We start from the raw sequence: 50,681 nt of genomic DNA, 5'->3' as shown, positions 1-50,681 counted from the left end.
TTGCATTGTCTGCTGTTGTGATGGTGTATCCATATACCATCCAACACGCGCCGGGTGTCAGCCATGCCCCGAGACACGTGTCAGCCATGCCCCGAGACACCTGTCAACTATCCGCTCGAACTGGACAGGCCCGATCTGCCCAGTTTGCGGTGCGAATTAGGCGAATTAGGCGAGAACTGGGTGCAATTGGCCGCCAACCGGGCAAGAACTGGGCAGATCGGGCCGGTTCCGGGATTCGGCGCGACCGGGTGCGTGACACGGCGTGTGACCGGGTGCGTGACACGGCGTGTGACCGGGTGCGTGACACGGCGTGTGACCGGGAGAGTGACACGGCGTGCGGCGTGACCGGGAGCGTGACACGGCGTGGGCACGCCCGGTCACAGGGTGCCAGAATCGTTGGAATAAAGCCATTTTGAAATCCCCGTGACCGGGAATGGGCACGCCATGTCACACGCCCGGTCACAACACACGCCCAGTCACGCCCCCGGTCACGCACGCCCGGTCACACGCCAGCCCGCCTTCCAAAGAGAGGTTTGATCCCGAGCGGAAGCCGAAGAGCGCAGCGGAAGATCCCTAATCCGGGCGGAAAGTTAAGCATCCTCCGACTGCGCTGCGGCGCCCCGCCGCGGCGCCCTCGAGGATCAGCGAGATCGAGACGGGCAAAAGGTTTCCTCCCGGGCTCGAGCGCCGTTGCTTCGACTACCTCCACGCCATCGGCGACACCCCCAACAAAACCACCTGGCAAACTATAGGAGCATCAGGGGAATTAACCGTTTGGTCATCCTGAGCGGAGCGCGCAGCGCGGAGTCGAAGGATCCTTGGCTACTACACCCTGATCATTTGGTGCACAAAGGTTAAGGATCCTTCGCTTCGCTCAGGATGACCGAGGGACGCTCAGGACGACGCCCACCGTCCCTTCCAAGGCTCCGCATGCGTGCGGGGCCTTTCTGTTTGCCTTTTGTTAACCTTCCATGCAATGAAAACGCGTGAAACAAAAATGTGGCGCAGTTCACACCCGTAGATTGGAAGTATCAACCAAAGCGGCTATTCGAAGGAGAGTAGAGATGACTTCCGCAGCGCAAACACCCATCGAAGCCCAGAGGCAGGGCGGCATCAAGCCGTTCGGCATGGGCGACAAGATCGGCTACATGTTCGGTGATTTCGGCAACGACTTCATGTTCCTGTTCGCCAGCTCGTTCCTCATGATCTTCTACACCAAGGTCATGGGCATCCCCGGCGCAGTCGTGGGCACCCTGTTCGTGGTGGCCCGCATCATCGACGCCTTCGCGGACGTGACCGTGGGCATCGTGGTGGACAAGCTGCCCGCAGGCAAGGGCGGCAAGTACCGTCCGGTGATGATCAAGATGGCTCCGGCCGTCGTCATCTTCTCGTTCCTCATGTACCAGACCTTCACCATCGCCTCCCCGATGTGGGTCAAGATCGTCTACATGTACTTCACGTACATCATCTGGGGCATCCTCTACTCCTGCGTGAACATCCCCTACGGCTCCATGGCATCGGTCATCTCCCCCGACCCGCAGGACCGCACCTCCCTGTCCACCTTCCGCTCCGTGGGCTCCACGCTCGCCAACCTGGTGATCGGCGTCGTCGGCCCGATCCTGATCTACGAGACCACGGCCGACGGCTCCCAGATCATCCGCGGCGGCGAGGGCACCCAGATCTTCGCCATCGTCTCCGGTGTGTTCGCCGTGTGCGCCTTCCTGTGCTTCTTCGCCTGCTACAGGCTCACCACCGAGCGCGTCAAGGCCGAGGACCACTCCGCCAAGGCCGGCGAATCCGTGGAGCAGGAGGCCCGCTCCACCTTCGTGATGATCAAGGACGCGATCATGTCCCGCTCCATGGCCGGCCTGATCGGCGGCGCCCTGTGCCTGCTGCTCGCCATGATCTTCCTGCAGCAGATGGCCACCTTCGTCTACGCCGACTACTTCCGCGGCGCCAAGTACACCTCGATCGCCAACATGCTCGGCACCGTGATGATGCTCGGCGTGTGCGCCCCGCTCGTCAAGCCGCTCACCCGCAAGATCGGACACAAGAACATCGCCGTGCTCGGCTCGCTGATCGGCGCCATCGGCATGCTTATCCTGTTCCTGATCCGCACCACCAACCCGATCGTCTTCATCGTCGGCTACACCCTGAGCTTCATCGGCCTGGGCCTGTTCAACATGATCATCTTCGCCATGGTCACCGATGTGATCGACGACATCGAGGTCATCAAGGGCATCCGCGAGGACGCCACCTGCTACTCCGTGTACTCCTTCGCCCGTAAGGTTGGCCAGGCGCTGGCGGGCGGCGCGGCCGGCATCGTGCTGCAGGTGATCGGCTACCAGGAGGGCGCCACCGCCGTGCAGACCCCGGAGACCCTGCAGGGCCTGTACACCTCCAGCACCCTGCTGCCGGCCATCTTCTTCGCCCTGACCTTCGTGTTCATGTTCTTCGTTTACCCGCTCGACTCCAAGCGAGTGCTGGGCAACGAAGCCGCACTGAAGGCCAAGCGCGAGGCCGCCAAGGCCTGATCGCAGGCCGGCGTGGGCCCCTCCGGCCGCCGCCATCCAACGGGGCGCGGCGGCCGGCCCGAGTCCCGCGTCCCCCATCTTCCGCACACTTCCCCGCATAACTGAAACCACCAAGAAAGGAAGCATATGAGCTTCGCATCCCTGTACCCCCGCCTCACCGCCACCCGCCGCATCCAGGACATGTGCGGCACCTGGGACTTCCAGTTCGACCCCGAGTCCATCGGCGAGCGCGACGGCTGGACCAAGGGCCTGCCCGTCCCCACCGACATGCCCGTCCCCGCGAGCTTCGCGGACGTCTTCACGGACAAGTACTCGCGCGAGTACACCGGCGACTTCTGGTACTTCACCAAGCTGTTCGTCCCCGGCGAGTGGAACGACGGCAATCTGGACATCCGCTTCGACTCCGCCACCCACCACGCCACCGTGTTCGTCAACGGCTTCAAGGTGGCCGAGCACAGCGGCGGCTTCCTGCCGTTCACCGCGAACATCAACGACGTGGTCAAGCCCAACGCCTGGAACGACGTGGCCGTGAAGGTCAACAACGAGCTGAGCTGGCAGACCCTGCCGGTGGGCGAGGTGCACACGCTGCCCGACGGCACGAAGATGAGCGCCCCCTACTTCGACTTCTACAACTATTCCGGCCTGCAGCGCAAGGTCCGTCTGGTCTACACGCCGTTCGAGCGCATCGAGGATCTCTCCGTGGTGAGCCATGTGGATCCGTCCGCCAAGGACGCCGTGGTGGACTACGCGGTGGCCACCAGCGGCAGCCATGACGTGGAGGTGGTGGTGACCGACGAGTCCGGCGCCGAGGTGGCCCGCGCCACCGGCAAATCCGGTTCCATCACCATCCCGGACGTCCGCCTGTGGCAGCTGCGCGACGCCTATCTGTACACATTCACCGTGCGCATCCTGGGCGAGGACGGCGTGATCGACGAGTACTACGACACCGTGGGCGTGCGCACCGTGGAGGTGAAGGACAACCGGATCCTCGTCAATGGCCGCCCGGTGTACCTCAAGGGCTTCGGCCGCCACGAGGATTCCAACATCCACGGCCGCGGATTCGACCCGGTGGTCAACAAGCGCGACTTCGAGAACATGAAGTGGATGGGCGCGAACTCCTTCCGCACCTCGCACTACCCGTACGCCGAGGAGCAGCTGTACGAAGCCGATCGCGAGGGCTTCTTCGTGATCGACGAGGTGGCCGCGGTGGGCATGATGAAGTCGCTGATGAACTTCATGGACGCCGCCACCGGCACCGGCAAGCAGAAGACGTACTTCGAGGAGGAGTCGGTGCAGACCGAGACCCTCGAGGTGCACAAGCGCACCCTGCGCGAACTGGTGGACCGCGACAAGCGCCACGCCTCCGTGTGCGCCTGGAGCCTGCTCAACGAGCCGGACACCACGGTCCCCGAGGCCGTCCCGTACTTCAAGGCGATCTTCGATCTGGTACGCGAGATCGATCCGCAAGCCCGTCCGCGCACCTACGCCTCGGTGATGATGTCCCCGGCCGGCGTGGACAAGACCATGGACTTCGCCGACTTCATCATGCTCAACCGCTACCAGGGCTGGTACATCAACGGCGGCTACCCGATCGTCAAGGGCAAGCCGATGATGAAGGCCGAGCTGGAGAAGTGGCACGAGCTGCAGCCGGGCAAGCCGATCATGTTCTCCGAGTACGGCGCGGACACGATGGCCGGCGTGCACAAGCTGCCCAGCGTGATGTGGAGCGAGGAGTACCAGGTCGAGGTCCTCAAGATGTGGGGCGAGATCTTCGACTCCTACGACTGGATCGTGGGCGAGCAGCCTTGGAACCTCAACGACTTCCAGACCACCGAGGGCATCATGCGCGTGGACGGCAACAAGAAGGGCCTGTTCACCCGCGACCGCCAGCCCAAGATGGCCGCCCACTGGCTGCGCGAGCGCTGGATCGCCATGCCGGACTACAAGTTCTGACGTTGACGGAAAAGGGGAGGACAGGACCCTGTCCTCCCCTTTTCCGTCATCCTGAGCAAAGCGCAGCGGAGTCGAAGGATCCTTAATTTGTGCGCACAGTTAAGGATCCTTCGACTCCGCCCTTTCGGGCTCCGCTCAGGATGACGGAGGGATGCCCTTGCACTCAGGATGACCGCGGGGCCGCTGCCACGGCTCAGCCCGCCAGCCCGTTGTCCCACTCGTCATGCCATTCGAGCAGCGCCTCGCCCTCCCCGATCGAGATGGGCAAGGTCACGAGCTCCGAGTTGCCCAGATCCTTCGGATGCCAGCGGTCGCCGATGTACAGGAACCGCGTCGCGTGCCACTGGTCAGCGCCGTCCAGCGGGACGATGATGTCGCACTGCGAGTCGAACGTCTTTGATCCGGCCGGCGTGAACGGACGCCATTCGCTCCACGGACCATGCAGGTCCGTCGCCGTCGCATACATGTTGTCGTTGCAGTCCCAACCCGTCAGCTGCGAGCCAAACCAGTAGTACACCCCGTCGCGCCTGACCAGGATCGGGCTCTCATAGCCGAAGCTGTAGTTCGTGCCCCTGAGGCACACCACATCCTCCACCACGCTCAGGTAGTCGTCCGACAGCCGGTAGATGTGCGTGCCGTGCGGGCGGTCCTCCGACAGGATGTAGCCCGTCCCGTCCTCGTCCTGGAACACGCCGATGTCACGCGACTCGTAGCCGCGGAACTGGAACGTGGAGAGGAACTCGAACGGACCGGTGGGCGAGTCGGCGACCGCGGTGCCGATGTGCGCGTATGAATAGTTGTCCTCGCCATCGACGTGCAGATACATCACGTACTTGCCGGTCGAGGGGCAACGGAGCACCTTCGGACGCTCGATGATGCGCGTCGGCCCATCGATCGCTCCCTGCTCACTCACCGGCAGAACCACGCCCTCGTTGCGCCACTGCGCGAAATCCGCGGTGGAGTAGCAGGCCACGCCCTGGAACAGGTTGCCGCCCACCTTGATCTCGCCGTACGCGTACCAGCGGTCGCCGAACCGCTGCACGCCGATCCCGTGCAGTTGGGCCACGTTGCCGTCCGTGTCGCGGAACAGCTGAACGCCCTTCATAAGTGCCATGTCATATCCTTTCCCGTCGCCTCATCGCCGACGCCTGTTGTGCATCGTTACAATATCATAACGATACGAATTCGCACCCGCCGCTCCGAATGGCCCTGCATTCAGGCCCCGCACGCGCACCCCACGCTGGACCGTCGTCTACGCCACCCTGCTAGCATCGTATGGTCCTCCCACAGGGCCGCACGTTCACAAAGGAGCAGAAATCATGTGCGCCGCAGCAACCGCAACGTCGCCGGTACGCTATCGTCCCCTCATCTGGAATGACATCGACAAGATCATCCAAGCCTTCGACGACACCTGGGGCAACTGGGGGGTCACCGGCGGCAGACCCGAGTCGTGGCTGCTGTCCAAGCACTTCGTGATGCACTACCTCCAGCCCGCCACGCGCGGGGATGTGGCCGAGACCGCGGACGGCCGCTTCATGGGCGTAACCCTGGCGCGCGTCGTGGGCGAGCCCGTGCTGTTCCCCAACGCCTCCGAGGAGCTGGACCGCGTGGACCGCGAGCTCAACGCCACCGAACACGGCGCGATGGGGCTCAAGGACACGCTGCACTGGCATGCGATCGAAACCGACATGGAGAACGCCGTCGGCGTGAACGAATTCACGCAGGCCGAGGTGGAGCTGTTCCTGGTGTCCGCCGATGCGCGCGGCCATGGCGTGGGCGGCACGCTCTGGCGCCGCATGATGACCCATTTCGCAGAACACGGCGTGCGGCGGTACTACCTGCACACCGATTCAAGCTGCGATGTGGGCTACTACGATCACAAGGGCCTTGACCGCGTGGCCGAGCGCTACGCCAAGGACCACCCCGAGGACAACCGCCTTGGACAGGAAACGATGGACGACATCTTCATCTACGCGGGCGATGTGCCGGCGATCGGCTTCGGCAACCAGGAGAACCATGAGGAGGCCGCCAAGTGACCGCACCCGCCGCACCCGCAACACGGCGTGAGTCCCCGTACGCCAGCCTGTTCCGTCTGCCCGGCGCGAAGGCGTTCTGCGTCTCCGCGGCCGTGGCCCGCCTGCCCATCTCCATGATGAGCCTCGGCATCGTGCTCGCGCTCAACCACCTGTACGACAACTGGACCGTGGCCGGCACGATGAGCGCCACCTACATCTTCTGCGCGGCGATCGTCACGCCGTTCTACGCGCGTCTGTTCGACCGGTTCGGCCAGCGCCGCGTGGGCGTGGTGGCCCTTGCGGTGCAGACCGTGGTGATGCTGGGATTCGCGTTCGGTGCGGCCTTCCGCATCCCCATCCCGGCCCTGTTCGCGCTGGCCGTCGTCACCGGTCTCGCGCAGTTCTCGTTCGGTGCCCTCGTGCGCACACGATGGGCCTATGCACTGCGCGGCAAAGAGGATGAGGACTCGCTGCTCAACACCGCGTACGCGCTGGAATCGGCGATCGACGAGATCGTGTTCATCGTCGGCCCGATCCTGGCGGCTTTCCTGGCTACATCGGTCAATCCGGTCTCCCAGCTGTTCGTGCCGGTGATCGCCGCCGCCACCGGCGGCACGGTGTTCTTCTCCCTGAAGGGCACGCAGCCGCCGGTCATGACGCCGGTCGACGTCACCGCCCCGGCCGCGGACACCGGCAACGGTGAGGACGCCGGCCGCGGTCCCCGCATCAACGCGCTGCTGAAGCGCAACCGCCGCCCGCACGCCCGCACCAGAAGCGCGCTGCTGTATCCGGGTGTGTGGATCGTCGTGGTGGTGTTCGTGGTGTTCAACATGAGCTTCACCGCGTTCGACGTCTCCGTAACCGCGAATATGAAGGCCATGGGCGTGGAGCAGTTCGTGGGCCTCCAGCTCGCCATGTTCGCTGTCGGATCATGCATCGGCGCGATCGTGTTCGGCTCGGTGAAATTCCCGGGCTCCCACTGGAAGCTCATGGTCCAGTTCCTTGCGATCCTGACGTGCGGATTCGTCTCGTTCCGCCTCTCCATGAACCATCTGATCCTGCTCGGCGCGCTCGAGGTGCTGGCCGGACTTGTCGTTTCGCCGATGTTCGCCACCGGCAACCTCATCATCAAGGAATCCGTGCCCGCGCAATCGCTCACCGAGGGACTCGCGTGGGTGACCACCGGCGGTTCGGTGGGCGCCTCGCTCGGCTCCTCCGTGGCCGGTGTGGTGCTGGACGCGGGAGGCCCCGCCTTGGGTCTCATGATGCCGTTCATCTTCACCGGATGCGCGGTGCCGCTGGCCTTCGTGGGCTGGCTGATGGCCCGCAGGCGTGCGATGCGAATGTCCCCGACCGCGGACGTATAATCGTTTCACAACGTTTTTTTGGGAAGGGATTTCCATGGCAAACGGCGACGGCGACGCAAACAACATCGACATCAATGAGCATGCGGACGATCTGAAGGCCTCCGAGCTCATCAACGACAGGCCGCTCAAGCGGTCCGTGTTCGCGGGGCTGGCGCTGTTCGCCGTCTCGATGGCCATCCCCGGCGCCACGGCGACCGGCGGATGGCCCATCTCCGAGTTCGTCTCGTCCGTGGGCGCGTGGCTCATCGTCATCCCGCTGCTCCTGGTGTCCTGGCACCAGTCGCGCACCAAGAACCGCTTCGGCGCCGTCGCGCATCTGATCCTGCCTATCACGGGCGCGCTTATGATCGCCGCCCGCATGGTGCTGGTGCCGATGGGCGCCTCCACGATCTTCCTCAACCTATGGTCGATCGGCGCCACATTCCTGATCTTCCCGCTCGTCCAGCAACTGGTCGAACTGGTCTGCGGCAGCGTGGACATGGAGACCGGCGGGCGCCAAGTGCGCTACCAGTAGGCGATCGGAAAGCTCCGGCGCGGTTGGCAACCCGCGCTGGAGTTCCGGCTACTTCCGGTTCACCCAGTCGACGGCGAGACCGTACAGGACGATCGCGCCGAAGCACACCGCCAGCCACGTCCTGTCGACGTGGGGAACGATGACGATCATGGCAATGATCACAAGGGCCGGATTATGCCCGGGTTGGCCGGATTGTTTCGGAGAAGCCATGTGAGCTTCCTTTCTTATCGCTCGACGACCGGGCCGGTTGACCCGGCCGATCGCCCACACGCTGCTGTTCTGCTTCGGACAACACAGCTTCGACATGTGCGACAAATCAATATGATATCAATTTTGATACCATTAGACAACTAAGCCGACGCCGAGGTATAGTGGACTTGCCACAGCCAAAGTGCTTCGGCCGCGAAGTATCTCCAGATGGCCACTGATGAGCGTTCAACTTCGCGGAACTTTGGTCCGGCAGGGCGTTTTCGGCGTCCTCTTATCGGCTGAAAGGCCGCCGACATGGCAAGGTCGGCGGCCTTTCTTATGCCTTTTCCAATCCCGCTCAGTCCGTGTCCGAGCCTTCCGGCACCTCAAGTTCGAGCTGCCCCAGAATCCCCCCGGCGGATTTGCGCGCGGCCGCGATCGTGCGGCGCGACGGATCCGGCTCGCTCACGTAGTACAGCGCGGCGTCGATCGACTCGATCGGCACGCCCTCCACGCGCGAGTACAGCAGACGGTATAGGTCCAGCTGCGCAAGCTTGCGCTCCACATCCTCACGCTTGACGGGCCGGCGTCCGGTCTTCCAGTCGATGATCGTGCGGCGCGATGCGTCCGCCCCGGCACCCGGCGCATCGGACAGTCCGCCGAAGAACACCGCATCCAACTTGCCATTGATGATCTTGCCATCCAGTTCGGGCACGCTGACCACGATCTGCTGCTCAGCCGCCACCGGCATGCGCTCGGCCCACGGCGATCCGAGCAACCGACGCTGCCAGACGCCCAGCTCCTCGGTCTCCCCTGCCAGGGAAGGCGCATCGGGACGGTCCGCGTCGATCCGCGCATCCAGGAACCGCTCCGCCCACGCGTGGAAGATCGTGCCGGCCTCCGCGTTGGGCGAGGCCACGCGCGGGATGGGCCGCACAATGCCGCGCCAGTAGTCGCGCGACTCCCGTTCGGACAGATGGCCGCTGAGCGCCTGCAGGGCCGTGACGCTCTGTCTTCCGCCGCCGGCGATGCGCATGCCCCGGGCCTTCACGGCCGCATCCAGATCGGCCGCGGGGACGCCCGTCAGGCCGCCGGTCATCAGATCCTCGTCATCGCACAGCATGCGGGCGCGGGCGAGCAGGGAATCGGCCGGAACCTCGGCGGATGCGCCGGACATGCCGCCGCCGTCAGCGTCCTGCACATGCCGCGCCATCCGTTCCTCCACCATCGCGGCGGACCGGGCGAGCGCGCCGCCCACCCTGTCGCTCATCTCCCCCGGCCAGGCCAGCGGGACCACGTCGTCGGCGTGCGCGTCCAGCGGATCACGCCAGGCCGCGCCGACCACCGCACGCGCATAGCCCGCCGCATCGTCGCCAAGGAAATAGCCGGCCGGCGCGTCGGGACGGCCTGACGCATCAGGACGGACCGCGCCCCCAGCGGCGGCATCCCCGGCACTTCCCGCATCGCCTTCCCCAATCGCTTCGCGCACAGCCCTGTCCGCCGTCACCCGCCCCGCGCGCCCGGCCAGCGCATCATGCACCTCCAGCCAGAAATCGGACGCCTTGCGCTCCACGTCCAACGGCTTGGTCAGTCCCGCGGCAACGGGATCGCGACTCACGGACCCCGACTCGCAGAACGTGAGCAGCGCATCGGTTTTCGCGCGGGTCAGCGCCACATAGGCGAGCCGGCGTTCGTCGGCGTGCAGACGGCGGCCATACTCCTCGCCCTGCGTCAGATACCAGGCATCGCGATCGGCGTCGGACGCCGTGTCGTCCGCGGCGCGCATGGATCCGAACACCTCGTCGTCGATCGTCTCCACATCGTCCAAGGCGCCGAGCGCGGCGATCGGATCGGAGACCTCGTCGGTCTCACCGGATGCGCCAACCGCGGCATCGTGCGGGAACCGCGGCAAAATCCCGGCATCCACGCGCATCGGCACGGGCACCGCAGCCGGATCGGACAGCCAGGTGCGCGCCGATTCACGGTATTCGGGCGGGGTCCACGACCCATCGTCGCCCAGCCGTCCCGGATGATCGGGATCGGCGTCCACACGCAGATAATCGCCCTGGCTGCTGGGGAAATCGCCCTTGGACAGCCCCACCACGGCCACTGCGTCCCATTCGAGCCCCTTGGACTGATGGACGGTCATCAGCACCACATCGGCGGGCTGGTCCGGCACGCTCTGCGTCTCATCTGGCACCGCTCGCAGCGAATCGACCCATGCCATGAAGCCGTTGAGGTTCGGCGTAGCCCCCTCCACGATCTCCTGCACATACGTGTCCACCAGATCGACCACCGCCTCCACGGGCGCATGGGCCATAGCGGGCAGCACCGGTCCTTCCGGCCGCGCGATCGCCTGCGCCACCACGGCGTCGATGTCCAGATCCAGCGCCGCCACGGCCGTGCGCACCACATCCGCCAAAGGATGCCCCACCACGGCACGAACACGCCGAAGGACATCGGAGGCGCGGATCGCCGCATCGCTTCCGGCTGCGGACAGCGTTCCCGCCTGCACGGCACGGTCCAGCAGCGCGGCCAGATCATCGCGCAGCAGGAGGTCCGGCAGAAACACCGCATTGGCCACCTCGTCGCGATGCGCCTTGACCGCGTCGACCCACTGCGCGCGCGGGACGTCGGCGTCCGCCAATCCAGCCGTCACCAGCGCACGGAACCGGTACTCCACGTTGAGCCGCTCGGCCAGATCGGCCAGCGCGGCCAGATCGGCGGCGGACACGGCGTAGCGCGGGGTGGCCAGCAGACGCATGAGGGAGGCGGCGTCGGTATGGTCGCCGGCCACATGCAGGATGGCGAGCACGTCGCGCACATCAGGCCGCTCCAGCAGCGCCGAATATCCCACCGTAAGCGTGGCGAGCCCGGCCGCCTCAAGCGCCTCGCGGAAGACGGGCATGCGGGTTTTGGAGCGGAACAGCACGGCCACATGCGGGCTGAGGTCCGGCTTGGAGACACCGTCCGCTCCAGTGCCACCGTCCACCCCAGCGCCGTCGCCACGCCACTTCGCCGCGGCCGCCTTGATGAACCGGACCACGCCGTCGATTTCCTGGCCGAGCGTCTGGTATCCGAGCAGACCGATCGTGCCATCCTCCTTGCCGGGCAGCGCGGACAGTGCGGGCACGTCCACTTCGCGCATCAGCGAGCTGCCGGGTCTGCGGGGCGAGCGGCGCAGCGGCAGGGTGAGCGCATTGGCCGCATCGAGCACCAGTCCCGCGTTGCGCCGGGTGACGCTCAAGGCGTACGGCTTGGTTGACGGGTCGATGCCGAAGTCGTGCTGGAACATGCGGAATGCGCCGGGACTGGCCCCTCGCCATGCGTAGATCGACTGGAACGGATCGCCCACGGCGCTCACGGCCGTGCGGGGGTTGTGCGACGGGCCGACGAGATTGGCCCACGGGCCCTGTTGCACGTGAAACAGCGTGGCCAGCAGCGTGGCCTGCGTGGTTGACGTGTCCTGGTATTCGTCCAGCAGCACGTGTCCGTAGCGCCGGCGGTACTCCTCGCCGATCGCCGGGAAACGGGTGACGAGCTGGTAGGCGGCGATGGTGAAGTCGCCGAATTCGGCCAAGTTGAGCCGGCGTTTGGCCGCGTGATAGGCCTCCACCAGGCTCAGCAGCACCTCGCGCTTGCGCACGGTCTGCCTCAGCTGGTCGCAGTTGTACACGCAGGTGGCGTGCAGGGCTTCATCGCGCGCCTGCCGCCATTGGGCGAGCTTGCGTTCGATATCCTTCTTGCCGCGCGGTTTGGAGGGGGTCTTGGGCGCCTCGTCGGGTACGGGCTGGTCGCCGATCGCCTGGTCAAGCCGTTCCAGAAACGCCCGGTCCCACGCGCGCACGCGGTCGATGGCCTCGTCCACGCTCGCGCACCCCTCGCCGATCATGGATCCGCCGATCGCATTATTCAGCGCGAGCACGCCGGCCGCAAGCGTGGGGAACGCCCCCATGTCCAACCCATCGGCGCGGGCCTGACGCACCAGATCGAAACGATCGTCGATCACCTCGCAGGCCAGCTGATAGGCGCCGGCCTCGCTCAACGGCTGGGTGTTCTGGTCGAAGCCCACCAACAGGCCGTATTGGCGCACGATCGACTGGAAGAAGGCGTCGTACGTGCTCACCTGCGGCTTGAGCACCGCGGAGCGACGGCCGCCGGTCTGCCGTCCCGAAGATTGCGCCGATGCCGATTCCGTGGCCGCGGACACGCGCGACAGCAGCTCGGAGGCTGCCTTGCGCGTGAAGGTGAGGCCCAGGATCGTCTCCGGCGCCACCCCGCGCCCGATCAACCGGATGATGCGCTGGGTCATGGTGAACGTCTTGCCGGATCCCGCTCCGGCCACCACCAGCACATCGGCGTCCACGGGCGCGTCCAGCACCGCGGCCTGTTCGGGCGACGGCGTGAACGCGGGTTTGTTCGGATTGTTCTCGCTCATCGTTTGCCTCACTTCGCTTGCTGCACTTCGTAGACGGTGTCCATTTCGCCGGAGCATGCCGGGCACACGCCCAGGCACCGGCAATGGCGCTGATGGTCGGGTTGCGGTCGGGCCACGATCCTCGCGGATACGCTGGCGGCCGCGGCGTAGAACACGCGCGAGATCATGGTGAGCGCCCACACGGCGTGCGTGCCGCGTAGCCCCGTGAACCGCTCCCAATCGGCCGCGTCCACGCCCTGAGGGGGCGTTTCGGGCAACACATCCGCGGAGTCGAACAACCGCTTCATGTCCTTGAAGAAATACCGCGGCGCGAATCCGGTGGCGTTGAGTGACCCGCCCGTGAACAATGGCGGCTGGTATGCGCTTTCGGCCCCGTAGCTGGTGGCCGGATAGGGGTTTTCGGCCACGTGGAACAGCGCCGACTGCGCGATGGCCGGTGCCTTGCGCAAGGCTTGGGCGCCGCGGGGCCCGCCTTCGGGAAAGGTGAGGCCGAGCTGGTAGCACACCAGCTGCAGATCGCCGAACAGCTGCGGGATGCCGGGCTTGTGGCCGGTTTTGTAGTCGATCAGCCGCACGTGCGTAGAGCCGTCCGCCGTCACGCGGGTCTCCGCGCGGTCGATACGCCCGGCCAGCCGGATGGTCAGATCGTCGCCGATCGCCTCGGGCCAGCCGCCCACCAGCGCGCCCATGATGGCCATGAGCGTGGGCCGGTCGATCGGCGTCATGCCGTCGATCGCGTTGTACGCGGCCAGGATGTCGTCGAAGCCGAAGCGGGCGGAGAATCCCATCTCGCAGTCGGCGCGCTCCAATCGGCCCACGGTGATGCTGTCCTCGTTCTTGGGCGGGTAACCGGCCGCATTGGAATCGGCGAAGTATGCGGCGATGTTGGCGATCATGCCGGCCGCATCGGCGTCGTGGCGTGCGGCGATGTAGCGTTCGCGCACGTCGTCGATCGCGTTGACGTCCGGCTTGAGTTCGTCGTAAATGGCTCGCATGCGTTCGGCGATCGCCTCGGAGGAGAGCCCCGCGCCGGGCATGTCCAGTCCCTCGGCACTGGCCTGTTGGGCGACGGCGTGCATGATCGTGCCGAATCCGGCCGCCGCCGCTTCCCTGCGCGGGCCGGCGAACCGGTTCTCCAGCAACCAGCACACCGGGCATGCCCATAGCCCGTCCACGGCCGACGGCGACAATGTGACCAATCTGCCGGATGAGTGTTCATCCGTCAATGCATGCCCGTCCACAAACGCATGCTCGATCACAGACGCGCGCTCCGGTCGCGGCACGAACGCCCACTCCCCGGGATCGGCGCTCGTCACCCCATGCGAGGCCAGCAACGCCAGCGTTTCAGCGGCATCCTCCACCGCCGGGGCATCACGCCCGGCGGTGTCCGCATCGCCGTCCGGACAGGCGTCCGAACCCATCGCGGCACGGACCAGCGCCACGCGCGCCGCGGTCACCAGACCGCGTGGATCGGCGTCGAGTCCGGCGTATGCGCCCCCGTCGCCCACCTGCGTGTACACGGGCTTGTCTCCGCGCGCGTACCGTTCGGGCAGGAAGTCGTACAGGAAATCGGAGGGAGCGAGCTCATCGCTCATCACCGCGCTCAGATGCACGGCGCTGCGGGCACGGGTCAGCGCCACCAGCAGGCTTTTCGTCTCCGCGTACAGCACCGACGCCAAACGCGGACTGCGCACCACGGCGCCCGGCGCCGGCGCGTCCATGTCCGTCAGCCGGCCGCGCAGCATCACATCCGCCAGATCCTCGCCGCCGAACATGGTGTTGCGCGAGGCGAGGTTGGGCCACACATCCTGCTGCACGGTGGGGATCCACACCAGATCCCAATGCCGTCCGGCCGCGCCCGCAGGCGTGGTGAGCGTTACGGCCTGCTCCACCGGCGCCACATGCGCCAGTGAATCGGCCTCCACCTGCATGGCGCGCACCTGATCGATGAAGCCCATAATGTCCCGGTCCGCAGTAGAGTCCGCGGCGAATTGAAACAGGCGCATGGCCACGTCGAGACGATCGTTCGCCGCCCTGCCAGCCTCCGTGTTGGCGAGCGCGAGCCGCTGCCAGCGCCGGTCCACGCCGCACGCCGCCCAAGCCGCCGCCAGCACGTATTGCGCCTCGCGGTTGGAAAGCGCCGCCACACTGCGCGCAGTGTCGCCGACGATCCGCCACACCCGCTCGAAGGCCTCGGCATGGCCATCCGCCTGCCCCGGCCGCGACCCGCAAACCGCATGGATGGCCGCAAGCGCGTCCGCGGCGGCATCCGGATCGAAGGCGAGCATCAGATACAGGGCATCCCTGCCGAAATCCGGCGATCCGCCGCGATCGTCCGCATCCGGTTCGGCCGCCTGTCCGGCAAGACCGTCATACACCGCGTCGTCCACATCGATCCGCGATGTCGCCGCAGTCGCCCGAGCCATCCGGGCGGCGTCGAACCGCTCGCGCAGATGCCGCCAGTCGACCATCAGTCTGGGCAGACCGCCCTTTGCGGCCTCGTCGCCTTGCGTGGCGGCGGCATTCGCCAAGGCGTCCCGCCCGATCACCGCGGCCAGCGATTGCAGCGCATCCATCGCTGATTCCGCCACGGACAACCGCGCCGGATATCCTTCGTTCCGATCGGTCGCCCCCACGGCCACCAGCGGGCTGTCCATGATCGCCGCGACGCGCGAGCGCACGTATCCGGCGGCCTGCCCCGGTTCCATGCCCAGTCCGCCGATCCCCCGATCGCGCAGCCGCGCGAGCTCCACAACCGCGAACAGCCCGGCCACGAACGGCTCGTCCTTCAGCGGTCTGGTGACAGACGAATACGCCACCGGCACGCCGTCGCGCCGCAGACGCTCTCCGATCAGCCGCACGGTGGCGTTGTCGTGCGCGATCACGGCCATGTCGTTCCAGTCCCGCCCGTCCAGATGCGCGCGTTTGATCCGCCACACCACATCGTCCACTTCCTCGCGCGGACTGCGGTACAAGGCGCAGGTCAGGCTGCGGTCCTCCGCATACCCGGTCTGCGGGGCAATGGGCCATGCGCCCGGCAACACGGGGAGTTTGCCGGCGCGCTTCGGCACCGGAATCGAATCGGGTTCCGGGGACAGAATGGACAGGCTTACGCGCGCGGACACCAGATCTAAATAACGTGGGGTGATGGGGGAAACGGGGGATGGTGTGTCTGGCGTGTCGGCGTTCTCCGCCACAGTCTCCCCGTGCTCGATGCGCACGCTGCGCACGCCGTCCCAGGAGCGGATGGCGGCCAGCATGTACTCGGGGTACGATCCGCGGAAACTCTGCACCGACTCATCCGGACAGCCCACCAGCGCAAGACGGCATCCGGCGTCGCGCAATGCGGACACGAACGCCAGCCCGGCCAGGGTGAGGTCCTGCACATCGTCGACCACAGCAAGCCGCGGCAGATCGTCGGAGCCCAACCGTTCCACGGCCGTCGTGCCCTCCACGAGCAGACGGGACGAATCCAGGCGGTATTCGCCCGGGTATTTCGCCCCGATCGCCGCCACGTATTCGCGTCGCAAGGCGAACGCAAGCCGCCACTGGATGGTGAGCCGGCTCACGCGCAGTGTCGACGCCACCGGCGCATCCGGCGCGGTCCGGGCGGTGAGCGCGGCGATGATCTCCTCCTCGCGCGACTGCGAGGCACCCAGTTCGTTCATACGGGCAAGCATGTCGCGCAACTGATCCACAAAGGCGTCGGACATGCCCCGCTCGAACAGCGCGTCGGTTGCGCCATCCGCCGTATCCGCGTCCGGCCGCATCACCAGATCCGCCCACCGGTCGGAAGCGAAATAATGCGCAAGCAGCCCGCAGGTGGGGCATTCCGCGCTCTCCCCCGCCATCGCGTGCCGCACGTGCGCGGCCGTCACGCGACGCAGCAGCGCGTCCTGTTCGGCGCCGTTGAGCAGTCTGGGGGCCGACTGCCCCGCGCGCCTTCGCACGGCCGCGATGAGCCGGAACGCGATGGCGGACAGCGTGGTGACCGGTCTGGCCTCGGGCGAGGTGCCGATGGCGCGGATCACCCGGTCGGACAGGCTGTCCGCGGCCTTGCGCCCGGACACCGCCATCAGCGCCCGGTCCGCGCCGTATGCGCCAATCCCGTCCAACAGCATGTTCAGCGCAAATTCGGTCTTCCCGCTGTTGGGCGCGCCCACCGCCAGCAGCGTCATCCACCCATCGTCAAGATTCGCCATGCTCCCAGCCTAGGCCAACCCGTGGCGATGCAGGGACGGCAATTCACCGCATCCCCCATATCCCCTTTTCCCCCTGATTGTCCCGCTTGTTGTCTCTGATGAGGGCACGCGAGCCGCATCAGGGAGGGGACGACCATGACTTCATACGCACAGAGCCGGCAACCATCGCAACAGCCGCCGCACGGCTACGAGCTCATTCGCAGGATCGGAGGAGGGGCGACGGCCGATGTGCTGCTATGCCGTCCCATGCCGCCCGTCCCATCCGCCGGCCCCGCTTCCGGGTCCAACCCGGTGGCGGTCAAGCTGAGCCGGCGACAATCGGACCGGACCACTGCGGAGCGGTTTCGCGCGGAGGCCGCGTTTCTGGCCAGACTGTCCCTTCACCCGCACATTCTGACGATTCTCGGTTCCGGCGTCACCGACGACGGGCGGCCGTTCCTGGCCCTCGAATATGCGCCGCACGGCAGCCTGCGCGATCTCATGGCCGTGCGGACGTTCAGTCCCGCGCAGACAGCGGATCTGGGGATCCGGATATCCGGCGCGCTGCTCACCGCGCACCGGACCGGCATCACCCACAGGGACATCAAACCGTCCAACATTCTTGTCGGCGCGGACGGCTTGCCCAGACTCGCGGACTTCGGCATCGCGGCGGGCGTGTACGACGGCGCGACGGCGACCGGCTTCTCCACGCCTTGGGCGGCTCCGGAGGTGATCGCGGGGCTCACCGGCGGCAGCGAGGCGTCGGACCTGTACGCGCTGGCGGCCGTGCTCTATGCCGCGTTGGCCGGCGCATCGCCGTACGAATATGGATATGCGCCGCACGATGAGGCCGAATTGGAGCGATGCGTGCTCGAACATCCTCTGCCCGAGCTCAAACGCCCCGATGTTCCACCTTCGCTGGCCCGCGCATTGGAGCTCACCTTGAGCAAGGATCCGGAGCGCCGACCGTTTTCGGCACTGGAATTCGCACGGCAATTGCAGCGGATGCAGGGTGCAATGGGCGTCCCCGTCACCCCGCTGGTCGCGGACGGCGTTCCGGCGATGCCCGCGCGGATGGCTTCGCGCGCCGCAGCCGTGGGTTCCGCTTCGCGAAATCGCCGGAATCGGGCCGCGCACGCGGCCGCGCGCAAACGTGGGTCACGCGGGCTTATCGTCGGCGTCATCGCGGCGACCGTGTCGCTGCTCATGATCATCGCCACGCTGGCATGGCTGGCCATGCCCCGAGCGGATTCGGTGCCGGCTCCGGACATCGTCAAAGCACCGGGGCCGCAAGTGGACGAGCCGACGCCCTCCGCCACGCTGCCATCGGACTCATCGTCCCCGGACCCTGCGCCGGCGGAACCGGCATGGCCCGATCCGGCGGGCATCATGCCGGACGCCATCCCCATGCTGCCGGATCAGGAACCGTCGCAGCCCATCCCGTCGCCGTCGCCGGATGACTGGCCCATCGGCGGCGACGCCCTGTCGATCGGCCTGTTCCATCCGTCCGTGCCGCATGGCCCCTGCACCGCCCCCTCCGCCGAAGGAGTCCGATCATGAAGCCGCTGCTGCACCGTCTGCGGGCCATCGCCCGCCGCTGGGCCGCTCCATGCCTCGCGCTCGCTGCGCTGCTGTGCATCGTCATCGGCACGATCATCGTCACATCGGTCAGCCGCCAGCGTCTGCATCTGGACGACGGAACCGTATGGGTCACGTCGCTGGCCAACCGCAAGGCCGCCCGTCTCAATGTGCGGGCCGGCGAAACGGATGCCACGATCGACGCCTCGGCGGCGCGGTTCGACGTCCTGCAGCAGGGCGACGGAACCGTGCTGGATGATGGCGGCGACCTCCATGCGATCAGCGCCGCCACCGCACGATCCGAAAGCGTCGCCATTCCGGGGGACGCCGATGCGGTGGTGTTGGGCGGGAATGCCATCGCAACGTTGGACGGCGATTCAGGCGCCGTGCGCATCGGCACCCTGCCCACCATGGCCGGCGTGGACGCCGATGGGCCCGTTCGCACAGAGCTGGGCCGCGGCGGACGCATCGCAGCCGATTTTACTGGCGTAATCTACGGCTACCGGCCGGTGGACGGCATGGTGCTTGCCATGCGCGCGGACGCCGGAGATCCGCCACAGGAGCTGGGATCCCTGTCCGGGGGCGAATCGCTGTACGCCGACGGCTTCGGCGTGGTGGACGGCGTGCCGATCGTCCTGTCCGGCGTGGAGGTTCGATGGCCGGGCGGCTCGGTGGAATTGGACGTCGATGCGTCCGTCCCGCCCGTGCTGCAATCGCCGCCGATGGACGACTCCCAGCGCGGTTGGGTCGCGGTCGGTCACGCGGGTTCCCTGAGCGTGGTTGATCTGCACACCGGAAGCGTGCGTTCCCTCGCAAGCGGCGGTGCCGGAAAACCCGCCACGCCCGTGTCCGTGGAAGGCTGCGTGCATGCCGCATGGGCGCAGCCATCAAGCAATCATCTGGCATTGTGCGCCCCGGACGGGGAGGCGTCGTTCGGCACGCTGGACGACGTGAATGAATCGTCGCAACTGGTGTTTCGGGCCAACCACCGACTGGTGACGCTCAACGACGTCGCGGCGGGCAGCGTATGGGATCCCGCCTCATCGGCCAGCAGGATCGCGATCCAATGGGACACCAAGCAGGATGAGGAGCAGCCCAGCAGTGACGCACCGGCTCAATCGGCGCGCTACCGCAGGGAGTTCAGGACCTCCTGCTCCGCTCAATCTGGCCGGATCCGCGCGGCGGACGACGATTTCGGCGTGCGGGCGGGCGCAAGAGCCTCGCTTGACGTACTGCGCAACGACGAGCAGACCGACTGTTCGGTGCTGCGCATCGTCTCCGTGGGTTCCCTGAGTGATCCGGCGGCGTCCGTCGCGCCGGTGTACGACGGCCGCCAGCTGCAGTTCGACGCTTCGCGCGCCACGCCAGGTGCCATCACCTTCTCCTACGTGATCGACGACGGGCGGGGGCAGACGTCGTCGGCCCGTGTGACCGTGCGCGTGCAGGCCGGTGGCGAGGGGGCGCCCAACACCGCACCCCGGCAGGTTGATGTGCCGCCTGAATACGATGTGGAACAGAACGCCCTGCTGGAAATCAATGCGCTGGCTGGCTTCATGGACGAGGATGGGGACCGGATCGCGCTGGCCGGCGCACGGACGGAACGGGCCGGCGAGGCCTCCGTGGCCGCGCGCCCGGACGGCAAGCTCACGTTCAACGCCGGTTCCCTCGTCTCGGGGCACGTCGCCGTACAGCTGTCGGTATCCGACGGTCGAGATCAGGGTGCCGGCGTGCTGTACATCACCGTGCATCCCCGCGGCGCATTGGAGCCGACGCTTGATCCGCTGATCGTGAACGCCGCCGTGCAGACGGAGACGACGATCGATCTGGCCCCTTACGTGCACGGTTCCTCGTCCAGTCCGGTGACGCTGGTGAGCGTGGAGGCGCCGGATGGGGCATCGGCGACGATGGATGGCGGCAAGCTGATCTTCTCGTTCCGAGCGGGCACGCCCGGAACCTATTATGTGCCATACGACGTATCCCAGGGGAGGCCCGCCGCATCCGGACTGGTCCGGGTGGAGGTTTCAGCGCCATCCGAGGAGACGTCCGATCCGATTGTGGCCAATGACGTGGCGCTGCTGGACACCGATCGGACGGCCATCGTGGATCCGTTGGCCAACGACGACGATCCGATGGGCGGCGTGCTCGCGGTCACCGATGTGGATGCAAATCCCGCCGGCGGATTGTCCGTGGCGGTGGTGGACGGACGCCTGATCAACATATTCGCCCGCCGGATCCCCGCGACACCCGTCGAGGTGGCCTATACCGTGGCGAATGCGCATGGCGAGGGCCGTGGGACGATCGTCGTGATGCCTCCGATCTCCGGGGATGAGAACGGTCTGGTGCGGGCGAATGACTTCGAGGTGTCGGTGAGAACGGGCGGCATCGTGTCTGCGCCGGCGATCCGCCATGCCTCCCACGCCGAAGGCGACCGCCTGCGCCTCAGCCACGATCTGCAGCCCGATGACGCCGACGGCGGATTCCGCGGTCTGGCGTTCGTTTCCGATGACGCCGTGCGGTACCAGGCGCCGGAGGAACCGGGCGAATACCGCGTGCGCTACACCGTGGCCGACGATGCTGGCCATACGGCATCCGGCACCGTGACGTTCGCCGTGCATGCGGCCGATGCGGATCACAAGCCCGCGCCCCGTCCCCAACCAGTGGAGGCGCAGGTGGCTGCGGGCGGGACGGTCGTCATCCCCATAGGGCTCGAGGGCGTGGACCCGGACGGGGACGATGTCACGTTGCTTGGCCTAGGCAATCGGGCCCCGCGGTTCGGGCGCATCGTGGAGGTGAACGCCGATTCGCTGACTTACGAGGCGTATCCGGATTCGACCGGCACGGATGAGTTCGATTACGCCGTGGAGGATTGGACCGGTCAGCGCGCGCAGGCGAAGGTGCGCGTCGGCGTTGTGGGCCGCAGAGAGCGGACCGGCGTGCACGCCCGCGACGATGAGGTGATACTGCGCCCGGGCACCGACGCCAGCGTGAATGTGACGGTCAACGACATCGCCGATGGCGAGCTGACCGTCGATCCGGCCGTGCAGGCCCAGGGCGTCGCCGACGCGTCCGTGCAAGGCAGGGACATACGGTTCACCGCGCCCGATCGGACCGGCGTCGCATACATCACGTACACGGTTCGCGACGAGGTCGGGCTGACGGATACGGCCACACTCGCCATCCGCACGGACCCGGACGTGCCGATCGAACCGCCCACCGCCTCCGACTACCGCGTGCCGGCCGCATCGACCATCGGCAAACGCGACATCGAAGTGGACGTCTCCGCCTGGATCGCCAACCCATCGGGTTCCGCGGCCGATCTGACCGTGGGGGTGCATGATTCGGCCGCCGGCAGGGCTCGGGCCACCGGCGCGACCACGATCCGCATCACGCTGACCGATCGCGCCGGCGCGGTGCCGTACACCGTCACCAATGCCGCCGGTCTCACCTCCATGGCGTTCATCCACGTGCCGGCGTATGGCGTCTTTTCCCCGACCCCTCGGCCCAAGGCGCCGCAGCTCGTCATCAACGCCCATGAGACGCTGACGATTCCGATCGCCGATCATGTTCGGGTGGGTGCCGGCAAAACCGTCCGCATCGAATCGCCCGAATCGGTGAGCGCCACCAAATCCGACAGCTCCGGCCTCTATGTGGACGACCGCACGCTGCGATTCGCGCCGCAGGAAGGGTATTCGGGACCAGCGTCGATCACATTCACCGCCACGGATGGACGTGCGGACGGGAGTGCGAATGGCAACGGGACACCGCCCAACCGTGCGGTGATCACGCTGCCGATCACCGTGGTCGGCAGTGTTGAGGCGCCACCCGCGTTCTCGCCGACGACCGTGGACGTGTCGGCAGGAGAGCCCGCCACCATCATCGACCTGACCTCATTGACCAAGGCGCCGCTGGGTGCCGACGCCGGTCTCTACCGGTACGCCATAGCCCCCACGGCGCAGTATGCGCGATCGCTGGATATTGCGGTCAGCCCGGATGGCGAGCTGACGGTGTTCGCGAAACGCGACGCGGCGGCGGGGACATTGGTCTCCGTGCCCATCGACATCACCTATCCGGCGGGCACGGTGCACGCAGGCCTGACCATTCGCATCGTCGCGTCCCGCCGCCCGTTGGCGCGCATCGGCGAGCGCGCGGTCAGGGCGTCGGCCGGCACACCCATGACCATCGATGCGCTCGCGGATGCGTACAACCCGTTCCCCGACGAGCCGCTGACCATCGTCGAGGCACGCGCCGAAGGTCTGGAGGGACTGGACGTGCGGATCGAATCGGGCGGCCGACTGGTCGTCACGCCGGGCGGGCATGCGGGCGAAGGGGTGATTCTGGCGAGTGTGGAGGACGGCACGCATGCGCTGGAACGGCGGGTGACCGCAACGATCCGTATCGCGGTGATGGCGGCGCCCGAACCCCCATTGCTGGCTCCGGTGGCCGCCGCCGCGCATGACGGGATGGTGGAGCTGCATTGGACGCCGGGCAATGCCAACGGCAGTCCCATCACCGAATACCGGGTGGAGTACGAGGGCGGTTCGACCGGCAGCAGAGATTGCGGGACGAACACCTCATGCCGGATCGAAGGGCTCGTGAACGGACGGCTCCACCGTTTTGTCGTCAAGGCGCGCAACGAGGTGGGCTGGTCCGCCCCGTCGAACACGGTCGAGGCGACGCCCGATCGAGTGCCGTCGGCGCCACGGGACGTGCGCACAACCGCCGGATACCATCAAATTCTGGTCGAATGGTCGCCGCCGCGCTATGAGGGAACGGCTCCGGAGGCCTATGCCGTGGCATTGCATGGACCGAACGGATTCGAAATGAGGATCGATGCGCCCGCCGGCTCGTCGCAGGCGCGGTTCGAGATACCGGACGCCGCGATCTCGGACGGGGTCTCGTTCACCGCCACGGTGGCGGCGCGCAATTATGTGGGCGAGGGCGAGGCCAGCGGTCCCAGCGCACCGGTCATGCCGTGGGGCGATCCCGAGCCGCCCGAAGTGACGTTGGTGCGGGTCCCACCGGTGTCAACATCTCCGGGAGCCGACACAGGGCCCGGCGCATCGCCCGGCACCGGTTCGGGCTCCCCGTCCGGGCAAGCCAAGCCCGACGGGCCAGCCGACACCAATGGGCAATCCGGTTCCGTGACCTTCGGCGTGACCGTCACGCTGCGCAACCTGCGCAACGCCGGATGCGCCTCGCTATCCGCAACCGGCTCCGGAGGCGACCGCCGGCTGGACTGCAGGATCCCGGTCAACCGATTCACCTTCACCGCAGCCAACGCCCCCGCAGTCAACGGAACACTCACCGGGAACCCCGCCACGCCGGATGCCTCCATCACGGTCATGCTGGAAACCGTCCAACCCGGTCCACGACCGGTCACGGTAAGCGCAGCAGTGGGGCCGCGCGGATCGGCTTTACCGTTCTCTCGTGCCGTGCGGTCGCCGTTCGACGCGGAGGGATTGCCGTCCGGCATCCGACGATTCAGCGGCGGCGATTCCGCCCAGTCCGAGACCATGGCGCTCCTGTCGGCACACTCACCGGCGCTTTCGCCGATTCAGCAAAGGAGTCTGCAATGAATGCGTTGTCCTCCAACAGGTCTGGCACCGGCGCGTTCGTCATGGAGCCGCTGGTGGTTCCCGGACATGGTGCACCCAGCGGACATGGTGTGCCCAGCGAATATGGTGTGCCCGGCGGATATGCAGCCGACGACGCGCGGCCCGGCGAGTTCCCCTCCGGCGGTCATCCAACCGGCATTCCGGACGCGGACGCCACACGTATGCCCGACGAAACGCGGATCACCGCGCCACGGGCCATTCCCCGGCATTCGCGACCGTCGGCCCGCCGCGGCGCCAAATCGTTCGATCTCAATCCCTCGGGCCCAATCGGAGTTCCATCTCCACGCCCCGTTCCGATGGACGACGCAACGCGCGTCGGTGCGCAAGCCGGCATGCGGGTCGGCGCGCAAACCGCTGCACAGACCGGCGTACAGCAAGACGGCATGCCGGCTTGCCGCGGAAGACATGCCAGCGAATCGCAGACCGGCGCAAGCCCTGCGCAACCCGCACAACCCGCACAACCCATGTCCTCGCTACCAATTACGCAATCCCCGCCCCGAGCGCTGACCGACGCCGATCTGTATCTCTTCCAGCATCACGTCGATCTGCTCGTCAGTGGAATCGGACGCACGATCGTCGGCAAGGAGGAGCCGATCCGGCGCAGCCTGATCGCACTGATCGCCGGAGGACATCTGCTGCTGGAGGACGTGCCGGGCACCGGCAAAACCCAATTGGCCAGAGCCATCGCCCGATCGTTGTCCGTGCCGTTCAAGCGCATCCAGTTCACACCGGATCTGCTGCCGGGAGACGTGACCGGCGTCACCGTATACGATCGGCACACCGGAGGGTTCTCGTTCCGCGAGGGCCCGGTGTTCGCATCCGTGGTGCTGGCCGACGAGATCAACCGCGCGTCCGCGAAAACGCAATCTGCCCTGCTGGAGGTCATGGAGGAAGGCGGCGTCACCGTGGATGGCGTCACGCACGCCGTGCCATCGCCGTTCCTGGTGATCGCCACGCAGAATCCCGCCGATCAGCTCGGCACCTACCGGCTGCCCGAGGCACAGCTGGACCGTTTCCTACTGGTCACCTCACTCGGGCACCCGGGACATGAGGCCAGCATCGACATCCTGCGTCGCCAAGCGGCCGAGCGGGCCGGATCTGGTGCATTGCCTGAAAATCGGGACCTCTCCCAGAGTGGAGACTACGATCACAGCTCAGCTTCGACGCTGACCGGCGACGATGTGCTGCGCATGCGAGCGGTGGCCGCGCACGTTCATTGCAACGATCGCGTGCTCGACTACATCGTGCGCATCACGGAGGCCACACGGCATCACGAGGCCCTGTCCGCCGGCTCATCCATTCGCGGCGCGCTGGCTCTGGACCGATGCGCGCGGGTGCTGGCGGCCATGGAAGGGCGTCCGTACGTCACCCCGTCCGATGTGGCGCAACTGGCGGTGCCGGTGCTCGCCCACCGCATCGCCGTGACCTCCGACGCGTCATTCGACGGGGTGTCCGCGGCCACGGTCATCACCCGGATTCTCGACGAGGTGCCGGCACCGACCTTGGAGGGGCAATGATGCAAGGAATCATGGATATGGCGGCCCGCCTGACGCCACTTGCCCGTCTGACGCCATTGGGACGTCTGGCGGCGATCATGGCCGCCGCGGATCTGCTGGTCTTCGCCGCACTGCAATGGATCGAGGCGCTGGCCGGGGCAACGATGCTCATCGCGATGCTGGCCGTCGCGCTCATGATGACCATGGGCGGCACCGGGTATGAAGCGTCGATCGCCCCGGGGTCCACGCGCATGATCGTCGGCGAGCGCACCGGCATCGAGATACGGCTGCGCAATCCCGGTGCCGGACCGATCGGCGGCGCCGTTGGTCTGCTGTCCGTATCGGAGGGAGGAACGACGACGTCGCGCCAATGCCAGCTGCCGTCACTCGGCGCCGGACGAACCGCAACGGTCAGGGTGCCGTTCGACGCAACGGCCCGCGCGCAGGTGGGCATCGGACCGTTGACCATCCGCAGGGGCGATCCGTTCGGTCTGGCACGGCATGACCATCGGCTGGCCGGCGCCAGCATGCTGTTCGTGCACCCGGCCGTGGTGCCTCTGCCGGGCGGACCGCACGCCGGAACCGCGGATGACGAAGGCGAACCCAATGGCCGCACCGCCACGGATTCGCCTGATTTCCAAGGATTGCGCACCTATGCGGACGGCGACGACATCCGACGGGTGCACTGGTCCGCGAGCGCGAAGGCCGGAACGCTGATGGTCCGCCAATATGCGGCCGCGCAGCGGGACGGGATGGACCTCGCCTTGGATACAAGGCCCGGATCCTATGCCAGCCCGGAGGAATTCGAGCTTGCCGTGACCATATTCGCCTCGATCGGCGCGCAGTACCTGCGATGGGGGCAGGATGTGGCCGTCCACGCCGACCCGTTGCATCCGCACCCGTCGAGCGCCACGGCATTGCTGGATATGTGCAGCGGGATTCCCCCATTGGCGGGCACGGAGGCAGCCGACCTCACGGCCGGCAATCCGGCCGGCGAATCGGCACCGCACCGGGACATCCGGCGGCTGTGGGGATTGCGACCGGCGACCGCACCCGCAACGATTCGCTGTCTGGTGACCGGCTCCCGCACCACGCTGCCCGATGCGGTCCGCATGATGGCATCAGAACCGACTGCGCACGGCCGGCTGCTGGTTCGGATTCATGCCGGCGCGGCCCGCACGGTGGTTCGGCGCCAGAGCTGCAGCGTGGCGACGATCGGCGATCCGCGCGATCTGACGGACATGTGGGCGACGTGGATGGGGGATTGGTCATGACGAGCCCGCTCCCCCGTTCGGGCCACACAGCCCGTTCCTTTGACTGCGCAGCCCGTTGCACAGGTCGCACGCACCACGCCGCAGGTCACCTGCGCGTTCCTCGCCTCCCGATCATGCACATGGTGATCGTCTGCGCCACGCTCATCGCCATGAGCCCGCTGATTCCGGTGTATGGATCGGTCTGGCTATGGGTGCTTGGCGGATTGCCCGCCGCCGCGCTCGGTTGTCTGGCCGCCGCATTGGGGTCCCCCGGACGCCGCTGCTGGATGCAGCCGTTATCGCTCGCCATCGCGCAGGGGGCGATCGGTCCTTGGGTCGCATTCATGCTGTCTGCAAATGCCGCCGGCGGACCATTGGATCTCCAGACAGCGGTCGATGTGGTGCGCAATGGGTGGATGACGACCTTGGGATCGTTCAAACTGCTGATCGCGCTCGCCCCGCCGGTGGACAATATGGACGGCGCGTTGATGGCCCTATGGACGATGGCGCTGTTCACGTCGTATCTGGCCGCGGTCCTTGCCGCAAGCACGCGCAATCCGGCCGGCGGTTGGGCTCTGCTTCCGCTGTGCGCGGGATTCGCCGGGGCCGCGCTGCTGGGAGCCGGAACCGGCTGGCATCCGGTTGGCACCGGGCTGGCGTTCACGTCGCTCATGCTGGTGTGGCTGGGTTGGCACGGCGGATGGCTGGAGCCCGCACGCTGGCGTTCCGCCGGCGCAATGGCATCCGGGACCATGGCCGTCTCCATAGTCGTCGCCCTTGCCGCAGGGCCGACGATCGGACCGGGGCGGGTGACGCTGCGCGATCATTACAACCCGCCGCTGTACATGGCGGATCGGGTCAGCCCGTTAAGCGGCATGCGAGCGATCGTGAAGCGCCACCGCGACGATCCGGTGCTCACGGTCACCGGGCTTCCCGCCGGTGCGCCGGTCCGTCTGGCCGTCATGGATGCGTTCGACGGCGATGTGTGGAATCTGTCCGGCGACGACTCCGGCCGATCATCCGGGGAATTCCGCCGTTCCGGCATGCGCGTGGACGCCGGCGGCGGGACGGGCGGCGCAATGGGCGATGCAACGGGCGGCGGGCAAGCGGGTACGCCATTCCGAGCGACCTTCACCATCCGCGGCGACTGGGACGATCATTGGCTGCCGCTGGCCGGCAACGTCCGCACGGTGGAGTTCGACGATCCACGCAACGCCGGCATGTTCCACACCAATGCCGTAACAGGGACCGGCCTGCTGACCGGCGATCTGACGGATGGGTTGCGGTACGTCGAATCGGGCGTGCTGCCTAGAGCCGCCGCCGGCGATGCGCGAATCGGTGCGAATGCGGACGCCCGGGACGATGGGACAGGCTCCAGCGACGGGACCGGCTCCGAAGACGTTCTGGTCATCGCAGGCGATCGGATCGACATGCGCGCCCTTGCCGAAGCCGACGCCGGGACAGTCGATCTTCCCGAACCCGTTGATGTGCCGGATTCGGTACGCACGTTCGCCTCCGCGACGGCCGGCGGCGAAGCCCATGCGGGTGCGAAGGCGATCGCGCTGGCCCGGTCACTGCAGCGCATGGGATGGTTCTCCCGCGGTCTGGGCGACGACTACCCCTCACCACCCGGCCATGGCAACCATCGCGTGGACATGCTGCTAGGAGGAGGCATCATGGTGGGCGACAGCGAGCAGTACGCCTCGGCCATGGCGCTGATGGCAAGGGAGCTCGGCATCCCATCGCGCGTGGTGTATGGCCTCCTGCCCAAGGACGATGACGGCAGACCATCCGCCGCGCGCACCGAGCGGACGCCCGACGGCTCCGCATCGGTCACCTTCACCGGACTGGACATAGCCGCATGGACGGAGGTGAATCTGAAGGGCTTCGGATGGGTGGCGTTCCATCCCACGCCATCGGAGACCAAGCATCCCGACCAAAGCCAACGGACGGCGGCTTCCGAGCCGCAGACGCTGGTGAGACAGCCGCCGGTGCCTTTGACCGAACCGCTGCGGGACCGAACCACGGTCGCCGGCCGAACGGCGATCACCGGGGACGATGCGGAGCCGCCCGACGATGGCGACGCCCGATGGCAGGCCGTGCGCCGGACCATCATGCTCGTGCTGATTTACGGCAGCCCACTATGGCTGTTGATCATGGTGATCGGCATGATTGTCGCCGCCAAGGCGCTGGCAGTGGCAATAGCGCGGCGACGCGGCTCCCCCGCACGGCGCATCGCGCAAGGCTGGTATGCGATCCGGCTGCTCGCCTACCGATGCGGTGTCCGTGAGGCCGGGTCGGGGGCGGGAGGGGCACCGGAGATAGCACGGGCGATCGCGAGGGGGCTGACCGCCGGCGGCCCGGCGCAGAAAGCGCGAGGGCAGGGCCTGGAACGGGAGGCGCAGGGGCAGGGCTTGGAACCTGCATTGCTGGATCTTGCGCGGGATGCGGATCGGGCGGCCTTTTCCGGCGAGGCGGTCACCGAAGGCCAAGCCCGCCGATTCTGGAGGTCGGCGGATCGGGCACGACGGATGATGCTGCGCTCCCTGCCGTGGCCGCGTCGGTGGCTTGCACGTCTGTCGCCATCACGGCCCGTATCCCGTGGCGCGACGTCTCATTCTGCCGCGTCATCCCCTCCAGCATCACGCCTTCCGCATCTTCCGCATCTTTCGGCGTTGGTTCCTCCAACGCCGCTAAAAACGCGGAAGACCCGCCGTGCGGCCGTCCGCCGGAAAGGCGGTCGGACCACATGACGGGTCTTCATGGCGAACATGCCGCATCCCCAGACGGGACGGCATCCGGTTCGCCGACGGTGTTACTGCTGGTCGCCGTCGGTGTCCTGATCGGCGTCCTGATCGGCGTCCTGATCAGCGTCGGAACCGGCATCGTCGGAGCCAGCGGCATCCGAACCGGCGGCCGGCGCATCAGCGGTGTCATCGGATTCGCCGCCGAAATCAACGTCGTCCGCGCCGAAACCGTGGTCGAGATCGCCCTCGTCCAGGCTGGTCTGGCCACCTTGGTCGTTGAGGAAGTCGTCCGGGTTGAAGTCGTCGCCGAGCTTGAGGTCGCCGAAGTCGATGTTGGAGAAGTCCACATCGCCCAGATCGGCGTCGGACAGGTCCACATCGCCGGCCGCGTCGTCCCCGCCCAGACCGAAGTTCGGGTAGATCGTGTCGCGGATGGCCTTGTCGGGCTCGACCACGGCGTTGCGGTAGCGGGCGAGGCCTGTACCGGCCGGGATGAGCTTACCGATGATGACGTTCTCCTTGAGGCCCTTGAGGTCGTCGACCTTCTGGCTCAGGGCGGCTTCGGTGAGCACGCGGGTGGTCTCCTGGAAGGAGGCGGCGGACAGCCACGAATCCGTGGCCAGCGACGCCTTGGTGATGCCCATGAGCTCCGGACGGCCGGCCGCGGGCTTGCCGCCGTTGGCGACGGCCTCCTTGTTGGCCTCCTTGAAGCGCGCCTGATCCACCAGCTCGCCCGGCAGCAGGTTCGTGTCGCCGGAATCGATCACGGTGATGCGACGCAGCATCTGGTGCGCGATGACCTCGATGTGCTTGTCGTGGATATCCACACCCTGGGAGCGGTACACGGTGTGCACCTCCTCCACGATGTTGACCTGAGCGGCGCGCGGTCCGAGGATGCGCAGGATCTTCTTGGGATCCACGGAACCCTCGATCAGCTGGCGACCGGCCTCCACGTGCTCGCCATCCTGAACCATCAGCGGAGCGCGACGGGTCACCGGGTAGGTAATCGGCTCGACCGACTGGTCGTCCGGGGTCAGCACCACCTGGCGGCCGCGATCGGTGTCCTCCACCTTGACGGTGCCCGGGTACTCGGCGATCGGGGCCTCGCCCTTAGGCGTGCGGGCCTCGAACAGCTCGGTGACACGGGGAAGACCCTGGGTGATATCGGAAGCCGAGGCGACGCCGCCGGAGTGGAAGGAACGCAGCGTCAGCTGGGTACCGGGCTCGCCGATGGACTGGGCGGCCACGATGCCCACGGCCTCGCCGACGTCCACCAGCGTGTTGGTGGCCAGCGACCAGCCGTAGCACTTGGCGCACACGCCGCGCTTCGACTCGCAGGTCAGCACGGAACGGCACTTGACGCTCTCCACGCCGTGCTTGACCAGATCGCGCAGCACGTCCATGGACAGGGCGTCGTCGCGCTTGTACAGCACAGTGGTGCCGTCGGCCGGGTCGATCACATCGGCCGCGAGCAGACGGGAGTACGGACCGCCGTCCGCCGCCTTGACGAGCACCAGATCGCCGTTCTCGTCGCGCTCGGCCACCTGGATGGTCAGACCGCGCTTGGTGCCGCAGTCCTCCTCGCGCACGATGACGTCCTGGGACACGTCCACCAGACGACGGGTGAGGTAACCAGACTCGGCGGTACGCAGTGCGGTATCCGCCAGACCCTTGCGGGCGCCGTGCTGGGAGATGAAGTACTCCAGCACGGACAGGCCGTCGCGGTAGTTGGACTTGACCGGACGGGGGATGATCTCGCCCTTCGGGTTGGCCACAAGGCCACGCATGCCGGCGATCTGGTTGATCTGCATCATGTTTCCTCGTGCACCGGACTGCACGATGATGGCGAGGTTGTTCGACGGATCGAAGTCGTGCTCCACGGCCTTGGACACCTCGGCCGTGCACTTGGTCCACAGGTCGATGAGCTCCTGGCGGCGCTCGTCCTCGGTCATAAGACCCATCTCGTAGTTCTCGTTGACCGTGGCGGCCTCGGACTCGTACCGGGCGACCAGCTCGTTGCGGTCGGCCGGCTCGATGACGTCGGAGAACGCGAAGGACACGCCGGACCACGGCGCGCGGGTGAAGCCCAGATCCTTCAGCGCGTCCAAGGACGCGGCGACCTGCGCGGTGGTGTAACGGGCCGCGATGTCGTCGACGATCTTGGCCAGACGCTTCTTGCCCACCTGCTCGTTGACAAACGGGTAGTCCACCGGCAGCGTGTCGTTGAACAGCACGCGGCCGTACGAGGTGGCGAACAGCACGGTGCCGTCGTGGAAGCGCTCCTCATGGACGGTGTCCGGGCTGCCCGGCTCCGGGTCCACGACCTTCAGCTCGCCCGGCTCCCAGTCGGTGGGCAGGCAGAAGTCCTTGGGCAGACGGATCAGCACCTTGGCCTGCATGTCGATGTCGTGGCGGTCCAGCGCCATCTCGGCCTCCTCCAGGGAGGAGAACACGCGGCCCTGGCCCTTGGCGCCCTCCACCACGGTGGACAGGTAATACAGGCCCAGGATCATATCCTGCGACGGCATGGTCACGGTGTGGCCATCGGCCGGCTTGAGGATGTTGTCGGACGCCATCATGAGCGAACGGGCCTCGGCCTGGGCTTCGGCGGACAGCGGCAGGTGGATGGCCATCTGGTCGCCGTCGAAGTCGGCGTTGAAGGCCGCGCAGGCCAGCGGCGGCAGGTGGATGGCCTTGCCCTCCACCAGGATCGGCTCGAAGGCCTGGATGCCCAGACGGTGCAGCGTAGGCGCACGGTTCAGCAGCACGGGATGCTCGGAGATGACCTCCTCGAGCACGCCCCACACCTCGGAGTCGCCGCGGTCCACCAGACGCTTGGCGCTCTTCATGTTCTGAGCGTAATTGAGGTCCACCAGACGCTTGATCACGAACGGCTTGAACAGCTCGAGGGCCATGGGCTTCGGCACGCCGCACTGGTGCATGCGCAGCGACGGGCCGACCACGATCACGGAACGGCCGGAGTAGTCGACGCGCTTGCCCAGCAGGTTCTGACGGAAGCGGCCCTGCTTGCCCTTGAGCATGTCCGACAGGGACTTCAGCGGGCGGTTGGAGGCGCCGGTGACCGGACGGCCGCGGCGGCCGTTGTCGAACAGGGAGTCGACGGCCTCCTGCAGCATGCGCTTCTCGTTGTTGAGCATGATCTCGGGGGCGCCGAGCTCGATCAGTCGCTTCAGACGGTTGTTGCGGTTGATCACGCGGCGGTACAGGTCGTTGAGGTCTGAGGTCGCGAAGCGGCCGCCGTCCAGCTGCACCATCGGGCGCAGATCCGGCGGGATGACCGGGATCACGTCCAGCACCATGGCCTCCGGCTTGTTGCCGGTGGACAGGAAGGCGTTGACGACCTTCAGGCGCTTGAGGGCGCGGGCCTTGCGCTGGCCGGAGCCGGTTTCGATCTCCTCGCGCAGCTGCTTGGACGCGGCCTCGAGGTCGAAGTCCTGCAGGCGCTTCTTGATCGCCTCGGCGCCCATGCAGCCCTCGAAGTAATCGCCGTAGCGATCCTCCATCTCGCGCCACAGATCGACGTCGCCCTCCATGTCGCCGGGCTTGAGGCCCTTGAAGCGGTCCCACACGGCGTTCAGGCGCTGGATCTGGTCGTCGTAGCGCTGGCGGATGGCCGCCATGTCGCGCTCGGCGCCGTTGCGCAGCTTGGAACGGGCCGGGCCCTTCGCCTCGCCGGCGGCCTCGAGGGTCGCGAGATCCTCCTCGACCTTCTTGGCGCGCTCGCCGATCTCGTTGTCACGACGCTTGGCCAGGCTCTCGACCTCGTGGTCGAACTCCTCCTGCAGATCGGGCAGATCCTGATGACGCTGCTCCTCGTCCACCTTGGTGACCATGTAGGCGGCGAAGTAGATGACCTTCTCCAGGTCCTTCGGCGCGATGTCCAGCAGGTAGCCCAGACGGGACGGCACACCCTTGAAGAACCAGATGTGCGTCACCGGGGCGGCCAGCTCGATGTGGCCCATGCGCTCGCGGCGCACGCGGCTGCGGGTCACCTCGACGCCGCAGCGCTCGCACACGATGCCCTTGAAGCGCACGCGCTTGTACTTGCCGCAGGCGCACTCCCAGTCGCGGGTCGGGCCGAAGATCTGCTCGCCGAACAGACCGTCCTTCTCCGGCTTGAGGGTGCGGTAGTTGATGGTTTCGGGCTTCTTGACCTCGCCGTGGCTCCAGCCTCGGATGTCGTCCGCGGTGGCCAGGCCGATCCTCAGTTTGTCAAATGCGTTGACGTCCAGCACTGTCTATTGTCCTGTCTTTCGAAATCTTTATCAGCGGTATTCGGGTTCGGGAGCGGCCTGGTCGGCCTTGGCGGCGGCGTCCGGACGGGCGCCGATGTTGAAGCCCAGATCGTTGGCGGAGCTGACCGGATCGTCCTCCTCGTCCTTCATGTCGATGGCCACGCCATCCGCGTTGAGCACCTCGACGTTCAGGGACAGGGACTGCATTTCCTTGAGGAGCACCTTGAAGGACTCGGGGATGCCCGCCGGCGGCAGGTTGTCGCCCTTCACGATCGCGCCGTAGACGCGCACGCGGCCGTCCACGTCGTCGGACTTGGTGGTCATCATCTCGTGCAGCGTGTACGCGGCGCCGTAGGCCTCGAGGGCCCACACCTCCATCTCGCCGAAGCGCTGGCCGCCGAACTGGGCCTTGCCGCCCAGCGGCTGCTGGGTGATCATGGAGTACGGGCCGGTGGAGCGCGCGTGGATCTTGTCGTCCACAAGGTGGTGCAGCTTCAGCATGTACATGTAGCCCACGGAGATCGGCTTCGGGAACGGTTCGCCGGTGCGGCCGTCGAACAGCGTGGCCTTGCCGTCGTCGCCCACGAGCTTGTTGCCGTCGCGGTCGGGCAGGGTGGTCTTCAGCAGGCCCTGGATCACGTCCGGGCGCACGCCGTCGAACACCGGGGTGGCCACCGGGGTGTTCGGATCGGCCTTTTCGGCGCCGGCAGGCACGTGCTTCTTCCACTCGGCCTCAAGATCCGGATCCAGGCTGATGTCCCAGCCGGAGTGCGCGATCCAGCCGAGGTGCAGCTCGAGCACCTGACCCAGGTTCATTCGCGAAGGCACACCCAGCGGGTTGAGCATGATGTCCACGGGGGTGCCGTCCGCCAGGAACGGCATGTCCTCCTCGGGCAGGATGCGGGAGATGCAGCCCTTGTTGCCGTGGCGGCCGGAGAGCTTGTCGCCCACGGTGATCTTGCGGTGCTGGGCGATGTACACGCGGATCATCTGGTTGACGCCGTTGGGCAGCTCGTCGCCGTCCTCCTCGGCATCCTCGCGGGTGATCTCCTTGACCGCGATGACGGTGCCGGTCTCGCCGTGCGGCACGCGCAGGGAGGTGTCGCGCACCTCGCGGGACTTCTCGCCGAAGATGGCGCGCAGCAGGCGCTCCTCCGGGGTGAGCTCGGTCTCGCCCTTCGGGGTGACCTTGCCGACCAGGATGTCGCCGGCCTCGACCTCGGCGCCGATGCGGATGATGCCGCGCTCGTCGAGGTTGGCCACCGCGTCCTCGCCCACGTTGGGCAGGTCGCGGGTGATCTCCTCGGCGCCCAGCTTGGTCTCGCGGGCGTCGATCTCGTACTCCTCGATGTGGATGGAGGACAGGGTGTCGTCCTGCACGAGGCGCTGGGAGATGATCACGGCGTCCTCGTAGTTGTAGCCGTTCCACGGCATGAAGGCGATGAGCAGGTTCTTGCCCAGGGCGATCTCGCCCTTCTCCACGGCCGGGCCGTCAGCCAGGACGGTGCCCTTCTCCACGCGCTCGCCGTCCTTTACCAGCGGACGCTGGTTGTAGCAGGTGGTCTGGTTGGAGCGCTGGAACTTGTACAGCTTGTAGCTGGAGGTGGTGCCGTCGTCATTCATGACGCGGATCATGTCGCCGGACACGTAGGTGACCACGCCGTCCTTCTCGGCGATGATGACGTCGCCGGAATCGTACGCGACGCGCCACTCGGAGCCGGTGCCCACGAGCGGGCGCTCGGACTCGATCAGCGGCACGGCCTGACGCTGCATGTTGGTGCCCATCAGCGCTCGGTGGCCCTCGTCGTGCTCGAGGAACGGGATCAGGGAGGCGCCGATGGAGACCATCTGGCGCGGGGAGACGTCCATGTAGTCGACCATGTCGACCGGCACATCCTCGGCCTCGCCGGCGGCGTCACGCACAAGGGCGTCCTTGTTGACGAAGTTGCCGTCCTTGTCCAGCTCCTGGTTCACCTGGGCGATGACGTGGTCCAGATCGCGGTCGGCGGTCATGTACTCCACATCGTCCGTCACGTGGCCGTTGACGACCTTGCGGTACGGGGTCTCGATGAAGCCGAACGGGTTGGTGCGGCCGAAGGTGGCCAGCGAGCCGATCAGACCGATGTTCGGGCCTTCGGGGGACTCGATCGGGCACATGCGGCCGAAGTGGGACGGGTGCACGTCTCGCACCTCCATGGAGGCGCGGTCGCGGGACAGGCCGCCGGGGCCCAGGGCCGACAGACGGCGCTTGTTGGTCACGCCGGCCAGCGGGTTGTTCTGGTCCATGAACTGGGACAGCTGGGAGGTGCCGAAGAACTCCTTGATGGTGGCGTTCACCGGGCGGATGTTGATCAGGGACTGCGGGGTGATGGCCTCGGAGTCCTGGGTGGTCATGCGCTCGCGCACCACGCGCTCCATGCGGGACAGGCCGGTGCGCAGCTGGTTCTGGATCAGCTCGCCGACCTGGCGGATGCGGCGGTTGCCGAAGTGGTCGATGTCGTCCACGTCCACGCGCAGCTCGACGTCCTGACCGTCGCGCTTGCCCGGGAAGGTCTTGTCGCCGGCGTGCAGGGTGACCAGGTACTTGATGGTGGAGATGATGTCCTCGCGCTGCAGGGAACGCTCGTTGTAGTCCACCTCGAGACCGAGCTTGCGGTTGATCTTGTAGCGGCCCACGCGGGCGAGATCGTAGCGCTTGGTGTTGAAGTAGAAGGAATCGAGCAGGTTGCGGCCGGCCTCCGGGGTGGCGGTGTCGGACGGGCGGATCTTGCGGTACAGGTCCGTGAGGGCCTCGTCCTGGGTCTCGATGGTCTCCTTGGCAAGGGCGTCGAGCACCAGCGGGTAGCCCTGGAACGCCTGGGCGATCTCCTGCTTGGTCATGCCGATGGCCATGAGGAAGACGATGGCGGACTGCTTGCGCTTGCGGTCCACGCGCACGCCGAGGACGTCGCGCTTGTCGATCTCGAACTCCAGCCAGGCGCCGCGGGACGGGATGATCTTCGCGCCGAAGACCTCCTTGTCCGAGGTGCGGTCCGGCGTGCGGTCGAAGTAGACGCCCGGGGAGCGCACGAGCTGGGAGACGATGACTCGCTCGGTGCCGCCGATGATGAAGGTGCCGTGCGGGGTCTGCAGCGGGAAGTCGCCCATGAACACGGTCTGGGATTTGATCTCGCCGGTGTCGCCGTTTTCGAATTCGGCGTTCACGTACAGCGGCGCGGAGTAGGTGTAGTCCTTCTCCTTGCACTCCTGCACGGTGTGGCGGGGCTCCTCGAAGTAAGGGTCGGAGAAGGTCAGGGACATGGTCTGGGCGAAGTTCTCGATCGGGGAGATCTCCTCGAAGACCTCGTCGAGGCCGGAGGTGTGGGGCACGGTGTTGGTGCCGTTCTTGAGATCCTCCTCGACGCGGGCCTTCCAACGCTCGTTGCCGATCAGCCAGTCGAAGCTGTCGGTCTGGACGCCCAGCAGGTAGGGAACGTCGATGGGTTCCTTGATGGAACCGAAGTTCACGCGGTTCGAAGCCTTGTGCAGCTCGATGTCGTGCTCGTCCGCGCGTGCGTATGTGGTAGTAGCCAAGAGACTTGTCCTTATCGCTCGCTAGTTCGATTCTGGTGTTTTTCCCCGGAACGCACCCGCGAGCCACCATATGCTCATGCGGGCGTTTCCCCTATGATGCATGCCCGCCATATGACATACTTCACGCGAAGTCAACATTATAGGCGCTTCGGCGTGTCGCGTCAATCGTGCGGGCCGCCGGCGTTTCGCAATGCGGACGCCGATTTGACGACGGCGCGCGAATGGACTTGGCGGGGCCGCGTCATCCTGCGCAGACAGACTCTCTCATCCTGAGCGCAACGTTCGTTCCTTTCGTCATCCTGAGCACTGAGCCGTTAAACGGACAGCCCGGTGGGCTGTCCGTAGGCAGGCCGAGCCGTGAAGCGAACGCCGGCGGCGTTCGCAGGCGAGGGCGAACGACAGTGAGCAAATGAAACCGCGGCCGCAGGCCGACCGCAAATGCTGTCGAGCCGCCGCCAAGGCGGCGACGGTCCGGCGCAGCCGGACAACGAAGGGCGGAGTCGAAGGATCCTTAATTTGTGCACGAAGTTAAGGATCCTTCGACTCCGCTACGCTTCGCTCAGGATGACGGGAACTCACACGCTTCGCTCAGGATGACGGGAACTCACACGCTTCGCTCAGGATGGGGAGGCACCCCCGCTTCGCTCAGGATCGGGGAGGAACAATCCGCGCTACTGCACCGTGATGACCACCGGATCGGACTTGAGGTCGGGATCGGACTTGAGGCTCAGCCGGGCCACGTAGGTGCCGGCCTTGACCTTGGGCAGCTCGGAGCTTTTGCGGCAGGTGGTGTCCGTGGCGTTCGCGTTGGCGCCCCATGTGATCTTCGCCTCATCGCGGTTCATGCCCTGCGATTTGCTCATCAGCAGCATGCGGCTGGTGGCCGGGCAGATGTCCGACTTCCAGATGGTCTGGTCGCCGCTGGTGATGGCCAGGATGCGCGAATCGTTCGCGCCGTTGATCAGGCAGGATCCGGCGCCGGTGTAGGAGATGGCGGCGGTGAAGTCGAGGGAGCCGCCCACGGCCACGCTGGACGACGCGGCGGTCAGTTCCAGACGCACGTCGGAGGAGGAGCAGTTCGGCACGCCGGAGGTCTTTTTGGCGGTGGGGACGGTCTGGCGGCTGATCGCGTTGATGTCCGCGCGGTTGAACCAGTAGTACAGCGCGCCGATGCCCTTGCCCACGCCCCAGACCGCCCCCACGGCGGCGGCGAGCAATGCGACGAGCACCACAAGCGCGACGAGGCGGCGACGCCGGTACATCCGTCGCTGCGCGGGGGTCCACTGCTTCCTTTTCTTGGCCATAACCACTTCAGTCTACGTTTCCCGCGGACCGCGCGCGGCGATGAAGCGCGGACCCTTGCCGCTTGTCCACAACCGGGCACGCGAAAAGCCGCGCGGCACACGTCGCAACCCCGTGAACGATCGTGGCACTGTGAGCGATCGCAACTCCGTGAACGATCATGCGCGGGGCAGCCGCAGGGATCCGTCCGGGAGGATTTCGATCAGGCCGTCATCGTCCAGACTGGCGATGCAGGCGTCCAGCTGGGCACGATCGGCCCACAGCTGCCGTGCCTGCGCGCGCGGCAGCGATGGGACACCGGGCATCGTCCCCGCCGCACCAACATCGCCGCCGCCATCGCCGCCGCCCGCGGGCAACCTGCGCAGGGCGTCGAGCACGATGCCGCGCACCTGACGATCGGTGCCCTGGAACCGCTGCCGGGGCCGGGTGCGCCGCTCGCCCAAACCGGGGCGCCCGGCGGCCAGGAACATGCACAGGCCGGATACCGGACAGACGTCGCACCGGGGCGATTTGGCCGTGCACACCAGGGCGCCCAGTTCCATCACCGCTTGGTTCCATGTGACGGACTCCCCGGCATCCGCCGGCAGCACGCGATTCGCCAGATCGCGCTCGGCGGGCTTCGCGGAGCCGCCGAGCGACTCGACGCCCGTGAACACGCGGGACAGCACGCGACGGATGTTCGTGTCGATCACCGCGATCCTCATGCCGAACGCGAAGCTCATCACCGCACTGGCCGTGTAGTCGCCAATGCCGGGCAGAGCGGTCAAACCATCGTACGATCGTGGCAGCTCGTCGGCGCACTCCCCCGCCACCACGCGGGCGCACTCCTGCAAGCGCAGCGCACGTCGCGGATAGCCCAGACGCCCCCACGCGGTGATCACCTCCGCTGGGGACGCGGCGGCGAGGGCGGCGGCATCCGGCCACACGTCCATCCACGCCCGCCAGTAGGGCACCACGCGGCTCATCTGGGTCTGCTGGCTCATCACCTCGGAGACGAGCACGCCCCACGGGGTGGTGCGGCCGAACCGCCAGGGCAGATCGCGCGCGTTGGCATGCCACCACGCGAACAGCGGTGCAGCCACGGCGGAGGGGTCCGCGACGGAGGCGGCGGCAAGAGGTTCAACGGTGTCGTTCATCGTCCCTATTCTTAGCATTCGTGACGAACGAAGCGAACAGTGCAGCAGCAGCCCCCGAAGAGGCGAATCCCGAGGCCAAGGTCGAGAAGATGTTCGAGTACGGCTACCGCAAATCGAACTACGGGCCGGACGAACTGGTGACCGATGCGCACGGCAACCCCATCTCCGTGGTCGACGCGATGCTTTCCGCGGAGAAGGCCGCGGCGGCAGAAACCGTGACGCCTCACCTGTGCTATTACTCGCCGCGCATTCCGGGCAACACCGGATCGGCCATCCGCCTGTGCGCGGTGACCGGCACGATCCTGCATCTGGTGGAGCCGCTGGGCTTCAACCTCCGGGACACCAAACTGCGCCGCGCCGGACTGGACTACCACGACATGGCGCACGTGGTGCTGCACCCGAACTTCGAGAATCTGGTGGAGTCGATGCCCAATTCGCGCATCATCGCGTTCACCGCGCACGCCACGAAGCTGTACACGGAGGTGGAGTACCGCCCCACCGACATCCTGCTGTTCGGCCCCGAGCCGGGCGACATCCCCGATCCGATGGACATCATGGCCGGCCCGCACGTGGCCGAGCAGGTCCGCCTGCCCATGCGCCCGTCCCTCAGGTCCCTCAACCTGACCAACTGCGCCTCCATCGCCATCTACGAAGCCTGGAGGCAGCTGGGGTTCCAGGGCGGAGCCTGACAGACGGTAAACCGCACGAAGTGTATACGCGTATACGCAACAGACGGCGCGATCATCCCGAGCGGAGCAAACTCACCCGCCGTCATCCTGAGCGGAGCGAAGGATCCTTCGTCATTTCGCACTGACGTCATAGTGCAGGAGATTAAGGATCCTTCGACTCCGCTGCGCTTCGCTCAGGATGACGTTTGGGGGCTCCCCGAAGGGAGCCCCCAAACGTCAGTTCTTGAACGAGTGGATCGGCGCCGGGATGCGGCCGCCGCGGGTCACGAACGCCGCGCAGCTGGCCTTGTTGACCGGCATGATCGGCGCGTAGCCCATGAGGCCGCCGAAGTTGGCCTCCTCGCCCACGCCCTTGCCGACCACCGGGATCACGCGCACGGCCGTGGTCTTCTGGTTGACCATGCCGATGGCCGCCTCGTCCGCGATGAGGCCGGAGATCGTGGCGGCGGAGGTGTCGCCGGGGATGGCGATCATGTCCAGACCCACCGAGCACACGCAGGTCATGGCCTCGAGCTTTTCGATCGTCAGGCACCCGGAGGCGGCCGCGTCGATCATGTTCTTGTCCTCGGAGACCGGGATGAAGGCGCCGGACAGGCCTCCCACGTAGGAGGACGCCATGATGCCGCCCTTCTTGACCTGGTCGTTGAGCATGGCCAGCGCGGCGGTGGTGCCGGGCGCGCCCACCTGCTCGAGGCCGATCTTCTCCAGCACCTCGCCCACCGAATCGCCCACCGCGGGCGTGGGGGCCAGGGACAGGTCGATGATGCCGAACGGGATGCCGAGCCGGCGCGACGCCTCCTGGGCCACGAGCTGGCCCACGCGGGTGATCTTGAACGCGGTGCGCTTGATCGTCTCGCACAGGAACTCGAAGTCCTTGCCCTTGGCGGCATCCAGCGCGCGGGAGACCACGCCCGGTCCGGAGACGCCCACGTTGATCACCGCGTCGCCCTCGGTGACGCCGTGGAAGCCGCCCGCCATGAACGGGTTGTCGTCGGGCACGTTGCAGAAGGCCACGAACTTGACGCAGCCGTAGGAATCGTTGTCCGCGGTGGCGGCGGCGATGTCCTTGATGACGTGGCCCAGCAGCTCGACGGCGTTCATGTCGATGCCGGTCTTGGTGGAGCCCACGTTCACGGAGGAGCACACGATGTCCGTCTCGCTCAGCGCCTGCGGCAGGGAGCGGATGAGCAGCTCCTCGGCCGGGGTCATGGCCTTGGAGACCAACGCAGAGTAACCGCCGATCAGATCCACGCCGCACTCCTTGGCCGCGCGATCCAGCGCGTGGGCGATCTTGACGAAGTCCTTGGTGGACCTGCACGAGCTCGCGCCCACCAGGGAGATGGGGGTGACGGTGATGCGCTTGTTGACGATCGGGATGCCGTAGTCACGCTCGATCGCCTCGCCGGTGGACACGAGGTCCTTGGCGTAGCGGGTGATCTTGTCGTAGACCTTGCGGCACACCTCGTCCACGGATCCGTCCGCGCAATCCAGCAGGGAGATGCCCATGGTGATCGTGCGCACGTCGAGCTTCTCCTGCTCGATCATCTGGTTGGTCTCGTGGACCTCCATGATATTTAACATTGATGCGTTCCTTCGAAAGTAGTCGATTCCCTGTTGACAGCGCGGCCTGACGGCCGGCTTCGAAACCTAAAAACAGTCCACAGGACTGTTTTCTTAACGGCTTCGTCAGACGCGGTGCATCTTGGTGAAGATCTCCTCGCGCTGGCAGCGGATGCGCACGCCGATGTCCTCGCCGAGCTCGTCGAGCGCCTCGACCATCGCGCCGAACTCGACGTCGGACTTGGAGTAGTCGACGATCATCATCATGTTGAAGAAGCCGTCGATGATGGTCTGGGAGATGTCCAGCACGTTGACCTTGTGGTCGGAAAGGTAGGTGCAGACGCGGGCGATGATGCCGACGGTGTCCTGGCCGACGACGGTGATGATTGCCTTGTTCATGGCGCTCCGATCGAATTATTTTGGGAGAAAACGACAGACCATACCAGTATAGAAGGAAACCCCGCAAACCCCTTCGCCCGTACCGTTCCTCGGATGCCCGGTCCACGCCGCCACCCTCGCGCGGCACCTCGGACCACGTCCGAATAGTGACCCGGCTATTGCCATCGGGGCGATGGGCTCCGTATGTTGTGTTCAGTTTCCGGCCACAACCGGAACAGCAGATTGAACCGCACCGGCGCAGCTCCTCGACTGGCACAACCGGCAGGGGGCGATCCCGGGGGACGGTTCGCAGGTCCGGTCCGCGCATACGAGCGCACATGGCCGGACGCACCAAAGAGAATCTAGAGGGGTTCATTTCCATGTCCGCAGCAACTGCAGCCGCCAAGTCGGCCACAGTCAAAAAGGATTCCGTGCCGGAGATCATCGCCGCGTCGATGGTCGGCACGGCCATCGAGTTCTACGACAACTACTGCTACTCCATCGCGTCCGCCAGCTACTTCGGCGTGATCTTCTTCCCGGCCGCCACTAAGGCCAACCCGGCCATCGGCACCATGCTCGCCTTCCTGACGTTCGCCGTCTCCTTCCTCGCCCGCCCGTTCGGCTCCATGCTGTTCGGCCACTTCGGCGACAAGGTGGGCCGCAAGACCACGCTGGTCGTGGCCCTGATGACCATGGGCATCTCCACGTTCCTCGTGGGCTGCCTGCCCGGCTATGAGCAGCTGGGCATCGTGTCCATCATCATCCTGTGCATCTGCCGCGCCTGCCAGGGCGTGGGTCTGGCCGGCGAATGGTCCGGCGCCGCGCTGGTGGCCACCGAGAACGCCCCGGCCCACAAGCGCGCCCTGTACGGTTCCTTCCCGAACCTCGGCGCCCCGATCGGCTTCTTCTGCGCCTACGGCCTGAACCTGCTGCTCGACACCACCCTCGGCCCCGACACCATGCAGGCCTGGGGCTGGCGCATCCCGTTCCTGTGCTCCGCGATCCTGGTCATCATCGGCCTCTACGTCCGTCTGCACATGTCCGAGACCCCGATCTTCCGCCAGGCCGAGGCCGAGGACCGCGTCTCCAAGCACCCGCTGCGCGACCTCGTCCCCTACTGGAAGGAAGTCCTGCTGGGCACCGCCGCCATGGGCATCACCTACTCCCTGTTCTACGTGCTCGGCACCTGGTCGCTGTCCTACGGCGTCAAGGTCATGAAGCCCGCGTTCACCCAGAACGAGTACCTGGCCATGCAGATGGTCTCCGTGGTGTTCTTCGCCATCTTCATCCTCGTGACCTGCGTGTATTCCGACCGTCTGGGCCGCAAGACCGTGCTGATCTCCACCACGCTCGCCACGCTGGTGTTCAGCCTCTTCGCCATGCAGTCCCTGCAGCACAACGTGGTCACCGTCATGCTGTTCCTGTGCGTCGGCTTCGCGCTGATGGGCGGCCTGTTCGGCCCCTGCGGCGCCTACCTGCCCGAACTGTTCCCGACCCACGTGCGCTACTCCGGCGCCGGCCTCGCCTACAACCTGGCGGCCATCTTCGGCGGCGCGTTCGCCCCGACCATCGCCACCGCCCTGGTGCAGGCCACCGGCACGGTCGAGTCCGTCGGCTGGTACCTCGCCGTCATGTCCGTGATCGCCCTGATCGCGCTGTTCCTCATCAAGGAAAGCAAGAACAACGATTACGCCAAGTGATCCGATCGGCTGACCGTTTGGTTGGCCGGCTATGAAAAACCCCGCGCGGAAATCCGTGCGGGGTTTTTCATATCTCGATCATGCCTTGCTATCGGCGCGGCTCGCGCAGACCGAACGAGCCGATGAGCACCAGGGCGACCAGCGCCAGTCCGAACGCATAGCCGTAGCGCGAACCGGTCACGAAGCCGGCCTGGGTGCTCGTGTCCGCCAGCCCCAGCAGGCAGGTGGCGATGGCCGTGCCGATCGCGCCCACCACCTGCTGCATGGTGTTGAGGATCGTGCTGCCGTCGGCCGCCAACTCGCGCGGCAGGCTGTGCAGCGCGGCGGACTGGGTGGACTGCTGGATGAACGGGATGCCCACCATGATCACGATGTGCGCGGTCAGGAACAGCGCCACCGGGGAGCCGACGCCGATCGCGATGAACAGCGCGCCGCCGATCACGGCCATGACCACGCCGATCCACACGAGACGCTTGGCGCCATACTTGTCGTACAGGTGGCCGGCCAGCAGCGTGCACAGGGCGTTGATCACGCCGGCGGGCAGCATGAGCAGGCCTGCGGTGGCCGAATCCATGCCCAAGCCGCGCTGCAGCTCCTGCGGCACCAGATACATGAATGCGAGGGTGCAGGCGAACGAGCAGCTGACCATGACGGCCGGCACGGTGAATGCGGGGATGCGCAGGGCCTTGAGGTCCAGCAGCGGGTCGGCGACGGTGAACTGGCGGCGCGCATAGAATGCGAGCACGATCACACCCACCGCCAGCAGGCCGATCACCGGCACGGAGAAGCCCATGTCGCTGATCAGGCTCACGCCGGCCACCAGGCAGCCGAAGCCGACCGCCGAGGCGATGATGGACGGGATGTCCACGGCCGGGCGGGTGCGTTCGATCGGCGTGACGAAGAAGGCGGCGGTGAGCGCGATGGCCACGGCGGCGACCACGGCCAGCATGGCGAAGATCGCGCGCCAGGAGAACGCGCCGATCAGCAGGCCGGCCAGGGTGGGGCCGATCACGGGGGCGAACATGATCGTCAGGCCCGCCACGCCGTTGGCCGCGCCGATCTTATGCGGCGGGAAGACGCGCATGATCGCCGCGTACATGGTGGGCAGCATGATGCCGGTGCTCACGCCCTGGACCATGCGACCGGCCAGCAGGATCGGGAAGTTGGGGGCGATGGTGCACACGATCGCGCCCGCAAGGAAGCAGATCAGGGCGAACAGGGCGAGGGTCTTGGCCCTGACCCATTTGAGCATGAAGCCGACGCACGGCAGCACGACGCCGATGGCCAGCATGTAGCCGACGACCATCCACTGCGCGGTGCCGGAGGTGACGGAGAACTCCTGCATGAGGTCCGGCAGGGCGATGTTCATGGACGTTTCGGACAGCATGCCCAGAAAGACGCCGGCGTACAGGCCGGACATGACCCGATGGGGATGGGCGAAGCGCGGCTCGGCTGCGGCGGGTGCGGATGTTGCGGTTGTTGCGGATGACTGTGTCACGGTTTCCTCTCTCTGGACGCAGAAAACCGCATGGCCCGCACCGAAGTACTCAATGTATTCGGCGCGGGCCATGCGGTTTTGAACAGCTCCGCAAGTTAGCACGCTTTACGGGTTTTCGTAAGTTGCCCCGGGCGTGTCGCTGGATGGTTCGGCTGCGTCAGGCCTCGCGCCGAACCGTCAAGCGGGACGCCCGGTGGGCATCCCGTAGGTGAGGGGAGCCGCCACCACGGCGGCGACGGCGTCACGCCTCGCGCCGAACCGTCAAGCGGGATGCCCAGTGGGCATCCCGTAGGTGAGGGGAGCCGCCACCACGGCGGCGACGGCGTCACGCCTCGCGTGACGCAGCAGCGGCCGCCACGGCGGGCAGGGCGCGCGGGGCGTTGAAGCCCTGGGCCTTGAACTCGTCGGCGATGCGCTGGGCGATGTCGTGACCGGCACCCTTGTTCACCAGGGCGATGATCGAGCCGCCGAAGCCGCCGCCGGTCATGCGGGCGCCATAGGCACCGTGGGCGCGGGCGATGTTCACGGCCGTGTCCAGCTCGGGCACGGTGACGCGGTAGTCGTCGCGCAGCGAGTTGTGGGAGGCGTTGAACAGCTCGCCCGCCTTGGCGATGTCGCCGGCCTTGAAGGCGTCCACGAACTTGGTGACGCGGCCGATCTCGGTGATCACATGGCGGGTGCAGCGGATCTGCGCCGGCTCGTCGAGCTTCTCGAGCACATCGGCGAGCGCGGCGACCGGATCGTCCGCGGCGTTGACCTGATCGGCCACCACGCGCAGGTTCTCCACGCCGAGGATCCTCGCGGCCTCCTCGCAGGTGGCGCGGCGCTGGGCGTACTGGCCGTCGTTGAGCTGGTGCGGGGCTTGGGTGTCCACCACAAGCAGCTCAAGGCCGTACTTGTCCAGATCGAACTCCTGCTGGGAAACGGACTCCAGCGGGGTCAGGCCCGGACGGCAGTCGAGCAGGATCGCGTGGCCGGCCGTGCAGCGCATGGAGGCGTTCTGATCGAGGCCACCGGTGGAGGCGCCGGCCATGTCGTTCTCCGACTTGATGGCCGCGTTGATGAGCGTGACGCGGCCGGCGTCGGTGGAGCCGTAGCCCAGGCCGTACACGTCGTCCAGCGCGAGCGCGGTGGAGCATGTCATGGCGGCGGAGGAGCTCAGGCCGGAGCCGAGCGGCACGCAGGAGACGAAGGCGGCGTCGAAGCCCTTGACCTGGTCGAAGCCGGCCTCGCGCAGGGCCCAGGCCACGCCGGCCGGGTAGGCGGCCCAGCCGTCCACGCCGCCGGCCTTGAGGCCGTCCAGATCCGCGGTGGCGACCTTGTCCGTGGCCACGTCGGACACGAGGCGCACGGTGGTGTCCTCGCGCGGGCTCAGGGCCAGGAAGGTGCGGTGGGGCAAAGCGATCGGCAGGCACAGGCCGGCGTTGTAGTCGGTGTGCTCGCCGATCAGGTTGACGCGGCCGGGGGCGGCCCACACGCCGGCGGGATCGGCGCCGAAGGTGCGCTTGAACAGGTCGCTGGCCTGCGCGACGCCATCCTCGTGGCTGATCGGCTCGATGAATTCAACAGCAGTCATTGGTGTTTCGTTCCTTTTCTTGTGGTTGTTGTGCTTGGCTGTGCACGGCTCAGTCAGCGATGTCGACGTCGCCCAGCTCGTGGAAGCGCTTGGCGATCAGTTCCGGCGTGGTGTCGGAGATCCAGGCGGCCATGCCGGACTCGGAACCGGCCAGGTACTTGATCTTGTTGGCGGCGCGGCGGAAGCTGAAGAACTGGAGGTTCAGGCGGTAGTTCGCGCGGCGCGGGTCGTGGATGGGGGCCTGGTGCCAGGCGGCGATGTACGGCAGGTCCATGCCCTTGCCGTCGCCCTTGTCGAAGAAGGCGTTGCCGCGCTTGAGCAGCGTGGAGTACATCTGGGCGAGGTCCCAGCGTTCCTGGTCGTTGAGCTGGTCGAGGGTGAGCACGTCGCGCACCGGGGCCACGTGGACCTCGAGGGGCCAGCGGGCGGCGGCCGGCACGTAGGCGACCCAGCTGTGGTTGCGCAGCACCACGCGCTCCTTGGCCTCCAGCTCGGCGTTCATCAGGTCCTTGAGCAGGTTGCCGCCGGTCTTCTCGTGGTAGGCCTCGGTGTGCTTGAGCTCGGCCTCCATCTTCGGGGCGATGAACGGGTAGCAGTAGACCTGGCCGTGCGGGTGGGCCAGCGAGACGCCGATTTCGGCGCCGTGGTTCTCGAACGGGAAGATCTGCTCGATGCCCTCCATGGCGGAGATCTCGGCGGTGCGGAAGGCCCAGGCCTCCACCACCGTGCGCAGGCGGGAGACGGGCAGATCGGCCGGCAGGCCGTGCTCGTCGGGGTCGAAGCAGATGACCTCGCAGCGGCCGGCGGCCATCTTCTTCTCCCACAGCGGGTTGCCGTCGACGAAGGTGACGTCCTCGGAGCGGCCGGGCACGCGGACCATGGACGGGAAGCGGTTCTCGAAGACGACGACGTTGTAGTCGGTGTCCGGGACCTCGCCGTCCTGGTACGGGTCGCCGGGCTTGCGGGCGGCCAGCGGGTTGCCCTTGGCGGTGGCGCCGGGGCCGGCGGTGATCGGGCGGTTCATGCGCGCGGTGGCCATGGGGATCCAGTCGCCGGTCAGCGGATCGCGGCGCATTTCGGGGGCCGCGTACGGCACCTCCTCGCCGGCCGCGTTCAGCTGGTTGCTGAAGCGGTACGGCAGATCGCGCGGATCCTTCAGCTCGCGCGTCTTCGCGCCGGAGACGTACTCCGGATCGTCGTCGAGATAGAAGAAGTCACGGCCGTCGGCCAGCGTCGTCGGCGTGATGCGAATGTGCTCGGACGCATACTCCCCCGGGGTGTAATGTGCGAATTCGCTCATTGGATGTGCTCACTTTCACTTTCTTGTACCTGTTCCACCTGTTTGGCGAGAACAAGGTCCTTTACCAACTCCTTGGTTTGCTTCGCCGAGACGGGGTCCAGACCGTCGTCGGTGATGACCGTGTCCACCTGGTCGAACCGGGCGAACAGGGACAGGGATGTGCACGCCCACTTGGTGTGGTCCGTGAGGATGATCGTGCGGTCGGCGATGTCCATCATGGCCATGTCCGTGGCCGCCTCCAGCGAGTTCGGCATGAGGAAGCCGCGCGGGATGGACACCGAATGGGTGCCGAGGAACACGGTGTTGACGCGCAGGGAGCCGATCACCTTGTCCGCGATGGGTCCCACGAGCGCGTTGGAGCGCGTGATCACGCCGCCGGTGACGATGACTTCGACGTCCTTCGTCTCCAGCGCCTGCACGAGCTCGGCGACCGGGATCGAATTGGTGAGGATGGTGACGCCGGCGGACTGCTGGGATTCAAGCAGATGCTGGGCGAACACATAGGAGGTGGTGCCGCCGCCGATGGCGATCACGTCTCCGGGGGCCACGTATTTGATGGCCTCCTGGGCGATGGCGTCCTTGAGCCCGATGTCCATTTGCGACTTGACCGAGAACAGCGGCTCGGCGAGCAGCGTGGAGGTGGTGATGGCACCGCCGTGGACGCGCTTGAGCAGGCCCTTGTCCGACAGGTCAGCGATGTCCCGTCGGATCGTCATCGCGGAGACACCAAGCTCCTTGGACAGCGCGGTGATGCGCACGGCTCCTCGCGTGCGCAGTCGGCTCAGGATCAGATGTTGGCGTTGTGACGATATCATTCGAACATTATCGCACACATCCGCTCATATAACAAAACGAGAATGAGCGTTTCGTGTCACGAAGCGTGACGGCGAGACAGGCGCTCAAGACCCCATTTCGTGACCATCGCCATGGCCTCCACCACGATGCGCGAGCTCATCTTGGAATTGCCGCGCACACGCTCCACGAACACGATCGGCACCTCGCGGATCACGCCGCCAGCTGCCGCCACGCGACGGGTCATGTCCACCTGGAACACGTATCCGTTGGCCTCCACGCGATCGAGCCCCAGCCTCGCCAGCATGGGCGCGCGGTAGATGCGGAAGCCGGCGGTCATGTCGTGGATGGGCAGTCCGAGCATCGTGCGCGCGTACCACGAGCCGCCGCGGGAGATCGCATCGCGAATCCACGGCCAGTTGACCGTATGGCCGCCGGGCACGCGGCGGGAGCCGATCACCAGATCGACCTCCGGGTTCGTGATGGCCACATCCAGCATGCGGCGGAAGTCCTCCGGCCGGTGAGAGCCGTCCATGTCCATTTCGCAGATCAGATCGTATCCGCGCTCCAGCGCCCACTGGAAGCCGGCCAGATACGCCGGACCCAGGCCGTTCTTGGCCTCGCGGTGCAGCACATGGATGCGATGGTCCCCCTGCCCCATGAACGCGGCGAGGCGGCCGGTGCCGTCCGGCGAATTGTCGTCCACCACCAGCACCTCGACTTCAGGCGCATAGGCGAAGATGCCGGACAGCGTGGGCTTGAGGTTCGCCACCTCGTTGTAGGTGGGCATGACGATCAGCGTGCGGGTCCCTTCGGACATGAATCCCCCTTTCTGGCACATACTGTAGCAATCGCCGACGGCGGATGCGGCGCGCGACTCAGTCCACGTCCACACCCACGGCCTCGGACACCGAATCGAAGCCGTCGCGACGCAGCAGATCGGCCAGACCGCGCTTGAGCACGGTGATCTGCTGGGGACCGCGGTACATGAGCGAGCTGATGAACATGACCAAGCTGGCGCCGGAGCGGATCTTGGCGTAC

General features: G+C 66.7%; 28 protein-coding genes (1 of these 28 only partly in view). 12 read left to right on the top strand and 16 right to left on the bottom strand.

Annotation, left to right across the window (positions count from 1 at the left end; genetic code table 11):
• The first annotated feature begins 1,064 nt into the window (after positions 1-1,064).
• Both EMO90_RS08585 and uidA read left to right on the top strand, forming a co-directional pair.
• Positions 1,065-2,534: an MFS transporter gene (locus tag EMO90_RS08585; RefSeq protein WP_223849767.1), complete on the top strand. Its 1,470-nt coding sequence runs from the start codon at positions 1,065-1,067 to the stop codon at positions 2,532-2,534.
• Between the two features lie 126 nt (positions 2,535-2,660).
• The gene (gene uidA, locus EMO90_RS08580) at positions 2,661-4,487 is read left to right on the top strand and encodes a beta-glucuronidase (protein ID WP_150354160.1); all 1,827 of its coding nucleotides are present in this window, start codon (positions 2,661-2,663) and stop codon (positions 4,485-4,487) included.
• Between the two features lie 193 nt (positions 4,488-4,680).
• Here the strand turns inward: uidA and EMO90_RS08575 are convergent, their stop codons facing one another.
• The gene (locus tag EMO90_RS08575; RefSeq protein WP_150354159.1) at positions 4,681-5,601 is read right to left on the bottom strand and encodes a family 43 glycosylhydrolase; all 921 of its coding nucleotides are present in this window, start codon (positions 5,599-5,601) and stop codon (positions 4,681-4,683) included.
• Between the two features lie 205 nt (positions 5,602-5,806).
• On the opposite strand from EMO90_RS08575, the gene EMO90_RS08570 reads away from it, so the two are divergent.
• From EMO90_RS08570 to EMO90_RS08560, 3 genes are read left to right on the top strand one after another with little or no spacing between them, the layout of a single operon-like run.
• Positions 5,807-6,523, top strand: coding sequence for a GNAT family N-acetyltransferase (locus tag EMO90_RS08570; RefSeq protein WP_150354158.1), 717 nt, complete (start codon positions 5,807-5,809; stop codon positions 6,521-6,523).
• On the top strand, positions 6,520-7,869 hold the full coding sequence (locus EMO90_RS08565; RefSeq protein ID WP_395953127.1) for an MFS transporter: 1,350 nt from the start codon (positions 6,520-6,522) through the stop codon (positions 7,867-7,869). Before EMO90_RS08570 ends, EMO90_RS08565 begins: the two co-directional genes overlap by 4 nt.
• A 34-nt stretch (positions 7,870-7,903) precedes the next feature.
• On the top strand, positions 7,904-8,383 hold the full coding sequence (locus EMO90_RS08560) for a hypothetical protein (protein ID WP_150354157.1): 480 nt from the start codon (positions 7,904-7,906) through the stop codon (positions 8,381-8,383).
• 48 nt (positions 8,384-8,431) lie between these two features.
• Here EMO90_RS08560 and EMO90_RS12170 read toward each other — a convergent pair whose 3' ends face one another.
• The 3 genes from EMO90_RS12170 to EMO90_RS08550 form a co-directional block, all read right to left on the bottom strand.
• Positions 8,432-8,593, bottom strand: coding sequence for a hypothetical protein (locus EMO90_RS12170; protein WP_190972015.1), 162 nt, complete (start codon positions 8,591-8,593; stop codon positions 8,432-8,434).
• A gap of 337 nt (positions 8,594-8,930) precedes the next feature.
• Positions 8,931-13,010 carry an ATP-dependent DNA helicase gene (locus EMO90_RS08555; RefSeq protein ID WP_223849766.1) on the bottom strand — a complete coding sequence of 1,360 codons (4,080 nt, stop codon included), beginning with the start codon at positions 13,008-13,010 and terminating at the stop codon, positions 8,931-8,933.
• Positions 13,011-13,018: 8 nt separating this feature from the next.
• Entirely contained in the window at positions 13,019-17,212 is a 4,194-nt protein-coding gene (locus tag EMO90_RS08550; RefSeq protein ID WP_150354155.1) for a PD-(D/E)XK nuclease family protein, read from the bottom strand.
• Positions 17,213-17,347: 135 nt separating this feature from the next.
• On the opposite strand from EMO90_RS08550, the gene EMO90_RS08545 reads away from it, so the two are divergent.
• The 5 genes from EMO90_RS08545 to EMO90_RS08525 all read left to right on the top strand — a co-directional run bounded on the left by EMO90_RS08545 (position 17,348) and on the right by EMO90_RS08525 (position 29,886).
• Complete coding sequence (locus tag EMO90_RS08545; protein ID WP_150354154.1) at positions 17,348-18,751, top strand: serine/threonine-protein kinase; 1,404 nt, start codon at positions 17,348-17,350, stop codon at positions 18,749-18,751.
• Positions 18,748-24,345 carry an Ig-like domain-containing protein gene (locus EMO90_RS08540; protein WP_150354153.1) on the top strand — a complete coding sequence of 1,866 codons (5,598 nt, stop codon included), beginning with the start codon at positions 18,748-18,750 and terminating at the stop codon, positions 24,343-24,345. The genes EMO90_RS08545 and EMO90_RS08540 overlap by 4 nt, the downstream gene beginning before the upstream one ends.
• A 503-nt stretch (positions 24,346-24,848) precedes the next feature.
• Positions 24,849-25,901, top strand: a complete 1,053-nt coding sequence (locus EMO90_RS08535) for an AAA family ATPase (protein WP_223849765.1) — start codon at positions 24,849-24,851, stop codon at positions 25,899-25,901.
• Between the two features lie 17 nt (positions 25,902-25,918).
• Positions 25,919-27,154: a DUF58 domain-containing protein gene (locus EMO90_RS08530; protein ID WP_190972014.1), complete on the top strand. Its 1,236-nt coding sequence runs from the start codon at positions 25,919-25,921 to the stop codon at positions 27,152-27,154.
• Between the two features lie 113 nt (positions 27,155-27,267).
• Positions 27,268-29,886 carry a DUF3488 and transglutaminase-like domain-containing protein gene (locus EMO90_RS08525; protein ID WP_190972013.1) on the top strand — a complete coding sequence of 873 codons (2,619 nt, stop codon included), beginning with the start codon at positions 27,268-27,270 and terminating at the stop codon, positions 29,884-29,886.
• A 62-nt stretch (positions 29,887-29,948) separates the two neighbouring features.
• Here the strand turns inward: EMO90_RS08525 and EMO90_RS08520 are convergent, their stop codons facing one another.
• The 4 genes from EMO90_RS08520 to EMO90_RS08505 all read right to left on the bottom strand — a co-directional run bounded on the left by EMO90_RS08520 (position 29,949) and on the right by EMO90_RS08505 (position 40,147).
• Positions 29,949-34,136: a DNA-directed RNA polymerase subunit beta' gene (locus EMO90_RS08520; protein WP_223849764.1), complete on the bottom strand. Its 4,188-nt coding sequence runs from the start codon at positions 34,134-34,136 to the stop codon at positions 29,949-29,951.
• 30 nt (positions 34,137-34,166) lie between these two features.
• The gene (gene rpoB, locus EMO90_RS08515) at positions 34,167-37,709 is read right to left on the bottom strand and encodes a DNA-directed RNA polymerase subunit beta (RefSeq protein ID WP_217624957.1); all 3,543 of its coding nucleotides are present in this window, start codon (positions 37,707-37,709) and stop codon (positions 34,167-34,169) included.
• 671 nt (positions 37,710-38,380) lie between these two features.
• Complete coding sequence (locus EMO90_RS08510) at positions 38,381-39,013, bottom strand: hypothetical protein (protein ID WP_223849763.1); 633 nt, start codon at positions 39,011-39,013, stop codon at positions 38,381-38,383.
• A 156-nt stretch (positions 39,014-39,169) separates the two neighbouring features.
• Positions 39,170-40,147, bottom strand: coding sequence for an HhH-GPD family protein (locus EMO90_RS08505; RefSeq protein WP_150354148.1), 978 nt, complete (start codon positions 40,145-40,147; stop codon positions 39,170-39,172).
• A gap of 89 nt (positions 40,148-40,236) precedes the next feature.
• On the opposite strand from EMO90_RS08505, the gene EMO90_RS08500 reads away from it, so the two are divergent.
• Positions 40,237-40,836 (top strand): tRNA (cytidine(34)-2'-O)-methyltransferase, encoded by a 600-nt coding sequence (locus EMO90_RS08500; RefSeq protein WP_150354168.1) that lies wholly within the window; start codon positions 40,237-40,239, stop codon positions 40,834-40,836.
• Between the two features lie 216 nt (positions 40,837-41,052).
• Here EMO90_RS08500 and EMO90_RS08495 read toward each other — a convergent pair whose 3' ends face one another.
• Both EMO90_RS08495 and EMO90_RS08490 read right to left on the bottom strand, forming a co-directional pair.
• A complete protein-coding gene (locus tag EMO90_RS08495) occupies positions 41,053-42,417 on the bottom strand; it encodes a PFL family protein (RefSeq protein ID WP_150354147.1) in 1,365 nt (454 codons plus the stop codon).
• A 105-nt stretch (positions 42,418-42,522) separates the two neighbouring features.
• Entirely contained in the window at positions 42,523-42,795 is a 273-nt protein-coding gene (locus EMO90_RS08490; RefSeq protein WP_150354146.1) for an ACT domain-containing protein, read from the bottom strand.
• A 359-nt stretch (positions 42,796-43,154) separates the two neighbouring features.
• Here EMO90_RS08490 and EMO90_RS08485 point away from each other — a divergent pair, with 359 nt between their 5' ends.
• The gene (locus tag EMO90_RS08485; protein WP_150354145.1) at positions 43,155-44,474 is read left to right on the top strand and encodes an MFS transporter; all 1,320 of its coding nucleotides are present in this window, start codon (positions 43,155-43,157) and stop codon (positions 44,472-44,474) included.
• Between the two features lie 88 nt (positions 44,475-44,562).
• Here EMO90_RS08485 and EMO90_RS08480 read toward each other — a convergent pair whose 3' ends face one another.
• The 6 genes from EMO90_RS08480 to EMO90_RS08455 all read right to left on the bottom strand — a co-directional run.
• Positions 44,563-45,972, bottom strand: a complete 1,410-nt coding sequence (locus EMO90_RS08480; protein ID WP_223849762.1) for a DHA2 family efflux MFS transporter permease subunit — start codon at positions 45,970-45,972, stop codon at positions 44,563-44,565.
• A 325-nt stretch (positions 45,973-46,297) separates the two neighbouring features.
• The gene (gene galK / locus EMO90_RS08475; RefSeq protein WP_150354144.1) at positions 46,298-47,548 is read right to left on the bottom strand and encodes a galactokinase; all 1,251 of its coding nucleotides are present in this window, start codon (positions 47,546-47,548) and stop codon (positions 46,298-46,300) included.
• 49 nt (positions 47,549-47,597) lie between these two features.
• The gene (gene galT, locus EMO90_RS08470) at positions 47,598-48,848 is read right to left on the bottom strand and encodes a galactose-1-phosphate uridylyltransferase (protein WP_150354143.1); all 1,251 of its coding nucleotides are present in this window, start codon (positions 48,846-48,848) and stop codon (positions 47,598-47,600) included.
• Complete coding sequence (locus EMO90_RS08465; protein WP_150354142.1) at positions 48,845-49,663, bottom strand: DeoR/GlpR family DNA-binding transcription regulator; 819 nt, start codon at positions 49,661-49,663, stop codon at positions 48,845-48,847. Before EMO90_RS08465 ends, galT begins: the two co-directional genes overlap by 4 nt.
• Positions 49,664-49,719: 56 nt before the next feature.
• Positions 49,720-50,460 (bottom strand): polyprenol monophosphomannose synthase, encoded by a 741-nt coding sequence (locus EMO90_RS08460; protein ID WP_150354141.1) that lies wholly within the window; start codon positions 50,458-50,460, stop codon positions 49,720-49,722.
• Between the two features lie 58 nt (positions 50,461-50,518).
• A protein-coding gene (locus EMO90_RS08455) for a quinone-dependent dihydroorotate dehydrogenase (RefSeq protein WP_150354140.1) crosses the window boundary here: on the bottom strand, positions 50,519-50,681 show its 3' portion. Its footprint extends 989 nt past the window's final position; the window shows 163 of its 1,152 coding nt (coding positions 990-1,152); the start codon falls outside the window, past its right edge; it ends in the stop codon at positions 50,519-50,521.

Origin of the sequence: Bifidobacterium vespertilionis (genome assembly GCF_008698145.1) — a bacterium.
Taxonomy (GTDB): domain Bacteria; phylum Actinomycetota; class Actinomycetes; order Actinomycetales; family Bifidobacteriaceae; genus Bifidobacterium; species Bifidobacterium vespertilionis.
This window is presented reverse-complemented; position numbering and strand designations above follow the sequence as displayed.

Coding starts and splice junctions, on each gene's coding strand:
- EMO90_RS08585 (WP_223849767.1), top strand. CDS start 1,065: ATGACTTCCGCAGCGCAAACACCCATCGAAGCCCAGAGGCAGGGCGGC.
- uidA (WP_150354160.1), top strand. CDS start 2,661: ATGAGCTTCGCATCCCTGTACCCCCGCCTCACCGCCACCCGCCGCATC.
- EMO90_RS08575 (WP_150354159.1), bottom strand. CDS start 5,601: ATGGCACTTATGAAGGGCGTTCAGCTGTTCCGCGACACGGACGGCAAC.
- EMO90_RS08570 (WP_150354158.1), top strand. CDS start 5,807: ATGTGCGCCGCAGCAACCGCAACGTCGCCGGTACGCTATCGTCCCCTC.
- EMO90_RS08560 (WP_150354157.1), top strand. CDS start 7,904: ATGGCAAACGGCGACGGCGACGCAAACAACATCGACATCAATGAGCAT.
- EMO90_RS12170 (WP_190972015.1), bottom strand. CDS start 8,593: ATGGCTTCTCCGAAACAATCCGGCCAACCCGGGCATAATCCGGCCCTT.
- EMO90_RS08555 (WP_223849766.1), bottom strand. CDS start 13,010: ATGAGCGAGAACAATCCGAACAAACCCGCGTTCACGCCGTCGCCCGAA.
- EMO90_RS08550 (WP_150354155.1), bottom strand. CDS start 17,212: ATGGCGAATCTTGACGATGGGTGGATGACGCTGCTGGCGGTGGGCGCG.
- EMO90_RS08545 (WP_150354154.1), top strand. CDS start 17,348: ATGACTTCATACGCACAGAGCCGGCAACCATCGCAACAGCCGCCGCAC.
- EMO90_RS08540 (WP_150354153.1), top strand. CDS start 18,748: ATGAAGCCGCTGCTGCACCGTCTGCGGGCCATCGCCCGCCGCTGGGCC.
- EMO90_RS08535 (WP_223849765.1), top strand. CDS start 24,849: ATGTCCTCGCTACCAATTACGCAATCCCCGCCCCGAGCGCTGACCGAC.
- EMO90_RS08530 (WP_190972014.1), top strand. CDS start 25,919: ATGGCGGCCCGCCTGACGCCACTTGCCCGTCTGACGCCATTGGGACGT.
- EMO90_RS08525 (WP_190972013.1), top strand. CDS start 27,268: ATGCACATGGTGATCGTCTGCGCCACGCTCATCGCCATGAGCCCGCTG.
- EMO90_RS08510 (WP_223849763.1), bottom strand. CDS start 39,013: ATGGCCAAGAAAAGGAAGCAGTGGACCCCCGCGCAGCGACGGATGTAC.
- EMO90_RS08505 (WP_150354148.1), bottom strand. CDS start 40,147: ATGAACGACACCGTTGAACCTCTTGCCGCCGCCTCCGTCGCGGACCCC.
- EMO90_RS08500 (WP_150354168.1), top strand. CDS start 40,237: ATGTTCGAGTACGGCTACCGCAAATCGAACTACGGGCCGGACGAACTG.
- EMO90_RS08495 (WP_150354147.1), bottom strand. CDS start 42,417: ATGTTAAATATCATGGAGGTCCACGAGACCAACCAGATGATCGAGCAG.
- EMO90_RS08490 (WP_150354146.1), bottom strand. CDS start 42,795: ATGAACAAGGCAATCATCACCGTCGTCGGCCAGGACACCGTCGGCATC.
- EMO90_RS08485 (WP_150354145.1), top strand. CDS start 43,155: ATGTCCGCAGCAACTGCAGCCGCCAAGTCGGCCACAGTCAAAAAGGAT.
- galK (WP_150354144.1), bottom strand. CDS start 47,548: ATGACTGCTGTTGAATTCATCGAGCCGATCAGCCACGAGGATGGCGTC.
- galT (WP_150354143.1), bottom strand. CDS start 48,848: ATGAGCGAATTCGCACATTACACCCCGGGGGAGTATGCGTCCGAGCAC.
- EMO90_RS08465 (WP_150354142.1), bottom strand. CDS start 49,663: ATGATATCGTCACAACGCCAACATCTGATCCTGAGCCGACTGCGCACG.
- EMO90_RS08460 (WP_150354141.1), bottom strand. CDS start 50,460: ATGTCCGAAGGGACCCGCACGCTGATCGTCATGCCCACCTACAACGAG.